The following is a 53739-nucleotide window of genomic DNA, read 5'->3' as shown; positions in this document are numbered from 1 at the left end:
CCGGGCTTGTTTCGTTTGCAAAGCCCCGGCGCGGCGCGGGCGCGGGCATCGAGCCGCTACATTGCGGGCCCTTGTTGTTGCTGCCGGGACCCGTTGCCGTGAATGCCGTGAATGCCCTTCGTCTGGACGCCGCCATCATCGACCTCGACGGGACGATGGTGGACACGCTGGGCGACTTCGTCGTCGCCCTCAACGCCATGCTGGCCGACCTGGCGCTGCCCGCGGTGGAGCGCGGCTTCGTCGAGCACGCCATCGGCAAGGGCTCCGAGCACCTGATCCGCCGCACGCTGGCCCACGTCGGCGCGGCGCCTGAAGCCTTCGACGCGGCCTGGGCGCGCTACCAGCACCACTACGGGCTCGTCAACGGCCGCCATGCCGAGCTCTATCCCGGCGTGGCCGAGGGCCTGCGGCAATTGCAGGCCGCGGGGCTGAAGCTGGCCTGCCTGACCAACAAGCCCGGTGCCTTCGCGCGGGCGCTGCTGGCGGCCAAGGGCATCGACCACTTCTTTGCCGTCGTCCATGGCGGCGACGCCTTCGCGGTGAAGAAGCCCGATCCGCTGCCGCTGCTGAAAACCTGCGAGGCGCTGGGCACGCAGCCGGCGCGCACGCTGATGGTGGGCGACTCCAGCAACGACGCCGAGGCCGCGCATGGCGCCGGCTGCCCGCTGGCGCTGGTGAGCTACGGCTACAACCACGGCCAGCCGGTGCGCGCGCTGCGCGCCCACGCGCACGTGGACCGGCTCGACGAGCTCGACCTGGCCGCGCTGCACGCCCGCGCCTGAGCGCGCGTTTCCAGGGGGGAACCCCGGTTTCCCGGGCTTGCGGCGCGGGGCTGCTAGACTGGAACGCATCATGTTTTTGGCGCGCAAACTGACGAAGGGGTCGTTCGACCGGGGAGCCTGGCCCTGGCGACGCTGGCCCGCCTGACTTTTTCGGTTTGCCGCCGGCCGTCGTGACGACGTGCCATCGGCGCCCGCCCCAGCCGGCCGCCTTTCGTTTCACTGCCAAGCGATGAGCGGCCCTGACTGACCACCGACCTTACGGACGCGCCCCATGCGGCGCTCCGCCGGGCCTGGAGGGCCCGCACCGTGATCACTGAACTCGAATTCAAGAGCCTTGCCGCCGAAGGCTTCAACCGCATCCCGCTGATTGCCGAGGCCTTTGCCGACCTCGAAACGCCGCTGTCGCTGTACCTCAAGCTGGCCGGCGGACGGCCGCACAGCTTCCTGCTGGAGTCGGTCGTCGGCGGCGAGCGCTTCGGGCGCTACTCCTTCATCGGGCTGCCGGCGCGCACGCTGCTGCGCGCCACCGGGCAGACCACGGAGATCGTCACCGACGGCGCCGTGGTGGAGACGCACGAAGGCAATCCGCTGGACTTCATCGCCGCCTACCAGCAGCGCTTCAAGCCGGCGCTGCGCCCGGGGCTGCCGCGCTTCTGTGGGGGCTTGGCCGGCTACTTCGGCTACGACGCGGTGCGCTTCATGGAGCCGAAGCTGGCGCGCACGGTGAAGGCGGGCGGCATCGGCACGCCCGACATCCTGCTGCTGCAGACCGAGGAGATCGCCGTCATCGACAACCTGTCGGGGCGGCTGTACCTGATCGTCTGGGCCGACCCGGGGCAGCCGGAAGCCTATTTCCGGGCCAAGAAGCGGCTGACCGAGCTGACCGACAAGCTGCGCTACAGCGTCAGTGCCCCGAGCGTGAAGCGCGGCCAGGCCCACGAAGTGGAGCGCGAGTTCGCCAAGGCCGACTTCGAGGCCGCGGTGCTGCGCTGCAAGGAGTACATCGCCGCGGGCGACTGCATGCAGGTGGTGCTGGGGCAGCGCCTGAAGAAGCGCTACACCGAGAGCCCGCTGAGCCTGTACCGCGCGCTGCGCTCGCTGAATCCCTCGCCCTACATGTACTTCTACGACCTGGGCGAGTTCCAGATCGTCGGGTCCTCGCCGGAGATCCTGGTGCGCCACGAGCACGTGGCCGAGGGCGAGAAGGTCACCATCCGCCCGCTGGCGGGCACGCGGCCGCGCGGCACCACGCCGGAGAAGGACGCGGCCAACGAGAAGGAACTGCTGGCCGACCCGAAGGAGCGCGCCGAGCACCTGATGCTCATCGACCTGGCGCGCAACGACATCGGCCGCATCGCCAAGACCGGCAGCGTCAAGGTCACGGAAGCCTTCGCGGTGGAGCGCTACTCGCACGTGATGCACATCGTCAGCAACGTCGAAGGGCTGCTCAAGCCCTGCACCAACAACCTCGACGTGCTGCGCGCCACCTTCCCGGCGGGCACGCTGTCCGGGGCGCCCAAGATCCGGGCCATGGAGATCATCGACGAGCTCGAGCCCGTGCAGCGCGGCATCTACGGCGGCGCCTGCGGCTACCTGAGCTTCGCCGGCGACATGGACGTGGCCATCGCCATCCGCACCGGCATCGTCAAGGACCAGGTGCTGTACGTGGCCGCGGCGGCCGGCGTGGTGGCCGACTCGGTGCCCGAGCTGGAATGGAAGGAAACCGAGGCCAAGGCGCGGGCGGTGCTGCGCGCCGCCGAGCTGGTTGAAGAAGGCTTCTGAAGGAGAGACACGCCATGCTGCTGATGATCGACAACTACGACTCCTTCACCTTCAACCTGGTGCAGTACTTCGGCGAGCTGGGCGAGGAGGTGCGGGTGTTCCGCAACGACGAGATCACGCTCGAAGGCATTGCCGGGCTGAAGCCGGACCAGCTGGTGCTGTCGCCCGGGCCGTGCTCGCCGGCCGAGGCCGGCATCTGCGTGCCCGCCATCCAGCACTTCGTCGGCAAGCTGCCGATCCTGGGCGTGTGCCTGGGGCACCAGAGCATCGGCGCTGCGCTGGGCGGGAAGATCGTGCGCGCGCAGGTGCAGATGCACGGCAAGGTCAGCACCATCCACACCGACCAGGCCGGGGTGTACGCCGGGCTGCCGCAGGACTTCGACGTGGTGCGCTACCACTCGCTGGCCATCGAGCGCGAGACGCTGCCGGCCGAGCTGCTGGTGACCTCGCGCACCGACGACGGCGAGATCATGGGCGTGCGGCACCGCGAGCTGGCCGGCACGCGCACGCCGCTCGAAGGCGTGCAGTTCCATCCCGAGTCCATCCTGTCCGAGCACGGCCACGCGATGCTGCGCAACTTCATTGGGATGAGCCGGAGCGCCGCATGAGCACGGTGAGCTATGGCAGCGCCGTGGCGGCGGCGCCGGTGGCCACGTCCGGCGGCGTGGTCGACCTGCGCAGCGACACCGTGACGCGCCCGACGGCGGCGATGCGCGCGGCGATGAACAGTGCGCCGGTGGGCGACGACGTGTTCGGCGACGACCCCACCGTCAACGCGCTGCAGGCGCGCGTGGCGGCGCTGCTGGGCAAGGAGGACGCGCTCTTCATGGCCAGCGGCACGCAGAGCAACCTGTGCGCGCTGCTGTCGCACTGCGGGCGCGGCGACGAGTACGTCGCCGGCCACCTCGCGCACTGCTACCGCTACGAGGGCGGTGGCGGCGCGGTGCTGGGCGGCATCCAGCCGCAGCCGCTGGCGCAGCAGGGCGACGGCACGCTGCTGCTCGCGGACATCGAGGCGGCCATCAAGCCCGACGACGAGCATTTCGCGCGCACGCGGCTGCTGTGCCTGGAGAACACCTGGAACGGCAACGTGCTGCCGGCCAGCTACGTCGAGGCGGCCACGGCGCTGGCGCGGCGACGCGGGCTGGCCACGCACCTGGACGGCGCGCGGCTGTTCAACGCCGCGGTGGCCTCGGGCGTGGCGCCGGGCGAGATCGCGCGGCATTTCGACTCGGTGTCGGTGTGCTTCAGCAAGGGCCTGGGCGCGCCGGTGGGCTCGATGCTGGCGGGCTCGCGCGAGCTGATCGCGCGGGCGCGGCGCGTGCGCAAGATGGTCGGCGGCGGCATGCGCCAGGTCGGCGTGCTGGCGGCGGCGGTGGACCATGCGCTGACGCACCACGTCGAGCGGCTGGCGCAGGACCATGCCCTGGCGGCGCGGCTGGCGCAGGGGCTCGAAGGCCTGCCGGGACTCACGGTGAAGCAGCCGCAGACCAACATCGTGTTCGTGGACGTGGCGGGGGGCCGCGGCGAGGCGCTGCTGGCGCACCTGCGCGCGCGCGGCGTGCTGGCCACGGGGCTGATCGGCCTGCGCTTCGTCACGCACCTGGACGTGAATGCCGAGGGCATCGAGCGCGCCATCGCGGCCGTGCGCGAGTTCTGCGAGACCCCCTGACAAACCCATCCAATCCATCCGGAGACCCTGGCCATGCCCATCACCAACACCGAGGCGCTGACCCGCGTCATCGAGCACCGCGAGATCTTCCACGACGAGATGCTGGCGCTGATGCGCCGCATCATGAGCGGCGAGATGAGCGCGCCGATGATGGCGGCGCTGCTGATCGGGCTGCGCGTGAAGAAGGAGACCATCGGCGAAATCACGGCCGCGGCGCAGGTGATGCGCGAGTTCTCGACCAAGGTGCCGGTGGCGAACCGCGAGCACCTGGTGGACATCGTGGGCACGGGCGGCGACGGGGCGCACACCTTCAACATCTCGACCTGCTCGATGTTCGTGGCGGCCGCGGCCGGCGCGCTCGTGAGCAAGCATGGCGGGCGCAGCGTCTCCAGCAAGAGCGGCAGCGCCGACGTGCTGGAGACGCTGGGCGTGCGGCTGGACCTGGCGCCGGCGCAGATCTCGCGCTGCATCGAGCAGACGGGCATCGGCTTCATGTTCGCGCCCAACCACCACCCGGCGATGAAGAACGTGGCGCCGGTGCGCAAGGAACTGGGCGTGCGCACGCTCTTCAACATCCTGGGGCCGCTGACGAACCCGGCCGACGCGCCGCACATCCTCATGGGCGTGTTCCACCCGGACCTGGTCGGCATCCAGGTACGCGCGCTGCAGCGCCTGGGCGCCAAGCACGCGATGGTGGTGTACGGCCGCGACGGCATGGACGAGGTGTCGCTGGGCGCGGCAACGATGGTGGGCGAGTACCGGGACGGCGGCATCGAGGAGTACGAGATCCATCCCGAGGATTTCGGGCTGCCCATGGCCAGCAACCGCGCGCTGCGCGTGGAGACGCCGCAGCAGTCGCTGGAGATGCTGCGCGGCGTGCTGGACAACCGGCCCGGCGCGGCGCGCGACATCGTGCTGCTCAATGCCGGCGTGGCGCTGTACGCGGCGGACGTGTCGGCCTCGATTGCCGAGGGCATCGAGCGCGCGCGCGAGGCGCTGGCCAGCGGCGCGGCCAAGGCGAAGCTGGAGGCCTTCGTCGCCGCCACGCAGCAGGCCGGGAGCGCGGCATGAGCGACATCCTGAACAAGATCGTTGCCGTCAAGCACGAGGAGATCGCGGCGGCACGCGCCGCGCGGCCGCTGGAAGCGGTGCGGCGCGAGGCCGAGCAGCTCGGCGGCCAGCGCGACTTCGCCGGCGCGCTGCGCGCCAAGGTGGCGGCGGGGCAGGCGGCGGTGATCGCCGAGGTCAAGAAGGCCAGCCCGAGCAAGGGCGTGCTGCGCGAGGATTTCCGGCCGGGCGAGATCGCGGCCAGCTACGAGCGCCATGGCGCGGCGTGCCTGTCGGTGCTGACCGACGAGCGCTTCTTCCAGGGCCATGCGGACTACCTGCGCCAGGCGCGCGCGGCCTGCGCGCTGCCGGTGCTGCGCAAGGACTTCATGGTCGATGCCTACCAAGTGTTCGAGGCGCGGGCCATGGGCGCGGACTGCATCCTGCTGATCGCCGCCTGCCTGGACGACGCGCAGATGGCCGACCTGGAGGCCCAGGCGCACGCGCTGGGCATGGCGGTGCTGGTGGAGGTGCACGACGGCGCGGAGCTGGATCGGGCGCTGAAGCTCAAGACGCCGCTGGTGGGCATCAACAACCGCAACCTGCGCACCTTCGAGGTCAGCCTGGACGCCACGCTGGCGCTGCTGCCGCGCGTGCCGCCGGAGCGGCTGCTGGTGACGGAATCGGGCATCCTCACGCCGGCCGACGTGCGGCGCATGCGCGATGCGAACGTGCATGCCTTCCTGGTGGGCGAGGCCTTCATGCGCGCCCCCGACCCGGGCGCGGCGCTGCGGGCGCTGTTCGGCTGAAGGGCTGAAGCCGTGCGGCCGGGCCCCTGCCTTGCCGCAGAGGCAGGCCACGGCTTTGGAAGATTCCCACCATGGACATGCCTTCACTGAACCGGCTGCAGCCGCCGCTGGAGTCGCGGCTGCAGGGTGTCGATCCCGGCTGGCAGGCGGTGGTCGATGCCTGGCTGGAGTCGCTTCCTGGACAGGCCCTGGTCGGCTTCGTGGACCAGCGCCTGGCGGCCGGGGCTACGGTCTTCCCGGCGCGGCCGCTGCGCGCGCTGGAGCTCACGCCGCTGCCCGAAGTGAAAGTGGTGCTGCTGGGCCAGGACCCGTACCACGGCGTGGGGCAGGCCGAGGGGCTGGCCTTCTCGGTGCCGGAAGGGGTGGCGCCGCCGCCGAGCCTGCGCAACGTCTTCAAGGAGCTGCAGCGCGACCTGGGGCTGCGGCCGCCGCGCCACGGTCACCTGGTGGGCTGGGCGCAGCGCGGCGTGCTGCTGCTCAACACCACGCTGACGGTGGAGGAGGGCAAGCCGGCCAGCCATGCCAAGCGGGGCTGGGAGGCGCTCACGGACGCGCTGATCCAGGCCGCGGCGGCGGAGCCGAGTCCCAAGGTCTTCATGCTGTGGGGCGCGCATGCGCAGGCGAAGCGGCCGCTGGTCGAAGCGGCGGGCGGCGAGCATCTGGTGCTGGTCAGCAACCACCCCTCGCCGCTGGCGGCGACGAAGCCGCCGCTGCCCTTCATCGGCTGCGGGCACTTCGGGCTGGCCAGCGCGTACCTGGCCGAGCGCGGCCGGGCGATCGACTGGCAGCTGTGAGGCAGTTCTGGAAGGCCCCCGTCGGAGGGGACCCTGTCGATACCGAAGCCTTTTTCAAATTTTCTTTGAAAGGCTTTGCATCCCCCAGAAGTAGGTGTTATAGTCTTGGTCTTGCCTCGGAGGGGTGCCCGAGTGGCTAAAGGGGGCAGACTGTAAATCTGTTGGCTTACGCCTACGCTGGTTCGAATCCAGCCTCCTCCACCAAGGCAAACTATTCGGTTGTGCTGCGCGTCGCTGACGCAGTGCGGCCAGGCCCGGCGGGCCGCACTGCAGGCGATGGCTGAGGCTGCAGTGGGGTTGCCGGACCGGCTCCCTGGCGGGAGTAGTTCAATGGTAGAACCCCAGCCTTCCAAGCTGATGACGCGGGTTCGATTCCCGTCTCCCGCTCCAGCGATCACGCCTCGGCAGTGGTGTGGGCTCTGATGAAGAAGAGTCCAGACCTGTGCCGATGCCCATGTGGCTCAGTGGTAGAGCACTCCCTTGGTAAGGGAGAGGTCGCGCGTTCGATCCGCGCCATGGGCACCACCCAACAGAGTGAACTCGTTTGATCGCCAGGAGAGCTGAGCATGGCAAAAGGTAAGTTCGAGCGGACCAAGCCGCACGTCAACGTGGGCACCATCGGCCACGTGGACCATGGCAAGACGACGCTGACGGCGGCGATCACGACCATCCTGTCGTCGAAGTTCGGCGGCGAGGCCAAGGCCTACGACCAGATCGACGCGGCTCCGGAAGAGAAGGCGCGCGGCATCACGATCAACACCGCGCACGTCGAGTACGAGACGGCCAACCGCCACTACGCGCACGTTGACTGCCCCGGCCACGCCGACTACGTGAAGAACATGATCACGGGCGCGGCGCAGATGGACGGCGCCATCCTGGTGTGCTCGGCCGCCGACGGCCCGATGCCCCAGACGCGCGAGCACATCCTGCTGGCTCGCCAGGTGGGCGTGCCCTACATCATCGTGTTCCTCAACAAGTGCGACATGGTCGACGACGAGGAGCTGCTGGAGCTCGTGGAAATGGAAGTCCGCGAGCTGCTGTCCAAGTACGACTTCCCCGGCGACGACACCCCGATCGTCAAGGGCTCGGCCAAGCTGGCCCTGGAAGGCGACAAGGGCGACCTGGGCGAGGCCGCGATCATGCGCCTGGCTGACGCGCTGGACAGCTACATCCCGACGCCCGAGCGTGCCGTGGACGGCACGTTCCTGATGCCCGTGGAAGACGTGTTCTCGATCTCCGGCCGCGGCACCGTGGTCACGGGTCGCGTCGAGCGCGGCGTGATCAAGGTCGGCGAGGAAATCGAGATCGTGGGCATCCGCGCCACGCAAAAGACGACCTGCACCGGCGTGGAAATGTTCCGCAAGCTGCTCGACCAGGGCCAGGCCGGCGACAACGTGGGCATCCTGCTGCGCGGCACCAAGCGCGAGGACGTCGAGCGCGGCCAGGTGCTGTGCAAGCCCGGCTCGATCAAGCCGCACACGCACTTCACCGCCGAGGTGTACGTGCTGTCCAAGGACGAGGGCGGCCGCCACACGCCGTTCTTCAACAACTACCGTCCCCAGTTCTACTTCCGCACCACGGACGTGACCGGCGCGGTGGAGCTGCCCAAGGACAAGGAAATGGTGATGCCCGGCGACAACGTCTCCATCACCGTCAAGCTGATCGCCCCGATCGCCATGGAAGAAGGCCTGCGCTTCGCCATCCGTGAAGGCGGCCGCACCGTCGGCGCCGGCGTCGTGGCCAAGATCGTCGAGTAATCCCGGCTCACCAAGCCGATCAGGTAAAGGCCGCAGGGGTATAGCTCAATTGGCAGAGCGTCGGTCTCCAAAACCGAAGGTTGGGGGTTCGATTCCCTCTGCCCCTGCCAAGTCCCGCTACTGAACGCAAGTCCAGTTTCGGTTCGAGCGGCCAGACAGCAGCCCGCACGGGAATCAGACGCCCGGCGGGCTTTGCTGCTGATGGGTGCTTTTGGCGCCCGACGAAACTAATCCGATGACTCCCAACCCCCAAGTCGAAACCGTTGCCTCCGGCGCGGACCGGGCCCGGCTTGCCGGCGCGCTGGCGCTGGTGGTCGCCGGCGTGGCCGCGTTCTACCTGCTGGGCGCGCAGCCGCTGTGGGTGCGCGTGGCGGCGCTGCTGGTGCTGCTGGTCGCGGCCGTGGCCACGTTCTTCACTGCCGAGGCCGGCAAGCGCCTCATTGCCTTCGGCCGCGACGCGGTGCGCGAGGTCAAGAAGGTGGTGTGGCCCACGCGCAAGGAAGCGATGCAGATGACGGGCTACGTCTTTGCATTCGTGCTCGTGATGGCCTTGTTCCTGTGGTTCACCGACAAGACGCTGGAGTGGGTCCTGTACGACCTGGTCCTGGGTTGGAGAAGTTGAAGGGGCTGAGGCAATGAGCGAACAAGTGGCAGGACAGGAAGGCGCCGCCCCGGCCGCGTCGCCGATGCGCTGGTACGTGGTGCATGCCTACTCCGGCATGGAGAAGGCGGTGGAGCGCAACCTGCGCGAGCGCATCGAGCGTGCGGGCATGCAGGCCAAGTTCGGCCGCATCCTGGTGCCTACCGAGGAGGTGGTGGAGCTCAAGAACGGCAAGAAGGCCGTCACCGAGCGCCGCTTCTTCCCCGGCTACGTGCTGGTCGAGATGCTGATGGACGACGAGTCCTGGCACCTGGTGAAGCACACCAGCAAGGTCACCGGTTTCGTCGGCGGTGCCAAGAACCGCCCGGCCCCGATCTCCGAGGCCGAGGTGATGAAGATCGTCAACCAGATGCAGGAAGGCATCGAGAAGCCGCGGCCCAAGGTCGAGTGGCAGGTGGGCGAGATGGTGCGGGTCAAGGAAGGCCCGTTCACCGACTTCAACGGCGCGGTCGAGGAAGTCAACTACGAGAAGTCCAAGGTGCGGGTGTCGGTCACGATCTTCGGCCGCGCCACCCCGGTGGAGCTGGACTTCTCGCAGGTCGAGAAGGTCTGACGCCGCAAGGCCCTTCGCGGGGCCTGCGGGACATCAGGTTTTGGGCGTGGCGGAAGGCCCTGACTTTTCCGCCCGTGGCAGCCGGCAACGAGAGGCCGGCATGAGGAGCGCACGGTAGCCAATCCGTGCGCGCTTGACTCGACAGTCCCGGCTTGGCCGCCGGGGCTGCACTGGAGAAAGACATGGCCAAGAAAATCGTCGGCTTGATCAAGCTTCAAGTCCCGGCCGGCAAGGCGAACCCCTCGCCCCCGATCGGTCCGGCCCTGGGCCAGCGCGGCCTGAACATCATGGAGTTCTGCAAGGCGTTCAACGCTCAGACGCAGAGCTACGAGCCGGGCCTGGTGCTGCCGGTGGTGATCACCGCGTTCGCCGACAAGTCCTTCACCTTCCAGATCAAGTCGCCGCCCGCCGGCGTGCTGATCAAGAAGGCCATCAAGCTGGAGAAGGGCTCGGCCCGTCCGCACCTGGAGAAGGTCGGCAAGCTGACCCGTGCCCAGCTCGAGGACATTGCCAAGGCCAAGATGAAGGACCTCAACGCTGCCGACCTCGACGGCGCCGTCCGCATCATTGCCGGTACCGCGCGCTCCATGGGCGTGCTGGTCGAAGGAGTCTGAACATGGCCAAGCTGACCAAGAAAGCCAAGGCCCAGCAGGGCAAGATCGACAGCCTGAAGCTGTACCCGATCAACGACGCGCTGGCCCTCGTCAAGGAATTCGCCACCGCCAAGTTCGACGAGGCCATCGACGTGGCCGTGCAGCTGGGCGTGGACGCCAAGAAGTCCGACCAGGTGGTGCGCGGCGCCGTCGTGATGCCCAACGGCACCGGCAAGACCAAGCGCGTGGCGGTGTTCGCCCAGGGCGCCAAGGCTGATGAAGCCCGCGCCGCCGGCGCCGACATCGTCGGCATGGAAGACCTGGCCGAGCAGGTCAAGGCCGGCAACCTGAACTTCGACGTCGTGATCGCCTCGCCGGACACGATGCGCGTGGTCGGTACGCTGGGCCAGATCCTGGGCCCGCGCGGCCTGATGCCGAACCCCAAGGTCGGCACCGTGACCCCTGACGTCGCCACCGCGGTGCGCAACGCCAAGGCCGGCCAGGTGCAGTTCCGCGTGGACAAGAACGGCATCATCCACGGCACCATCGGCCGCCGCTCCTTCGAGGACGGCAAGCTCGTGGGCAACCTGGCCGCGCTGCTCGAAGCGCTGAACAAGGCCAAGCCGGCGTCGAGCAAGGGCGTGTACCTGCGCAAGGTTGCCGTGTCCTCGACCATGGGCGTGGGCGTGCGCGTGGAAGTCGGCTCCATCGCCACCCAGGCGCAGGGCTGACATCGAGTCCCGCCCCGGCGCGCGAGTCTGGCGCGCCGGAGCGCAAAAGCATTGGTGGGCCGTGCCTGGAGTCATCCAGGCACGGGTCATCCAAGACCGCTGGTGGCGCGCCTTTTCGGGCGCCGTAATGGAGGGCGCAGTCCCGACGCCAGCGCAGATGGCGCACCCGCTGTGAAAGTTGTCCCGCAAGGGGTTCCTGGAGCAGCAAGGTCGCTGAACGTGGTGCCTGCTCTTGAACATGGCCGCAAGGCCGTTGCCAGGGGTGGGCGTTTTGTGAGGAGCAGACCTTGAGTCTCAATCGCAACGAGAAGGCAGCCGTCGTCAGCGACGTGGCAGCGCAAGCCGCCAAGTCGCAGACCCTGGCGCTGGCCGAGTACCGTGGCCTCACCGTCGAAAACCTGAACAAGCTGCGCGTGACCGCGCGGGCGCAGGGTGTGTACCTTCACGTGCTGAAGAACACGCTGGCGCGCCGTGCCGTTGCCGGCACGCCGTTCGAGGTGGCGTCGGAGAGCATGGTCGGCCCGCTGATCTACGGCTTTTCCGAAGACGCCGTGGCCGCGGCCAAAGTCATCGCCGACTTTGCCAAGGGCAACGACAAGCTGGTCATCAAGGCCGGCGCGTACGCGGGCAAGGCCCTGGACGCCGAAGGCGTCAAGGCCCTGGCATCGATCCCCAGCAAGGAAGTCCTGCTGTCGCAGCTGGCCGGCCTGCTGAAGGCGCCGATCCAGCGCACCGCAGCCGTGCTGGCGGCCCTGGCCGAGAAGCGTGGCGGTGGCGCGGAAGAAGCCGCTCCTGCTGCCGAGGCCGCCGCGGCCTGACGCACCGTTTTCACTGAATCACTGCAAATCGAGGAATCCCAAATGGCATTCGACAAAGACGCCTTCCTGACCGCCCTGGACAGCATGTCCGTGATGGAACTCAATGACCTGGTCAAGGCCATCGAAGAGAAGTTCGGCGTGTCCGCCGCTTCCATGGCTGCCCCGGCCGCTGGTGGTGCCGGTGGCGCCGCTGCCCCGGTCGAAGAGAAGACCGAGTTCAACGTCGTGCTGCTCGAAGCCGGCGCCAACAAGGTCTCCGTCATCAAGGCCGTGCGCGAACTGACGGGCCTGGGCCTGAAGGAAGCCAAGGATCTGGTCGACGGCGCTCCGAAGAACGTCAAGGAAGCCATCGCCAAGGCCGACGCCGAAGCCGCCGTCAAGAAGCTGGTGGAAGCCGGCGCCAAGGCCGAGCTCAAGTAATTCGCTTGACCCCAAAGGGCTGGCGGCTGAATTCAAGGCCGCCAGCCTTTTCGCTCTTCAGGACGTAAAGTCCTGCAAGGGCGAGAACAGCCGGAAACAGCCGTGCGCGGCTTTTTCCGAGTGTTCTCTGATCCGACTGCAGGGAACGGGTTTGGTCGGGCTCCGGTGCAACGCCGGGGTTGTCCGCCAGCGGCTGGTAGTGGCCAGCCACCAAGCTCCGGACGCAAGGTCCGAGTAGAGCCAGTCGCCGACGAGCGCGCGCTTCCAGGGCCCGGGGCGCGTGTTCTCGACACGGAGCATATATGGCGCAAGTTTCCCCCACGTACAGCTACACCGAGCGCAAGCGCATCCGCAAAAGCTTCGGCAAGCGTGAGAGTGTTCTCAACGTTCCCTACCTGCTGACGATGCAGCGGGAGTCCTACGTCGCCTTCCTGCAGAAGGACGTTCCGCCGCAAAAGCGCAAGCCCGAGGGCCTGCAGGCCGCTTTCCTCTCCGCCTTCCCGATCGTGTCGCACAACGGGTACGTGGAGATGAAGTTCATCGAGTACAACATCGCCAAGCCGGCGTTCGACACGCGCGAGTGCCAGCAGCGCGGGCTGACCTACGCCGCGGCGGTGCGCGCGCGGCTGCAGATGATCATCTACGACCGCGAGAGCCCGCAGGCCAAGACGGTCAAGGAGATCAAGGAGCAGGAGGTCTACATGGGCGAAGTGCCGCTCATGACCGACTACGGCTCCTTCATCGTCAACGGCACCGAGCGCGTCATCGTCAGCCAGCTGCACCGCTCGCCGGGCGTGTTCTTCGAGCATGACAAGGGCAAGACGCACAGCTCGGGCAAGCTGCTGTTCAGCGCGCGGATCATTCCCTACCGCGGCTCGTGGCTGGACTTCGAGTTCGACCCGAAGGACATCCTCTACTTCCGCGTCGACCGCCGCCGCAAGATGCCGGTGACGATCCTGCTCAAGGCCATCGGCCTGAACCCCGAGCAGATCCTGGCCAACTTCTTCGACTTCGACAATTTCCGCCTCATGGACACCGGCGCGCAGCTGGAGTTCGTGGCCGACCGTCTGAAGGGCGAGATCGCGCGCTTCGACATCACGGACAAGAACGGCGCCGTCATCGTCGAGAAGGACAAGCGCATCACCGCGCGCCACGTGCGCACGCTGGAGCAGGGCGGCACGCAGTTCATCAGCGTGCCCGAGGACTTCATCGTCGGCCGCGTCATCGCGCGCAACATGGTGGACCCGGACACCGGCGAGATCGTGGCCAAGGCCAACGACGAGATCACCGAGAGCCTGCTCAAGAAGCTGCGCGCCGCGGGCATCCGCGAGCTGCAGGTGCTCTACACCAACGAGCTCGACGAGGGCGCCTACATCAGCCAGACGCTGGCCTCCGACGAGACGGCCGACCAGCTGGCCGCGCGCGTGGCTATCTACCGCATGATGCGCCCCGGCGAGCCGCCGACCGAGGACGCGGTCGAGGCCCTGTTCAACCGCCTGTTCTACAGCGCCGACACGTACGACCTGTCGCGCGTGGGCCGCATGAAGTTCAACGCCCGCGTCGGCCGCGACACGGCCGAGGGCGACATGACGCTGTCCAACGAGGACATCCTCGACGTGGTCAAGATCCTCGTCGAGCTGCGCAACGGCCGCGGCGAGGTGGACGACATCGACCACCTGGGCAACCGGCGCGTGCGCTGCGTGGGCGAGCTGGCCGAGAACCAGTACCGCTCGGGCCTGGCGCGCATCGAGAAGGCCGTCAAGGAGCGCCTGGGCCAGGCCGAGACCGAAGCGCTGATGCCGCACGACCTGATCAACTCCAAGCCGATTTCCGCGGCGCTCAAGGAGTTCTTCGGCGCGTCGCAGCTGTCGCAGTTCATGGACCAGACCAACCCGCTGTCGGAGATCACGCACAAGCGCCGCGTCTCCGCGCTGGGCCCGGGCGGCCTGACGCGCGAGCGCGCCGGCTTCGAGGTGCGCGACGTGCACCCGACGCACTACGGCCGCGTGTGCCCGATCGAGACGCCGGAAGGCCCGAACATCGGCCTGATCAACTCGCTGGCGCTGTATGCGCAGCTCAACGAGTACGGCTTCCTGGAGACGCCGTACCGCCGCGTCGAGAACGGCCACGTCACCGACCAGATCGACTACCTGTCCGCCATCCAGGAGGGCAAGTACGTCATCGCCCAGGCCAACGCCACGCTCGACGAGAACGGCCAGCTGGTGGATGAACTGGTGTCGGCGCGCGAGAAGGGCGAGTCGGTGCTGCTGTCCCCTGAGCGCGTGCAGTACATGGACGTGGCGCCGGCGCAGATCGTGTCGGTGGCGGCCTCGCTGGTGCCCTTCCTGGAGCACGACGACGCCAACCGCGCGCTCATGGGCGCCAACATGCAGCGCCAGGCGGTGCCGACGCTGCGTCCGGAGAAGGCCTTCGTCGGCACGGGCGTGGAGCGCGTGGCGGCCAAGGACTCCGGCACGGTGGTCGCGGCGCGCCGCGGCGGCGTGGTGGACTACATCGACTCCAACCGCATCGTGATCCGCGTCAACGACGACGAGACGGTGGCCGGTGAAGTCGGCGTGGACATCTACAACCTCATCAAGTACCAGCGCTCGAACCAGAACACGAACATCCACCAGCGTCCCATCGTGCGGCGCGGCGACAAGGTGGCGGCCGAGGACATCATTGCCGACGGCGCCTCCACCGACATCGGCGAGCTCGCGCTGGGCCAGAACATGCTGGTCGCGTTCATGCCCTGGAACGGCTACAACTTCGAGGACTCGATCCTGATCTCGGAGCGCGTGGTGGCCGAGGACCGCTACACCTCGATCCACATCGAGGAGCTGGTGGTCATGGCCCGCGACACGAAGCTGGGCAGCGAGGAGATCACCCGCGACATCCCGAACCTGTCCGAGCAGCAGCTGGCTCGCCTGGACGAGTCGGGCATCGTCTACATCGGCGCCGAGGTGAACCCGGGCGACGTGCTGGTGGGCAAGGTCACGCCGAAGGGCGAGACCACCCTCACGCCGGAAGAGAAGCTGTTGCGCGCGATCTTCGGCGAGAAGGCCTCGGACGTGAAGGACACGTCGCTGCGCGTGGACCAGGGCACCAGCGGCACCGTCATCGACGTGCAGGTGTTCACCCGCGAGGGCATCCAGCGCGACAAGCGCGCCCAGCAGATCATCGACGATGAGCTGAAGCGCTTCCGCCTGGACCTCAACGACCAGCTGCGCATCGTCGAGGCCGACGCCTTCGACCGGATCGAGAAGCTGCTCACCGGCCGCGTGGCCAACGGCGGCCCGCAGAAGATCGCCAAGGGCACCGTGCTGAGCAAGGAGTACCTCTCGGGTGTCGAGAAGTACCACTGGTTCGACATCCGCCCGGCGGAAGAGGACATCGCCAACCAGCTCGAGTCCATCAAGAACTCGCTGGAGCAGACGCGCCACAGCTTCGATCTCGCGTTCGAAGAGAAGCGCAAGAAGCTCACGCAGGGCGACGAGCTGCCCGCGGGCGTGCTCAAGATGGTCAAGGTGTACCTGGCGGTCAAGCGCCGCCTGCAGCCCGGCGACAAGATGGCCGGCCGCCACGGCAACAAGGGCGTGGTGTCCAAGATCGTGCCGATCGAGGACATGCCCTACATGGCCGACGGCACGCCTGCCGACATCGTGCTCAACCCGTTGGGCGTGCCTTCGCGCATGAACGTGGGCCAGGTGCTCGAAGTGCACCTGGGCTGGGCCGGCAAGGGCCTGGGCCAGCGCCTGGGCGACATGCTGCAGCAGCAGGCCAAGGTGGCGGAGCTGCGCCAGTTCCTGGACCAGCTCTACAACCAGTCCGGCGGCAAGACCGAGCGCCTGGAGCACCTCAGCGACGACGAGATCCTGGAGATGGCGCACAACCTCTCCAAGGGCGTGCCCTTCGCCACCCCGGTGTTCGACGGCGCCAAGGAAGAAGAGATCCGCGGCATGCTCAAGCTGGCCTACCCGGACGACATCGCCGCGCGCAAGGGCCTCACGCCCACGCGCACGCAGGCGTGGTTGTGCGATGGCCGCACCGGCGAGCAGTTCGAGCGCCCGGTGACGGTGGGCTACATGCACGTGCTCAAGCTGCACCACCTGGTGGACGACAAGATGCACGCGCGCTCCACGGGCCCGTACTCGCTGGTGACGCAGCAGCCCCTGGGCGGCAAGGCGCAGTTCGGCGGCCAGCGCTTCGGCGAGATGGAAGTGTGGGCGCTGGAGGCCTATGGCGCGAGCTACGTGCTGCAGGAGATGCTGACCGTGAAGTCCGACGACGTGAACGGCCGCACCAAGGTCTACGAGAACATCGTCAAGGGCGAGCACTCGATCGAGGCGGGCATGCCCGAGTCGTTCAACGTGCTGGTCAAGGAAATCCGTTCGCTCGGCATCGACATCGAGCTCGAGCGCAACTAAGGAACGGACAAGGAGTTAGGCATGAAGGGACTTTTGGACCTTTTCAAGCAGTTCACCCCGGATGAACACTTCGACGCGATCAAGATCGGGCTGGCTTCGCCCGAGAAGATCCGCTCGTGGTCGTTCGGCGAGGTGAAGAAGCCCGAGACCATCAACTACCGCACGTTCAAGCCCGAGCGTGACGGCCTGTTCTGCGCCAAGATCTTCGGCCCGATCAAGGACTACGAGTGCCTGTGCGGCAAGTACAAGCGCCTGAAGCACCGTGGCGTGATCTGCGAGAAGTGCGGCGTCGAGGTCACGCAGACCAAGGTGCGGCGCGACCGCATGGGCCACATCGACCTGGCCGCGCCGTGCGCGCACATCTGGTTCCTGAAGAGCCTGCCGAGCCGCCTGGGCCTGGTGCTCGACATGACGCTGCGCGACATCGAGCGCGTGCTGTACTTCGAAGCGTACGTCGTGGTCGATCCGGGCATGACGCCGCTGAAGAAGTTCTCGATCCTCTCCGAGGACCAGTACGAGGCCGAGCGCGACAAGCACGGTGACGAGTTCATCGCGCTCATGGGCGCCGAGGGCATCAAGCAGCTGCTGGAGGAGATGGACCTCGACGTCGAGATCGAGAAGCTGCGCGGCGACATGACCGGCTCGGAGCTCAAGGTCAAGAAGAACTCCAAGCGGCTGAAGGTCATGGAGGCCTTCAAGAAGTCGGGCATCAAGCCCAACTGGATGGTGCTCGACGTGCTGCCGGTGCTGCCGCCGGACCTGCGTCCGCTGGTGCCGCTGGACGGCGGCCGCTTCGCGACCTCCGACCTCAACGACCTGTACCGCCGCGTCATCAACCGCAACAACCGCCTGGCGCGGCTGCTGGAGCTCAAGGCGCCCGAGATCATCGTGCGCAACGAGAAGCGCATGCTGCAGGAGGCGGTGGACTCGCTGCTGGACAACGGCCGCCGCGGCAAGGCGATGACGGGCGCGAACAAGCGCGCGCTGAAGTCGCTGGCCGACATGATCAAGGGCAAGAGCGGCCGCTTCCGCCAGAACCTGCTGGGCAAGCGCGTCGACTACTCGGGCCGCTCCGTCATCACCGTGGGCCCGACGCTCAAGCTGCACCAGTGCGGCCTGCCCAAGCTGATGGCGCTGGAGCTGTTCAAGCCCTTCATCTTCTCGCGCCTGGAGGCGATGGGCATCGCCACGACCATCAAGGCCGCGAAGAAGGAAGTCGAGTCCGGCACGCCGGTGGTCTGGGACATCCTCGAAGAGGTGATCAAGGAGCACCCGGTGATGCTCAACCGGGCGCCGACGCTGCACCGCCTGGGCATCCAGGCCTTCGAGCCGGTGCTGATCGAGGGCAAGGCGATCCAGCTGCACCCGCTGGTGTGCGCGGCCTTCAACGCCGACTTCGACGGCGACCAGATGGCCGTGCACGTGCCGCTGTCGATCGAGGCGCAGATGGAAGCCCGCACGCTGATGCTGGCCTCCAACAACGTGCTGTTCCCGGCCAACGGCGAGCCCTCCATCGTGCCGTCGCAGGACGTGGTGCTGGGCCTGTACTACGCCACGCGCGAGCGCACCAACGGCAAGGGTGAGGGCCTGATCTTCTCCAACGTGCAGGAAGTGCAGCGCGCGCTGGACAACGGCGTGGTGGAGATCACGGCCAAGATCGCCGTGCGGCTGACGGAGTGGGTCAAGGACAAGGACACGGGCGAGTTCGTGCCCGAGACCAAGCTCGTGGACACCACGGTGGGCCGCGCGCTGCTGTCGGAGATCCTGCCCAAGGGCCTGCCCTTCAGCAACATGAACAAGGCGCTGAAGAAGAAGGAGATCTCGCGCCTGATCAACGTGTCCTTCCGCAAGTGCGGCCTCAAGGACACGGTGGTGTTCGCCGACAAGCTGCTGCAGTCGGGCTTCCGCCTGGCCACGCGCGCGGGCATCTCCATCGCCATCGACGACATGCTGGTGCCGAAGGAAAAGCATGGCCTGATCGAGCGCGCGGAGAAGGAAGTCAAGGAGATCGAGCAGCAGTACGTCTCGGGTCTCGTGACCGCCGGCGAGCGCTACAACAAGGTCGTGGACATCTGGGGCAAGACCGGCGACGAGGTCGGCAAGGTCATGATGAGCCAGCTGGCCAAGCAGAAGGTCACGGACCGCCACGGCAAGGAAGTGGAGCAGGAGTCGTTCAACTCCATCTACATGATGGCCGACTCCGGGGCGCGGGGCTCCGCCGCCCAGATCCGCCAGCTCGCGGGCATGCGCGGCCTGATGGCCAAGCCGGACGGCTCGATCATCGAGACGCCCATCACCGCGAACTTCCGCGAGGGCCTGAACGTTCTGCAGTACTTCATCTCCACGCACGGCGCGCGCAAGGGCCTGGCAGACACGGCGCTCAAGACCGCCAACTCCGGCTACCTGACGCGCCGCCTGGTGGACGTGACGCAGGACCTGGTGGTCACCGAGGAGGACTGCACCACCGAGAACGGCATCGCCATGCGCGCGCTGGTCGAGGGCGGCGAGGTGATCGAGTCGCTGCGCGACCGCATCCTGGGCCGCGTCACCGCCATCGAGGTGCTGCACCCCGAGACGCAGGAAGTGATCGTTGCGGCGGGCGCGATGCTCGACGAGGACACGCTCGACGCGATCGAGGCCGCCGGCGCCGACGAGGTCAAGGTGCGCACGCCGCTGACCTGCGGCACGCGCTTCGGCCTGTGCGCGCGCTGCTATGGCCGCGACCTGGGCCGCGGCGGCCTGGTCAACGTCGGCGAGGCGGTGGGCGTGATCGCGGCGCAGTCGATCGGCGAGCCGGGCACGCAGCTGACGATGCGGACCTTCCACATCGGCGGCGCGGCCTCGCGCGCGGCGGTGGCTTCCAGCGTGGAGGCGAAGTCGGACGGCTTCATCGGCTTCAACCCGACGATGCGCTACGTGACCAACGGCAAGGGCGAGCTGGTGGTGATCTCGCGTTCCGGCGAGATCGTCATCTCCGACCAGCACGGCCGCGAGCGCGAGCGCCACAAGGTGCCCTACGGCGCGACCCTGAACGTCAAGGCGGACCAGGCCATCAAGGCCGGCACCGTGCTGGCGAACTGGGACCCGCTGACCCGCCCGATCATTACGGAATTCGCCGGCCGGGCGAAGTTCGAGAACGTCGAGGAGGGCGTGACGGTCGCCAAGCAGGTGGACGAGGTCACGGGCCTGTCCACCCTGGTGGTGATCGACCCGAAGCGCCGCGGTGCCGCGAAGGTGGTGCGTCCGCAGGTGAAGCTGCTCGACGCGGCGGGCCAGGAAGTCAAGATCCCCGGCACCGACCACTCGGTGACGATCGGCTTCCAGGTCGGCGCGCTGATCCAGGTGCGTGACGGCCAGGACCTCGCCCCGGGCGAAGTGCTGGCGCGCATCCCGGTCGAAGGCCAGAAGACCCGCGACATCACGGGCGGTCTGCCGCGCGTGGCCGAGCTGTTCGAAGCCCGTTCGCCCAAGGACAAGGGCATCCTGGCCGAGATCACCGGCACGGTGTCCTTCGGCAAGGAGACCAAGGGCAAGGTGCGGCTGCAGATCACCGACCCGGACGGCAAGGTGTACGAGGAGCTCGTCCCCAAGGACAAGAACATCCTGGTGCACGAAGGCCAGGTGGTGAACAAGGGCGAGTCGATCGTGGACGGCCCGGCCGATCCGCAGGACATCCTGCGCCTGCTGGGCGTGGAGGAGCTGGCGCGCTACATCGTCGACGAGGTGCAGGACGTCTACCGTCTGCAGGGCGTGAAGATCAACGACAAGCACATCGAGGTGATCGTTCGCCAGATGCTGCGCCGCGTGCAGATCGTCAACCCGGGCGAGAGCTCCTACATCGCCGGCGAGCAGGTGGAGCGCTCCGAGCTGCTCGACACCAACGACCGCCTGCGCGGCGAGGGCAAGGTGCCGGCCAGCTACGCCGACGTGCTGCTGGGCATCACCAAGGCTTCGCTGTCCACCGACTCGTTCATCTCCGCGGCCTCCTTCCAGGAGACCACGCGCGTGCTGACCGAGGCGGCGATCATGGGCAAGCGCGACGAGCTGCGCGGTCTCAAGGAGAACGTGATCGTTGGCCGCCTGATCCCGGCCGGTACCGGCATGGCCTTCCACCAGGCCCGCAAGGCCAAGGAGGACATGGACGAGAACGAGCGCCGCGCCATCGCCATGCAGGAGGCGCAGGAGCTGGCCGCCATGCAGCTGGCGCACGTGGACGCCGATGCCGCCGATGCGGACGAGCCCACGCCGCCGACGCCGTCGGCCGAGGGCCAGGGCTGAAAGGCCTGCTGATGCCGAACCGGTTCGCCCGGTTCGGCCGGCAAGCGAAAGGCGGCTTCGGCCGCCTTTTTCTTTGCGCCGTCAGGACACGGACGCGGCGGCCTGGGCCCACTGCGCCGGCGTGACGATCAGCAGCCCGCGCGCGAGCGCACGCCGGCGCAGCTTGAGCAGGGCACGGTCGCGGCTGACCAGCCAGCGCGCGCGCTGCGCCAGCGCCAGGTCCAGGAACTTCTGGTCGTCGCCGTCGCTGCAGCGCAGTCCCGGCGGCGGCGGCACGTCCGGCGGCGGCGCCACCGTGCAGGCCAGGCGCTGCCAGGCCTGCCACAGCGGCGTGGCATCCGCGGCCGGGCGGCTGCGCAGGCCGCGCGCGAGCACGTGTTCCAGCTCGCCGCGCAGCGCGGGGGTGACGATCCAGCGGCAGCGGCCGGCCGCGACGGCGGCGCCCAGCGGCTGCATCGCGGCGTCGTTGAACAGCAGCCAGTCCAGCACGGCGTTGCTGTCGAGCACGACGAGGTCCGTGGCGACGGCATCGGGCGAGGCGGAGGATGGCAGGGGAGGGGTATCGGGCATGACGGGGGCGGACAGCGCGCGCTGCAGGGCATCGGGAATCGGCGAGCCCGGCGAATGGTCGGGCGCCGCAGTGGGGCATTGGTCACGGCCAGGAAGCCCCCAAACTGTGGACAACTTGCACCCATTGGGGTGAGCGCACTATAATCGCCGGCTTTTCGGCAGATCCTGCTGCGCTCTTTGTCGGGCGGCTCACCGCGAGCGAACATTCGCGGCTTCGGGCCCGTCTCCAAAACCTGGAGTGCTCGGCCTCTTGTCGGAAGAATTCAAGTCGCCAGCGCCCTTGCCGCGGTCCATGCCCACAGCGGGCTGAGCCGCACACGGCGGGTGCCGGCGCAGGTGTGACTTCAAACGGGAACAAGTCCTATGCCAACCATCAACCAGCTCGTGCGCCACGGTCGCGAGACCGAGCCCACGAAGTCCAAGTCGCCTGCCATGCAGGGCGGCCCGCAGCGCCGCGGCGTCTGCACCCGCGTCTACACGACCACTCCTAAGAAGCCGAACTCGGCGCTGCGGAAGGTCGCCAAGGTGCGCCTGACCAACGGCTTCGAGGTCATCTCCTACATCGGCGGTGAAGGCCACAACCTGCAGGAGCACTCGGTGGTGCTCGTGCGCGGCGGCCGCGTGAAGGACCTGCCGGGCGTGCGCTACCACATCGTGCGCGGCTCGCTGGACCTGCAGGGCGTCAAGGACCGCAAGCAGTCGCGCTCCAAGTACGGCGCGAAGCGGCCCAAGAAGTAATCAGAAGCCGTCAATTGCCGGGAGGGCGGCCGAAGAGGCCGTTGCCGGGCGTGTCGCGGTGGTCCGCAAAGCACTGAAGCTTTACGGGCGGCCGAGTAAGTGGAGTGCCTTGCAGAGGCCTCCGCGGTGGGCGAGCCAAGCAGTCAAGAACGCGCAGAGCCTGCCAACTGAAGTCAAAGGAAGAGTGAAATGCCACGTCGTCGCGAAGTACCCAAGCGCGAGATCCTGCCCGATCCGAAGTTCGGCTCGGTCGATCTGTCCAAGTTCATGAACGTGGTGATGGAGTCCGGCAAGAAGGCCGTGGCCGAACGCATCATCTACGGCGCGCTGGAGCAGGTCGAGAAGAAGGCCAACAAGGACCCGCTGGAGGTCTTCATGGTCGCGCTGAACAACGTCAAGCCGATGGTCGAGGTCAAGTCCCGCCGCGTCGGCGGTGCGAACTACCAAGTTCCCGTGGAAGTTCGCCCCGTGCGCCGCGTCGCGCTGGCCATGCGTTGGCTCAAGGACTCGGCCCGCAAGCGCGGCGAGAAGTCCATGGCGGCGCGTCTGGCAAACGAACTGCTGGAAGCTAGCGAAGGCCGTGGCGGCGCCATGAAGAAGCGTGACGAAGTGCACCGCATGGCCGAAGCCAACAAGGCCTTCTCGCACTTCCGCTTCTAAACTGCACTGTTCCGGCCGCCCAAGGGTTAGTACCAACCCGCGGGCGGCCCCTGTATTTGGAGTGACACCATGTCCCGCAAGACCCCCATCGAGCGCTACCGCAACATCGGTATCTCGGCGCACATCGATGCCGGCAAGACGACCACGACCGAACGGATCCTGTTCTACACGGGCGTGAACCACAAGATCGGTGAGGTCCATGACGGCGCTGCCACCATGGACTGGATGGAGCAGGAGCAGGAGCGGGGCATCACGATCACCTCCGCTGCGACGACCTGCTTCTGGAAGGGCATGGACCTGTCCTTCCCCGAGCACCGCATCAACATCATCGACACCCCGGGCCACGTGGACTTCACCATCGAGGTGGAGCGCTCCATGCGCGTGCTCGACGGCGCCTGCATGGTGTACTGCGCCGTGGGTGGCGTGCAGCCGCAGTCCGAGACCGTCTGGCGCCAGGCCAACAAGTACAAGGTGCCGCGCCTGGCTTTCGTCAACAAGATGGACCGCACCGGCGCCAACTTCTTCAAGGTCTATGACCAGATGAAGACGCGCCTGAAGGCCAACCCCGTGCCCATCGTCGTGCCCATCGGCGCCGAGGAAAACTTCAAGGGCGTGGTGGACCTGCTCAAGATGAAGGCCATCGTCTGGGACGAGGCTTCGCAGGGCATGAAGTTCGACTACGCCGACATCCCGGCGGACCTGCAGGCCGAGTGCGAGAAGTGGCGCGAGCAGATGGTCGAGGCCGCTGCCGAGTCGTCCGAGGAGCTGATGAACAAGTACCTCGAGACCGGCGAGCTGACCGAGGCCGAGATCAAGCAGGGTCTGCGCTCGCGCACCATCGCTGGCGAAATCCAGCCGATGCTGTGCGGCACCGCCTTCAAGAACAAGGGCGTGCAGCGCATGCTCGACGCCGTGATCGAATTCATGCCGTCGCCGGTGGACATCGCCGCGGTGCAGGGCACGGACGATGACGACCAGCCCGTCACCCGCAAGGCCGACGACAACGAGAAGTTCGCCGCGCTGGCGTTCAAGCTGATGACCGACCCGTACGTCGGCCAGCTGACCTTCGTGCGCGTCTACTCGGGCGTGCTGAAGTCGGGCGACACCGTCTTCAACCCGATCAAGGGCAAGAAGGAGCGCATCGGCCGGATCCTGCAGATGCACGCCAACCAGCGTGAGGAAATCAAGGAAATCCTGGCCGGCGACATCGCCGCCTGCGTGGGCCTGAAGGAAGTCACCACGGGCGAAACCCTGTGCGACCCGGATGCCATCATCACGCTGGAAAAGATGGTCTTCCCCGAGCCCGTGATCGCGCAGGCCGTGGAGCCCAAGACCAAGGCCGACCAGGAGAAGATGGGCATCGCCCTGAGCCGTCTGGCTGCTGAAGACCCGTCGTTCCGCGTCAAGACGGACGAGGAGTCGGGCCAGACCATCATCTCCGGCATGGGCGAGCTGCACCTGGAGATCATTGTCGACCGCATGAAGCGCGAGTTCGGTGTGGAAGCCAACGTCGGCAAGCCGCAGGTGGCCTACCGCGAAACCATTCGCAAGACCGCGGTGGACGTCGAAGGCAAGTTCGTGCGCCAGTCCGGCGGCAAGGGCCAGTACGGCCACGTCGTGCTGAAGGTCGAGCCGCAGGAGCCGGGCAAGGGCTACGAGTTCGTGGACGCCATCAAGGGCGGCGTGGTGCCGCGCGAGTTCATCCCGGCGGTGGCCAAGGGCATCGAGGACACGCTGCCCAACGGCGTGCTGGCCGGCTACCCGGTGGTGGACGTCAAGGTCACGCTGACCTTCGGTTCCTACCACGAGGTGGACTCGAACGAAAACGCGTTCAAGATGGCTGCTTCGATGGGCTTCAAGGAAGCCTGCCGCCGTGCCAGCCCGGTGATCCTGGAGCCGATGATGGCCGTCGAGGTGGAGACGCCCGAAGACTACGCCGGCTCGGTGATGGGCGACCTGTCGTCCCGTCGCGGCATGGTGCAGGGCATGGACGACATGCCCGGCGGCGGCAAGGTCATCAAGGCCGAAGTCCCGCTGTCGGAAATGTTCGGCTACTCGACCACGCTGCGCTCGATGTCGCAGGGCCGCGCCACGTACACCATGGAGTTCAAGCACTACGCCGAAGCTCCGAAGAACGTGGCCGACGCGATCATCACGGCCCGCGGCAAGTAATCGTCGCAAAAGCGGGTGCGCCTTGCAGGCGCACCCTTCAAGGTGGCGGGCGCGGTTGCGCCCGTACCTACAAGACAACCCCAGCCGGTCTTCGGCGCGCACACCGCCTGCTGCCAGTGGCAGGCGGCTATCAGTGCCGCCACGAGACCTTAAACATGAGCACTGGCACTGCTCTTTGACCAGGAGAGAACAATGGCAAAAGGTAAGTTCGAGCGGACCAAGCCGCACGTCAACGTGGGCACCATCGGCCACGTGGACCATGGCAAGACGACGCTGACGGCGGCGATCACGACCATCCTGTCGTCGAAGTTCGGCGGCGAGGCCAAGGCCTACGACCAGATCGACGCGGCTCCGGAAGAGAAGGCGCGCGGCATCACGATCAACACCGCGCACGTCGAGTACGAGACGGCCAACCGCCACTACGCGCACGTTGACTGCCCCGGCCACGCCGACTACGTGAAGAACATGATCACGGGCGCGGCGCAGATGGACGGCGCCATCCTGGTGTGCTCGGCCGCCGACGGCCCGATGCCCCAGACGCGCGAGCACATCCTGCTGGCTCGCCAGGTGGGCGTGCCCTACATCATCGTGTTCCTCAACAAGTGCGACATGGTCGACGACGAGGAGCTGCTGGAGCTCGTGGAAATGGAAGTCCGCGAGCTGCTGTCCAAGTACGACTTCCCCGGCGACGACACCCCGATCGTCAAGGGCTCGGCCAAGCTGGCCCTGGAAGGCGACAAGGGCGACCTGGGCGAGGCCGCGATCATGCGCCTGGCTGACGCGCTGGACAGCTACATCCCGACGCCCGAGCGTGCCGTGGACGGCACGTTCCTGATGCCCGTGGAAGACGTGTTCTCGATCTCCGGCCGCGGCACCGTGGTCACGGGTCGCGTCGAGCGCGGCGTGATCAAGGTCGGCGAGGAAATCGAGATCGTGGGCATCCGCGCCACGCAAAAGACGACCTGCACCGGCGTGGAAATGTTCCGCAAGCTGCTCGACCAGGGCCAGGCCGGCGACAACGTGGGCATCCTGCTGCGCGGCACCAAGCGCGAGGACGTCGAGCGCGGCCAGGTGCTGTGCAAGCCCGGCTCGATCAAGCCGCACACGCACTTCACCGCCGAGGTGTACGTGCTGTCCAAGGACGAGGGCGGCCGCCACACGCCGTTCTTCAACAACTACCGTCCCCAGTTCTACTTCCGCACCACGGACGTGACCGGCGCGGTGGAGCTGCCCAAGGACAAGGAAATGGTGATGCCCGGCGACAACGTCTCCATCACCGTCAAGCTGATCGCCCCGATCGCCATGGAAGAAGGCCTGCGCTTCGCCATCCGTGAAGGCGGCCGCACCGTCGGCGCCGGCGTCGTGGCCAAGATCGTCGAGTAAGCCGTTGCGTGACGTCCCGGGCCGGCAGCGGCCCGGGTTTGCACCTTCAATACCGCGGTCCCGTGGGCCGCATCGCTCTTTTCAAGGAAACGTCATGCAGAAGCAGAAGATCCGCATCCGCCTCAAGGCCTTCGACTACAAGCTGATCGACCAGTCGGCCCAGGAGATCGTGGAGACGGCCAAGCGCACCGGCGCCATCGTCAAGGGCCCCGTGCCCCTGCCCACGCGCATGCAGCGCTTTGACATCCTGCGCTCGCCGCACGTCAACAAGACCTCGCGCGACCAGTTCGAGATCCGCACCCACCAGCGCCTGATGGACATCGTCGATCCCACCGACAAGACGGTGGACGCGCTGATGAAGCTCGACCTGCCCGCGGGCGTGGACGTCGAGATCAAGCTGCAGTGATTTCGGCCTGAGCGATTGGGGCTGGCGCAGGGATTTCCTCGTCTGCTACAATCGCCGGCTTTGCACCAGGGCGCCCCTCGTGGGCGCTTTTTGTGCAGGTTGGCAGCGCGATGCGGCTTTGTGCCGTGCAGCGCTGCCGGCAATGTCATCCCGGCCAATCGATGTCGGGTGTCTGAAACAAAGGCCTCGCCATGCGGGGCTGGAGAAGAACCATGAGTCTGAGCAATCGCCTCGGATTGCTGGGCCGCAAGGTGGGCATGATGCGCATCTTCACGGACGACGGCGACGCCGTGCCTGTGACGGTGCTGGACGTGTCCAACAACCGCGTCGCCCAGGTCAAGACCGAAGAGACCGACGGCTACAGCGCCGTTCAGGTGGCTTTCGGCACGCGCAAGGCTTCGCGCGTGACCAAGCCTGAGGCTGGCCACCTGGCCAAGGCCGGCGTCGAGCCGGCGCAAGTCCTCAAGGAATTCCGTGTTCCGGCCGACGTGGCTGCGCAGTACCAGCCCGGCGCCGCCGTGCCGGTGACGCTGTTCGCCGCGGGCCAGCTCGTCGACGTGCAGGGCACCTCGATCGGCAAGGGCTTCACGGGCACCATCAAGCGCCACAACTTCAGCTCGCAGCGCGCGTCGCACGGTAACAGCCGTTCGCACAACGTGCCGGGCTCGATCTCGATGGCGCAGGACCCGGGCCGCGTGTTCCCGGGCAAGAAGATGTCCGGCCACATGGGCGACGAGACCGTCACGACCCAGAACCTGGACATCGTGCGCGTGGACGAAGCGCGCTCGCTGCTGCTGGTGCGCGGCGCGGTCCCCGGGGCGAAGAACGGCCACGTGGTCGTGCGTCCCGCCGTCAAGGTCAAGGTCAAGAAAGGGGCCCAGTAATGCAGCTCGAGCTCCTGAACGAGCAGGGTCAGGCCACCTCCAAGGTTGACGCGCCCGACACCGTCTTCGCTCGCGACTACAACGAAGCGCTGGTGCACCAGATCGTCGTGGCCTACCAGGCCAACGCCCGTCAAGGTACCCGCAAGCAGCTCACGCGCGCCGAGGTGCACCACTCGACGAAGAAGCCGTTCCGCCAGAAGGGCACGGGCCGCGCCCGCGCCGGTATGACGTCCTCGCCGCTGTGGCGCGGAGGCGGCCGGATCTTCCCGAACACGCCCAACGAGAACTTCTCCCACAAGGTCAACAAGAAGATGTACCGCGCCGGCATGGCCGCCATCTTCTCGCAGCTGGCCCGCGAAGGCCGCCTGGCCGTGGTGGACTCGCTGTCCGTGGACGCCCCCAAGACCAAGCTGCTGGCCCAGAAGTTCAAGGCCATGGGCCTGGACTCCGTGCTGGTGATCGCCGATCAGATCGACGACAACCTGGCGCTGGCCTCGCGCAACCTGGCCAACGTGCTCGTGGTCGAGCCGCGTTACGCCGACCCGCTGTCGCTGGTCTTCTACAAGAAGGTGCTGGTGACCAAGGGCGCGATCGAGCAACTCAAGGAGATGTTCGCATGAGCACCCCGAAGTTCGACGAGGGCCGTCTGGCCCAGGTGCTGGTGGCGCCCATCGTGTCCGAGAAGGCCACGAGCGTCTCCGAGAAGCACAACCAGGTCCTGTTCAAGGTCCTGCGCAACGCTACCAAGCCCGAGATCAAGGCCGCTGTTGAACTGATGTTCAAGGTCGAGGTCGAGTCGGTGCAGACCGTGAACCAGAAGGGCAAGGTCAAGCGCTTCGGGCGCTCCATCGGCCGCCGCGACCACGTCAAGAAGGCGTACGTGTCGCTCAAGGAAGGCCAGGAGCTCAACTTCGGTGGGGAGGCCGCGTAATGGCTGTCGTCAAGATCAAACCGACTTCGCCGGGCCGTCGCGGCCAGGTGAAGGTGGTGCACACGCACCTGCACAAGGGCGCTCCCGAAGCCTCGCTGCTGGAGCCCCAGAAGCAGAAGTCCGGCCGCAACAACAACGGCCACATCACGATGCGCCACAAGGGCGGTGGCCACAAGCACCACTACCGCCTGGTGGACTTCAAGCGCAACAAGGACGGCATCCCGGCCAAGGTTGAGCGCATCGAGTACGACCCCAACCGCACGGCCCACATCGCGCTGGTGTGCTACGCCGACGGCGAGCGTCGCTACATCATCGCCCCGCGCGGCCTGGAAGCCGGCGCGACCGTGGTGAGCGGTGCCGAGGCCCCGATCAAGGCCGGCAACACGCTGCCCATCCGCAACATCCCCGTGGGCTCGACCATCCATTGCGTCGAGATGCTGCCGGGCAAGGGCGCGCAGATCGCGCGCTCGGCCGGCACCTCGGTGACGCTGATGGCCCGCGAAGGCTCCTACGCCCAGCTGCGCCTGCGCTCGGGTGAAGTGCGTCGCATCCACATCGACTGCCGCGCCACCATCGGCGAGGTCAGCAACGAAGAGCACAGCCTGCGCCAGTACGGCAAGGCCGGCGCCATGCGCTGGAAGGGCATCCGCCCGACGGTGCGCGGCGTGGCGATGAACCCGGTGGACCACCCGCACGGCGGCGGCGAAGGCCGCACCGGCGAGGGCCAGGTGCCGGTGTCGCCGTGGAACACGATGACCAAGGGCTATCGCACCCGCAACAACAAGCGCACGCAGACGTTCATCGTCTCGCGTCGCAAGAAGTAAGAAGGGCAGCACCACATGGCACGCTCTCTGAAGAAGGGTCCTTTCGTGGACCACCACCTGATGGCCAAGGTCGAGAAGGCCGCGGCGATCAAGGACAAGAAGCCGATCAAGACCTGGTCGCGCCGCTCGACGATCCTGCCCGAGTTCATCGGTCTGACCATTGCCGTGCACAACGGCAAACAGCACGTGCCCGTGTACGTGTCCGACCAGATGGTCGGCCACAAGCTGGGCGAGTTCGCGCTGACCCGGACCTTCAAGGGTCACCCGGCCGACAAGAAGGCCAAGCGCTAAAGGATGACGACCATGGAAACCCGTGCAATCGTTCGCGGCGTCCGCCTCTCGGCCGACAAGGGCCGCCTGGTGGCGGACCTGGTCCGCGGCAAGAAGGTGGACCAGGCGCTCAACATCCTGACGTTCACGCAGAAGAAGGCCGCCGGCATCATCAAGAAGGCCCTGGAGTCCGCGATCGCCAACGCCGAGCACAACGACGGCGCCGACATCGACGAACTGAAGGTCACCTCGATCTACGTCGAGCAGGCAGCCACGCTCAAGCGTTTTTCCGCGCGCGCCAAGGGCCGCGGCAACCGCATCAGCAAGCCCACCTGCCACATCTTCGTGACGGTCGGCAACTGAGGCGCTGAGGAAGACTATGGGACAGAAAATCCATCCGACCGGCTTCCGCCTGCCCGTCACCCGTGCGTGGGCGTCGCGCTGGTACGCGTCGAACACCAACTTCGCCGGCATGCTGGCCGAAGACCTGCAGGTGCGCGACTACCTGCGTACGCGCCTGAAGAACGCCGCCGTCTCGCGTGTGCTGATCGAGCGCCCCGCCAAGAACGCCCGCATCACGATCTACTCGGCGCGTCCGGGTGTCGTGATCGGCAAGAAGGGCGAGGACATCGAGAACCTGAAGGCCGAGCTGACCAAGCGCCTGGGCGTGCCGGTGGCGGTGAACATCGAAGAGGTGCGCAAGCCCGAAGTCGATGCGCAGCTGATCGCCGACTCGATCACCCAGCAGCTGGAAAAGCGCATCATGTTCCGCCGCGCCATGAAGCGCGCGATGCAGAACGCGATGCGCCTGGGCGCCCAGGGCATCAAGATCATGAGCGCCGGCCGCCTCAACGGCATCGAGATCGCCCGTACCGAGTGGTACCGCGAGGGCCGCGTGCCCCTGCACACCCTCAAGGCCGACATCGACTACGGCTTCTCGGAAGCGCGCACCACCTACGGCGTCATCGGCGTCAAGGTCTGGGTGTACCGCGGTGACCGTCTGGCCAGCGGCGAGGCCCCTGGCATCGTCACGCCCGCCGGTGAAGAAGAGCGTCGTCCGCGTCGCAACGCGCGTCCGGGTCCGGGCGGCCGTGGCCGTCCCGATGGCCGTGACAGCCGTGGCCCGCGTGGTGACGGCGGCGGCGACAAGCCCGCCGGCGGCGCGCCGCAGCGCGTGCGCAAGGCGCCCACGGGTGCCTAAGGAGAATTAGCAAATGCTGCAACCCTCTCGTCGCAAGTTCCGCAAGGAACACAAGGGCCGCAACACCGGCGTCGCCACGCGCGGTGCCGCCGTGTCCTTCGGTGAATTCGGCCTGAAGGCCACCGAGCGCGGCCGCATCACCGCCCGCCAGATCGAAGCTGCGCGTCGTGCCATCTCGCGCCACATCAAGCGCGGCGGCCGCATCTTCATCCGCATCTTCCCGGACAAGCCGATCTCGCAAAAGCCTGCCGAAGTCCGCATGGGCAACGGCAAGGGCAACCCCGAGTACTACGTGGCCGAGATCCAGCCGGGCAAGGTGCTCTACGAAATCAACGGCGTGCCCGAGCAGCTCGCCCGCGAAGCGTTCACGCTGGCCGCTGCCAAGCTGCCCCTGCGCTGCACCTTCGTGGCGCGCCAGGTCGGCGCCTGAGATCGGAGAACCTCATGAAAGCATCTGAACTCCGCGCCAAGGACGTCGCCGAACTGGAGAAGGAAATCTCCGAGCTGCTCAAGGCCCATTTCGGCCTGCGCATGCAGAAGGCGACCCAACAGCTGAGCAACCACTCCGCGCTGGGCAAGACGCGCCGCGACATCGCGCGTGCCAAGACCGTGCTGGCTCAGAAGAAGAAGGAAGCCGCCCAATGAACGCCCAAGCCCAGAACGCCGAAGGCAAGACCAAGGTCGTCCGCACCTTCATCGGCAAGGTCGTCAGCGACAAGCGCGCCAAGACCGTGACGGTGCTGGTCGAGCGTCGCGTCAAGCACGAGCTCTACGGCAAGATCATTGCGCGCTCGAACAAGTACCACGCCCACGACGAGAACGGCGAGTACAAGATCGGCGACGTGGTCGAGATCACGGAAAGCCGTCCGATCTCCAAGACCAAGTCCTGGGTCGTGACGCGCTTGGTCGAGAAGGCCCGGGTCGTCTAAGACTCGCCGTGCGGCGCCCTCTAGGGGAGCGCTGCCATGCAGCGGCCGCCTGCACCGGAAGGCTTTTCCGGCGCGGCGGCCGTTTTCCGTTGTTCCTCCAGGAGACGATGAAACATGCTCAAAGTCGGTGACCGGCTGCCCGCGGGCACGCTGTACGAGTTCATCGAGGTCGAGGGCGAAGGCTGCAGCCTTGGCCCCAATGCCTTCGACATCGGCCAGGCCACGGCCGGCAAGACCGTGGCCATCTTCGGATTGCCCGGCGCCTTCACGCCGACCTGCTCGGCGCAGCACGTGCCGGGTTACGTCGCTGCGGCTGACGAGCTCAAGGCCGCCGGCGTGGATGAGATCTGGTGCGTGTCCGTCAACGACGCCTTCGTGATGGGCGCCTGGGGACGGGAGCAGCAGACCGCCGGCAAGGTGCGCATGATGGCCGACGGCAGCGGCGATTTCGCCCGCGCCACGGGCCTGGAGCTCGACCTCACGGCCCGTGGGCTGGGACGGCGGCTGCAGCGCTGCTCGATGCTGGTGGTCGACGGCGTGGTGCGCACGCTCAACGTCGAGGCGTCGGGCAAGTTCGAGGTCAGCGACGCGCAGACGCTGCTGAAGCAGGCGCGCGAACTGCACGGCTGAAGCGCGGCCGGACACCCGGCCAATAACCCCTGACGGCGCTCGCCTTGACGCGCTGTCAGGTTTCGCTGCATAATCAGCAGCTTCGCCGGAAGGCCGGCTTGCATCCAAATGTGCGGTGCAGGCAAGGTCTCCGGATCCGCCCCAACCGCCGACTCCAAAAGCCGGTGCGACGGGCCCAAGACTGACTGGCGCGACGGTTGTTGTCGTGCCGGGGCAAGTTGGGGACAGACATGATCCAAATGCAATCGCGACTCGACGTCGCTGACAACACGGGCGCGAAATCCGTCATGTGCATCAAGGTGCTCGGCGGTTCCAAGCGTCGTTATGCCGGCATTGGCGACATCATCAAGGTCAGCATCAAGGAAGCTGCGCCTCGTGGTCGCGTCAAGAAGGGCGAGGTCTACAGCGCCGTGGTGGTGCGCACTGCCAAGGGCGTGCGCCGCCAGGATGGTTCGCTGGTGAAGTTCGACGGCAACGCCGCCGTGCTGCTCAACAGCAAGCTCGAGCCCATCGGTACCCGCATCTTCGGCCCGGTGACGCGCGAGCTGCGCACCGAGCGCTTCATGAAGATCGTCTCGCTCGCGCCCGAAGTGCTCTGAGCCCCAGGTCAAAGGACAGACCATGAACAAGATTCGCAAGGGCGACCAGGTCATCGTGCTGACCGGCCGTGACAAGGGCAAGCGCGGCACCGTGACGCAGCGCGTGGACGACTCGTACCTGATCGTCGAAGGCGTGAACGTGGCCAAGAAGCACGTCAAGCCGAACCCGATGAAGGGCACGACCGGTGGCGTGGTGGACAAGACCATGCCCATCCACCAGTCCAACGTCGCCATCTTCAATGCTGCTACCGGCAAGGCTGATCGCGTCGGCATCAAGCTGCTGGCCGATGGCAAGAAGGTGCGCGTGTACAAGTCCAGCGGCGACGAGATTCAGGCTTAAGTCGAGGTTCGAATGGCTCAGCAACAAAACGCTCGTCTGCAGCAGCAGTACCGCGAAAAGGTCGTGCCGGCCTTGATGGAAAAGTTCGGCTACAAGTCGGTGATGCAGGTGCCGCGCCTGACCAAGATCACGCTCAACATGGGCGTGAGCGAGGCGGTGTCGGACAAGAAGGTCATGGACCATGCCGTGGGCGACCTGACCAAGATCGCCGGCCAGAAGCCCGTGATCACGAAGTCGAAGAAGGCCATCGCCGGCTTCAAGATCCGCGAGAACGTGCCCATCGGCTGCATGGTCACGCTGCGCGGCGTGCAGATGTACGAATTCCTGGACCGCTTCGTCACGATCGCGCTGCCGCGCGTGCGTGACTTCCGCGGCATCTCGGGTCGCTCTTTCGACGGCCGCGGCAACTACAACGTCGGCGTCAAGGAACAGATCATCTTCCCCGAGATCGAGTACGACAAGATCGACGCCATCCGTGGTCTGAACATCAGCATCACGACGACGGCCAAGACCGACGAAGAGTGCAAGGCCCTGCTGCAGGCCTTCCGTTTCCCGTTCAAGAACTGAGGTGACCTGTGGCCAAACTTTCCCTCATCCAGCGTGAGAAGAAGCGCGAACAGCTGGTCGCCAAGTTCGCCAAGAAGTACGCCGAGCTCAAGGCCGTCATCGACGACGCCAAGCGCTCGGAAGAAGAGCGCTACGCCGCGCGCCTGGAGCTGCAGAAGCTGCCGCGCAACGCGTACCCGAGCCGCCTGCGCAATCGCTGCGAGATGACCGGCCGCCCGCGCGGCACTTTCCGCCAGTTCGGTCTGGCGCGTACCAAGATCCGTGAGCTGGCCTTCAAGGGCGACATCCCCGGTGTCGTCAAGGCCAGCTGGTAAGTCGGCGAGAGCAGGAGATAACGAATGAGCATGAGTGATCCGATCGCCGACATGCTGACGCGCATCCGCAACGCGCAGAGCGTTGACAAGGCCAGCGTGTCCATGCCGTCGTCCAAGCTGAAGGTGGCGATTGCCCAGGTCCTGAAGGACGAGGGCTACATCGACGGTTTCGCCATCAAGGGCGAGGCCGGCAAGTCCGAGCTGGAAATCGCGCTGAAGTATTACGCCGGCCGCCCGGTGATCGAGCGCATCGAGCGCGTGAGCCGTCCGGGCCTGCGCATCTACAAGGGCCGCCACGACATTCCCCAGGTCCAGAACGGCCTGGGCGTGGCGATCGTCACCACCCCGAAGGGCGTGATGACGGACCGCAAGGCGCGCGCTGCCGGTATCGGCGGCGAGGTGCTGTGCTACGTGGCCTAAGGAGAGACGAGCAATGTCCCGCGTTGGAAAAATGCCCATCGCCGTCCCGCAGGGCGTGGACGTGTCGGTGTCGGCCGAACAAATCACCGTCAAGGGCGCGCAAGGCACGCTGTCGCGTCCGGCGCACGCGCTGGTGAACATCAGCAACGAGGCCGGCACGCTGCGCTTCGCCCCGGCCAATGACAGCGCCGAAGCCGATGCCATGAGCGGCACGCTGCGCGCGCTGGTCAACAACATGGTCACCGGCGTGAGCAAGGGCTTCGAGCGCAAGCTCAACCTGGTGGGCGTGGGCTTTCGCGCTCAGGCCCAGGGCCAGAAGCTGAACCTGCAGATCGGTTTCTCGCACCCCGTGGTGAAGGACATGCCCGCCGGCATCAAGGTGGCTTGCCCGACCCCGACCGAGATCCTGATTTCCGGCGCCGACCGCCAGGTGGTGGGGCAGCTGGCCGCCGAGGTGCGCGCCATCCGTCCGCCCGAGCCTTACAAGGGCAAGGGCATCCGCTACAGCGACGAGCGCGTGGTCCTCAAAGAGACCAAGAAGAAGTAAGGAGTGGCAGCATGACCATCAACAAGAAGGATCAGCGCATCCGCCGCTCGCGCCAGACGCGTGCGCGCATCGCCGTGCAGCGCGTGGCGCGCCTGACGGTGTTCCGCTCCAACCTGCACATCTACGCCAGCGTCATTTCCGACTGCGGCACCAAGGTGCTGGCCAGCGCCTCCACCGCCGAGAAGGAAGTGCGCGAGCAGCTGGGCGCCGATGGCAAGGGCGGCAACGTGTCGGCCGCAACCATCATCGGCCGCCGCATCGCCGAGAAGGCCAAGGCCGCCGGCATCGAGAAGGTGGCCTTCGACCGTGCGGGCTTTGCCTACCACGGCCGCGTCAAGGCGCTGGCCGAGGCTGCCCGCGAAGCCGGCCTGCAGTTCTGACCAGGATTCAACATGGCAAAGTTTCAACCTCGCGCTCAGACTGAAGGCAACGACGACGGTCTGAAGGAAAAGATGATCGCGGTCAACCGCGTCACCAAGGTCGTCAAGGGCGGCCGCACCATGAGCTTCGCGGCTCTGACGGTGGTGGGTGACGGCGACGGCCGCATCGGCATGGGCAAGGGCAAGGCCAAGGAAGTGCCGGTGTCGGTGCAGAAGGCCATGGAAGCCGCGCGCCGCAACATGTTCAAGGTGGCGCTGAAGAACGGCACCGTCTACCACAACGTGCGTGGCGAGCACGGCGCAGCCAAGGTGCTGCTGGCCCCGGCTCCGGCCGGTACCGGCATCATCGCCGGCGGCCCGATGCGTGCCGTGTTCGAGGTGATGGGCGTCACGGACATCGTGGCCAAGAGCCTGGGCTCGTCCAACGCCTACAACATGGTGCGTGCCACGCTCGACGCGCTGCGCCGCTCCACCACGCCGGCCGAAGTCGCGGCCAAGCGCGGCAAGACGGTCGAAGAGATCTTCGGCTGAAGCCGCACGCGGAGAGAACAACCATGGCTGACAAGCAAACCCTGAAGGTCAAGCTGGTGCGCAGCGTGATCGGCACCAAGCAGTCCCACCGCGACACCGTGCGCGGCCTGGGCCTGCGCAAGCTCAACAGCGAGGCGGTCCTCGAGGACACGCCCGCGGTGCGCGGCATGATCAACAAGGTCGCCTACCTCGTGAAGGTGCTGTAAGGCATCCACGGGACAGGCACAAGGAATCATCGAACCATGCAACTCAACACCATCAAGCCCGCTGGTGGCGCCAAGCATGCCAAGCGCCGTGTCGGCCGTGGCATCGGCTCGGGCCTGGGCAAGACCGCGGGTCGCGGCCACAAGGGCCAGAAGTCGCGTGCCGGCGGCTTCCACAAGGTGGGCTTCGAAGGCGGCCAGATGCCGCTGCAGCGCCGCCTGCCCAAGCGCGGCTTCAAGTCCCAGTCGCTGAAGTACAACGCCGAGATCACCCTGGCCGAGCTGCAGCAGCTCGACGCCGAGGAAGTGAACCTCGTGGTGCTCAAGGCCGCCGGCCTGGTGCCCGAGATCGCCCGCAACGTGAAGGTGATCAAGTCCGGTGAGCTCAGCCGCAAGGTGACGCTGTCGGGCATCGGCGCCACCGCAGGTGCCAAGGCAGCCATCGAGGCTGCCGGCGGCAGCCTGGCCGTCAGCAACGCTTAAGGACTTCCGACCTTGGCAACTTCGGCGAACCAACTGGCCAAGAGCGGCAAGTTCGGCGACCTGCGTCGCCGGCTGGTGTTCCTGGTGCTCGCGCTGGTGGTCTATCGCATCGGCGCCCACATCCCGGTGCCGGGCATCGACCCCAACCAGCTGCAGCAGCTCTTCAAAAGCCAGTCGGGCGGCATCCTGAGCCTGTTCAACATGTTCTCCGGCGGAGCGCTGTCGCGCTTCACGGTGTTCGCGTTGGGGATCATGCCGTACATCTCGGCGTCGATCATCATGCAACTGATGACCTACGTCGTGCCCACGCTGGAGTCGCTCAAGAAGGAAGGCGAGGCTGGTCGGCGCAAGATCACGCAGTACACGCGTTACGGCACGCTGGGCCTGGCGCTGTTCCAGTCGCTGGGCATTGCCCTGGCGCTGGAGGGCTCGCAAGGGCTGGTGCTGGATCCGGGCTTCGGCTTCCGCATGACGACCGTGGTCAGCCTGGTGGCCGGCACGATGTTCCTGATGTGGCTGGGTGAGCAGATCACGGAGCGCGGGCTGGGCAACGGCATCTCGATCCTGATCTTTGCTGGCATCGCTGCAGGTCTGCCGGGTGCGGTGGGCGGGCTGTTCGAGCTGGTGCGCACCGGCGCGATGAGCATCATCGCGGCGCTGTTCATCATCGCCATCGTCGTGCTCGTGACCTACTTCGTGGTGTTCGTCGAGCGTGGGCAGCGCAAGATCCTGGTCAACTATGCCAAGCGGCAGGTGGGCAACAAGGTCTACGGCGGTCAGTCTTCGCACTTGCCGCTGAAGCTCAACATGTCGGGCGTGATCCCGCCGATCTTCGCGTCGTCGATCATCCTGCTGCCTGCCACCATCGTCGGCTGGTTCGCCACTGGCGAGGGCCTGACCTGGCTGAAGGACCTCTCCGGCGCGCTGTCGCCGGGGCAGCCGATCTACGTGCTGCTGTACGCGGCGATGATCGTCTTCTTCTGCTTCTTCTACACGGCGCTGGTTTTCAACAGCCGTGAGACTGCAGACAACCTGAAGAAGAGCGGCGCGTTCATCCCCGGCATTCGTCCGGGCGAGAACACCGCGCGGCACATCGACCGCATCCTGTCGCGTCTCACGCTTGCTGGTGCCGCGTACATCACGCTGGTGTGTCTGCTGCCGGAGTTCCTGGTGCTCAAGTACAACGTGCCGTTCTACTTCGGCGGCACGTCGCTACTGATCATCGTGGTGGTGACGATGGACTTCTGGGCGCAAGTGCAGAGCTACGTGATGAGCCAGCAGTACGAGTCGCTGCTGAAGAAGGCGAACTTCAAGGCAAGCTGAGACACGCATGGCCAAAGACGACGTCATCCAGATGCAGGGCGAGATCCTGGAAAATCTGCCCAATGCCACCTTCCGGGTGAAGCTCGAGAACGGGCACGTGGTGCTCGGCCACATCTCCGGAAAGATGCGCATGCACTACATCCGCATCCTTCCCGGCGACAAGGTCACCGTGGAGCTCACCCCTTACGATTTGAGTCGCGCTCGCATCGTCTTCCGGGCGAAATGAGTCATTGAAAGGTCAAGGAGAAGACCATGAAAGTAGCAGCTTCGGTCAAGAAGATGTGCCGCAATTGCAAGATCATCCGTCGCAATGGCGTGGTGCGCGTCATCTGCACCGACCCGCGCCACAAGCAGCGCCAGGGTTGAGCGGCTGAGCCCGCACCGACAGGACACAGAGGTATTCCATGGCACGTATTGCCGGCATCAACATTCCGCCGCACAAGCACACCGAGATCGGTCTGACCTCGATCTACGGTATCGGCCGCACCACCGCGCAGAAGATCTGCGACTCGGTCGGCATTGCCTATTCCAAGAAGGTCAAGGACCTCTCGGACTCGGACCTGGAAAAGATCCGCGACGAGATCAGCCGTCTCACCATCGAAGGCGACCTGCGCCGTGAGATGTCGATCAACATCAAGCGGCTGATGGACCTCGGCTGCTACCGTGGCATGCGCCACCGCCGCGGCCTGCCCGTGCGCGGTCAGCGCACCAAGACCAACGCACGCACCCGCAAGGGTCCGCGCAAGTCGGGCGCCCTGGTCAAGAAGTGAGCTGCTCGCAGCGATTGAGAGATACCGAACATGGCTAAGGCACCTACCAACACCGCCGCGCGTCGCGTCAGCAAGAAGGTTCGCAAGAACATCGCCGACGGCATCGCGCACGTGCACGCGTCGTTCAACAACACGATCATCACGATCACCGACCGCCAGGGCGGCGCCCTGTCGTGGGCGTCTTCGGGCGGCCAGGGCTTCAAGGGCTCGCGCAAGAGCACGCCGTTCGCGGCGCAGGTGGCTGCCGAGACGGCCGGCCGTGCTGCGCAGGAGCAGGGCATCAAGAACCTGGACGTGAAGATCAAGGGCCCTGGCCCTGGCCGCGAGTCCTCCGTGCGTGCTCTGGCCTCGCTGGGCATTCGCATCACCTCGATCTCCGACGTGACGCCCGTGCCGCACAACGGCTGCCGCCCGCAGAAGCGCCGTCGCATCTGATTCCGTTGTAGAATCGCGCCCTTTGCCGCCGCCTTCGGGCGGCATTGGCGCTTTCAGTGGGCTTGGCGCACCGAGTGGCAACACTCGCGGCGGCCAAGCCATGAAGACCACCGTCTGAGCGATCCACAACAAGACCCGCCAGACTTGCGCGGGGCGGAGCAGAGCCGCCCACGCGTCAGACAGACCTCAAGGACACGCACGTGGCACGTTATCTCGGCCCCAAGGCCAAACTCTCCCGCCGTGAAGGCACCGACCTGTTCCTGAAGAGCGCCCGCCGCGCCATCAGCGACAAGGCCAAGTTCGACAGCAAGCCCGGCCAGCATGGCCGCACCTCCGGCTCGCGCACCAGCGACTTCGGTCTGCAGCTGCGCGAGAAGCAGAAGGTCAAGCGCATGTACGGCGTGCTCGAGCGCCAGTTCCGCCGCTACTTCGCCGAGGCCGAGCGCCGCCGCGGCAACACCGGCGCCAACCTGCTGTCGCTGCTGGAATCGCGCCTGGACAACGTCGTCTACCGCATGGGCTTCGGCTCGACCCGTGCCGAAGCGCGCCAACTGGTGTCGCACAAGGCTGTGACCGTCAACGGCCAAGTCGTGAACATCGCTTCCTACCTGGTCAAGGCCGGTGACGTGGTCGCCGTGCGCGAGAAGGCCAAGAAGCAGCTGCGCATCGCCGACGCGCTCAAGCTGGCCGACTCCATCGGCCTGCCGGGCTGGGTTCAGGTCGACATCGCCAAGATGGAAGGCGTGTTCAAGAAGACGCCGGACCGCGATGAGTTCGGTGCCGAGATCAACGAGTCGCTGATCGTCGAACTCTACTCGCGCTGATGCGCGAGCCCCCGCTGCCGTAGGTCGCGCCTCCGGGTGCGCGCGGTGGCGGCCCTTCCGCTGTGCTCGCCGGGCGTGCAGCGGACCGTGTCCAGCCCGGCAGCTCCATCAGCCTTATCGGTGTAACGAGCCGAGGGTATTGACAGGAACAGGACTCAATGCAAACCAATCTGCTGAAACCCAAGGCCATCAATGTCGAGTCGCTGGGTGGTCACCGTGCCGAGGTGACGCTCGAGCCTTTCGAGCGCGGCTACGGCCACACGCTGGGCAACGCCCTGCGCCGTGTGCTGCTGTCGTCGATGGTGGGTTACGCGCCGACTGAAGTCACCATCGCGGGCGTGCTGCACGAGTACTCCACGATCGACGGCGTGCAGGAAGACGTGGTCCACATCATGCTCAATCTCAAGGGCGTGACGTTCCGGCTGCACAACCGTGACGAGGTCACGCTGGTGCTGCGCAAGGAAGGCGAGGGCCCCGTCACCGCCGGTGACATCCAGACGCCCCACGACGTCGAGATCATCAATCCCGAGCACGTCATCGCACACCTGTCGCAGGGCGGCAAGCTCGACATGCAGATCAAGGTCGAGAAGGGCCGCGGCTACGTGCCCGGCAACATGCGCCGCTTCGGCGACGAGCCGACCAAGGCCATCGGCCGCATCGTGCTCGACGCCTCCTTCTCGCCCGTGCGCCGTGTGAGCTACGCGGTCGAGAATGCCCGCGTGGAGCAGCGCACCGACCTCGACAAGCTCGTGATGGAGATCGAAACCAACGGTGCCATCTCGCCCGAGGAAGCCATCCGCGCCTCGGCCAAGATCCTGGTGGAACAGCTCGCCGTTTTCGCGCAGCTCGAGGGCAACGAGATCGCTGCCTTCGATCAGCCGGCCCAGCGCAGTGCGCAGTTCGATCCGATCCTGCTGCGCCCCGTGGACGAGCTCGAGCTCACCGTGCGCTCGGCCAACTGCCTCAAGGCCGAGAACATCTACTACATCGGCGACCTCATCCAGCGTACCGAGACCGAGCTGCTCAAGACGCCCAACCTGGGCCGCAAGTCGCTCAACGAGATCAAGGAAGTGCTGGCCTCGCGCGGCCTCACGCTGGGCGCGCGCCTGGAGAACTGGCCGCCGCAAGGCCTGGACAAGCGTTGATTTCTTCGACGCCGAACCCGTAGTCAGTACGGCGCCCTCGACGGGCGCCGTTCAACGAAAGGGCTGCCCTGGCGGGCGGCCCGGTGCACCCTCCGGTACCTGACACGGCCGGAGGTTTCATAAGGAAAGGAAAGCACCATGCGCCACCGTAACGGACCCCGCAAGCTCAACCGCACCAGCGAACACCGCGCCGCCATGTTCCGCAACATGTGCGTCTCGCTGCTGAAGCACGAAGCCATCAAGACCACGCTGCCGAAGGCCAAGGAACTGCGCAGCATCGTCGAGCCGCTGATCACGCTGGCCAAGGAGCCCACGCTGGCCAATCGCCGCCTGGCTTTCGACCGCCTGCGCGACCGCGAGATCGTCGTCAAGCTGTTCAACGATCTGGGCCCGCGCTTCAAGGCCCGACCGGGCGGTTACACCCGCATCCTGAAGATGGGTTTCCGCGTTGGTGACAACGCGCCGATGGCCTACGTCGAGCTGGTGGACCGCGCTGCCGAAGAGGCCGCCCCGGCCGCCGAAGCCGCAGCCGAGTAAGCGTTCGCGCTTGTCCTGCATGGAGCCCGCCGCGTGCGGGCTTTTCCATGCCTGCCCGCGCTTCAGAAACGCACTACGAACATGGTTGCTGTCAGCGTCGGCTACGTGGTTCGACAAAGCTTTTTTTCGAAAAGCGCTTGCAGTACGCTGAATGTCTGGCTAGAATTGAATTCTTCAGTCGCGGGGTGGAGCAGTCTGGTAGCTCGTTGGGCTCATAACCCAAAGGTCGTTGGTTCAAATCCAGCCCCCGCAACCATATCTCACGCATAACAGGCCGTCCTCGTGACGGCCTGTTTGCTTTGGGGCCGTGATAAGCGTCCCGCTTTCCTTGGCAACGGAACGCGGCGGTGCGCTCCTTATCCAAGGAGCCTCCAGGCGCCGCGCTTAGAATCCCGGGTTCCCCTGCGCCGCCGGGCTGCGGCTGTCAGCGCAATGCGCAGGGGGTTTCGTCCCTACACAAAACAAGGAACGCCTGCCGTGTTCATCTCTTCCGCTTTTGCCCAGGCCGCCGCTCCGGCCGCCTCCGCCACCGACAGCCTGATGAGCATGCTGCCGCTGGTGCTGATGTTCGTGGTGCTGTACTTCATCATGATCCGTCCCCAGATGAAGCGGCAGAAGGAGCACAAGGCCATGATTGCCGCCCTGGCCAAGGGCGATGAGGTTGTCACCGCCGGTGGCCTGCTGGGCAAGGTGACCAAGCTCGACGAGAGCTTCGTGCGCCTGGAAGTTGCGAGCGGTGTGGAGATGCAGGTGCAGCGCAGCGCCGTGGTGCAAGTGCTGCCCAAGGGCACCTTCAAGTAATACGCGGCGGGCCCTCGGCGGCCCGCTGCCAGCGCCGCGTCCCGCGCGGCGCGAGGAACATCGATGAACCGCTATCCCCTGTGGAAGTACGCGATCCTGGCGGTCGCGCTGCTGGTCGGGCTCGTGTACACGCTGCCCAACTTCTTCGGCGAGGCGCCGGCCGTGCAGGTGTCCAGCAGCAAGGCCACCGTCAAAGTCGATGCCGCGCTGGCGCAGCGCGTGGAAGGCGTGCTCAAGCAGGCCGGCGTGCAGCCCGACTTCGTGCAACTCGACGGCAACTCCGTGCGCGCCCGTTTCGGTGACCCGGACACGCAGCTCAAGGCCAAGGACGTCCTCAGCCGCACCCTCAACGCCGATCCCGCTGACCCTACCTACATCGTCGCGCTCAACCTGGTGAGCCGGTCACCCGCGTGGCTGACTTCGCTGCATGCGCTTCCGATGTACCTGGGCCTGGATCTGCGCGGTGGCGTGCACTTCCTGATGCAGGTGGACATGCGCGCGGCGCTGACCAAGAAGGCCGAGTCGCTGACCGGCGACGTGCGCCTGCTGCTGCGTGACAAGAACGTGCGCCACGCCGGCATCTCGCGCGAGGGCAACAACGTGGAGGTGCGCTTCCGCGACGCCGCCACGCTCTCCACGGCCCAGGGGCTGCTCGCCGATCAGCTGCCCGATCTGCAGTGGACCGCGGCCGGCGAGGGCAGCGAGCTGCGCCTGGTGGGCCAGCTCAAGCCGCAGGCCGCGCGCGCGGTCCAGGAAGCCGCGCTCAAGCAGAACATCACCACGCTGCACAACCGCGTCAACGAGCTGGGCGTAGCCGAGCCCGTGATCCAGCAGCAGGGCGCCGACCGCATCGTGGTGCAACTGCCAGGCGTGCAGGACACCGCCAAGGCCAAGGACATCATCGGCCGCACCGCCACGCTGGAGGTGCGCCTGGTGGACGACAGCGCCGAGGCCGCTGCGGCTGCGGTGGGATCCGGCCCGGTGCCCTTCGGCACGGAACGCTACGTCGAGCGCGGCGGCGCGCCGCTGATCGTCAAGCGCCAGGTCATCCTCACCGGCGAGAACCTCAACGACGCCCAATCCGGCTTCGACAGCCAGAGCCAAGAGCCGGCGGTGCACCTGACGCTCGACGCCAAGGGCGCGCGCATCTTCCGCGACGTCACGCGCGAGAACGTCGGCAAGCGCATGGCCATCCTGCTGTTCGAGAAGGGCAAGGGCGAGGTCGTCACCGCGCCGGTGATCCGCTCGGAGATTGCCGGCGGGCGCGTGCAGATCTCGGGCCGCATGACCACTCAGGAAGCCAGCGACACGGCGCTGCTGTTGCGTGCGGGCTCCCTGGCCGCCCCGATGGAGATCATCGAGGAGCGCACCATCGGCCCGAGCCTGGGCGCCGACAACATTGCCAAGGGCTTCAACAGCGTGGCGTACGGCTTCGTGGCCATTGCCGCCTTCATGTGTGCGTACTACCTGCTGTTCGGCGTGTTCTCCACGCTGGCGCTGGCTTTCAACCTGCTGCTGCTGGTGGCGGTGCTGTCGATGCTTCAGGCCACGCTGACCTTGCCCGGCATCGCGGCCATTGCGCTCACGCTGGGCATGGCCATTGACGCCAATGTGCTCATCAACGAGCGCGTGCGCGAGGAGTTGCGTAACGGCTCCGCGCCGCAGACAGCCATCCACGCCGGCTACGAGCGGGCCTGGGCCACGATCCTGGACTCCAACGTCACCACGCTCATTGCCGGCGTGGCGTTGCTGGCCTTCGGTTCCGGCCCGGTGCGCGGCTTTGCCGTGGTGCACTGCCTGGGCATCCTGACCTCGATGTTCTCCGCCGTGATGTTCTCGCGCGGTCTGGTGAACCTGTGGTACGGCCGCAAGAAGCGCCTGAAGTCCGTGTCGATCGGCCAGGTCTGGCGTCCCGAGGGCGGTACCCCGCCCGCCAAGGCCTGAAGCGGCCGCCCTTCGGAGTATTCAGATGGAGTTCTTCCGTATCCGGCGCGACATCCCGTTCATGCGGCATGCGCTGGTGCTCAACGTCGTTTCGTTCCTGACCTTTGCCGCGGCCGTGTTCTTCTTGGCCACGCGCGGCTTGCACCTGTCCATCGAGTTCACGGGCGGTACGGTGCTGGAGGTCAACTACGCGCAGGCCGCCGAGATCAATCGCACCCGCGCCGCGGTGGAGTCGCTGGGCTTCGGCGAGGTGCAGGTGCAGAACTTCGGCACCGCGCGCGACGTGCTCATCCGGCTGCCCGTGCGCGGCGACGTCAAGCAAAGCGAGGTGGCCGGCCGCGTCTTTGGCGCGCTGTGCCAGGCGGCGCAGGGCAGTGTGCAGACGCGCCCGGGTGAAGGCGACGCCACGCGCCAAGCCTGCGTGACTGCCGATGGCAGCGAGCCGCTGCGGCTGTCACGCACCGAGTTCGTCGGCCCCTCGGTGGGCTCGGAACTCGCGCGCGACGGCGCGCTGGCGCTGGCGGTGACGGTGGTGGGCATCATGATCTACCTCGCCATCCGCTTCGAGTGGAAGTTCGCGGTGGCCGGCATCATTGCCAACCTGCACGACGTGGTGATCATCCTGGGCTTCTTCGCCTTCTTCCAGTGGGAGTTCTCGCTGGCGGTGCTGGCGGCGGTGCTGGCGGTGCTCGGTTACTCGGTCAACGAATCGGTCGTGATCTTCGACCGGATCCGCGAAGCCTTCCGCAAGTACCGCAAGATGAGCTCGATGCAGGTGATCGACCATGCCATCACCAGCACCACCAGCCGCACCATCATCACCCACGGTTCCACGCAGATGATGGTGCTGGCCATGCTGCTCTTTGGCGGCCCGACGCTGCACTACTTCGCCTTGGCGCTGACCATCGGCATCCTGTTCGGCATCTACTCGTCAGTGTTCGTCGCCGCGGCCATCGCCATGTGGCTGGGCGTCAAGCGCGAGGATCTGGTCAAGGCCGCGCCCCGCGGTTCGGACCCGAACGACCCCAACGCGGGTGCGGCGGTGTGACGCTGCGCTGATACCCTACGAAAGCAAAGGGCCGCTACAGCGGCCCTTTGCTTTGACTGTGCACTGCCGCGGGCTGGAACGCCGGACGGCAATGCGCACTGCTTAATGGATGATGCGTTCCTCGTCGTCCACGAACAGCTCGTCAAGGATGAGCGCATCGGGCTCCTCGCCAAGGCTCCAGAACACCATGAGCACGATGATCTTGAGATCCTCGAGCTCCAGCGGCACGCGGCCGATGGCGCTGGCGCGGTCGACCACCATTTCGCGCATCAGCGGCGGCAGCACGCCGGCGCCTTCGAGGAAGCTGATGAAGCCGATGGAGGCATCGCCCAGCAGTTCGCGCTCGGCGGCGGTGTAGACGCGCATGCTCGTGGCCGCTTGCGGCTGCGAGCAGGACTCGGCCATGCCGGCCAGGCCGTCGAGCCAGCTCAGCGCCTCCTCGATGTCGTCGGACTCGAAGCCCACTGCCGAAAGCTTGCGCGTGAGCTGGTCGTGGTCCGGACAGGCATCGGGCCGCCAGTAGTTTTCGTACAGATAGACGAGCACGTCGAACATGAGGGCCACTATAGCTCACGCTATCTGAACGCAGGCTTGCAAGACCGAAGGCCTTGTGGATAGCGCCGCCACGCCGCGCGTGGACTTTTCACGCCAGGCCGCGACGCTGGTACAGCCCTCCGGGCAGGCGCTGCAGCCGGCCTTCCAGCTCCAGCTCCAGCAGCCGCGCCATCAGCGTGGGTGCGGGCCAGCCGGTGCGGTCGATGAGCATGTCCAGCGTCGCGGCATCGTGTCCCAGCGCCGCGAGCACCTCGTCGGGCGGGCCGTCGTCCGCCGCCGGGGCCGCCGCCATGGCCGCCGGCCGGGCGGCCACGGCCTCCCGGCGCCGGTTGCCGGAGCCCTTTCCGGCGCCGTCGTCCTGAGCCATCTGCAACTCCTCCAGGATGTCCTGAGCGCATTCCACCAGTTTCGCCCCCTGCTTGATGAGCGCGTGGCAGCCTTTGGCCTGCGGCGCGTGGATGGAGCCAGGAATGGCGAACACCTCGCGCCCGTTCTCCGCCGCCAGCCGCGCCGTGATCAGTGAGCCCGACTGCAGCGTCGCCTCCACTACCAGCGTGCCGCGCGCCAACCCGGCAATGAGCCGGTTGCGCTGCGGGAAGTTTTCGCGCAGCGGCGGCGTGCCCAGCGGGAACTCGCTCACCAGCAGCCCCTCGGCGGCGATGCGCAGCGCCAGGTCGCGGTGCCGGGCTGGGTAGAGCCGGTCGATGCCCGTGCCCAGCACGGCGATGGTGCGGCCTGCTCCGGACAGCCCGCCCTCGTGCGCCGCGCCGTCAATGCCCAGCGCCAGGCCCGAGACGATGGTCCAGCCCGCCTCGCTCAGGCAGCGCGCGAAGGCCAGGGCGTTGTCCGCGCCCTGCGCACTGGGGTTGCGGCTGCCGACGATGGCCAGCGCCGGCTGCCGCAACAGCGCCACGCGGCCGCGCAGGTGCAGCAGCAGCGGCGGGTCGGCCATGTGCAGCAGCTCGGCCGGGTACAGCGCGTCGCCCAGCGTGACGACGTGCCGGTCGGCGCCGCCATCGAGCCAGTTGAGCGTGCGCGCCAGGCAGGCGTCGAGCTCGGCCGGCGGCGCCGCCAGCGCCAGTGCCTGTGCCGGCGTCGCAAACTCGCGCAGCCGCGCGGGCGGGGCCTCGAACACTTCCTGTGGCGTGCCCAGCGCGGCCAGCAGCCGCCGCCCGGTGGCGCGGCCCACGCTGAGCACCAGCCGCAGCCAGGCGTGCAACTCGTCGGCGCCGGCGCGCGGGCTCAGGTGGTCGGCGTCGGCCGGCGGCTCGGCCAGCGCGCCGCCCTCGTCGGTCGTTTCGGGATTGGCCATCGTCGCTGCGCTCCCTGGGCAGTGCGACACCCGCCCGAAGGTCGAGGAGGACGGCGCGCCGCGGTTCTTGGGCCCACGCCGGTGACGGCATGGCCGATGGGCGAAAATACCGGCCCGGTTCCACCTGATTCTGCCCCCAGGCCCGCCGGCGGCCGTGGCCGTGAACCCTGTGCAGCACCCCCGCCGCGCAGCCGGACTGCCACCCGAGGCCGCGGCGCCAGGGGCCTCCCGCACCATGGCCCAGCTTCCGATCCTGCGTTATCCCGATCCTCGCCTGCATACCGTCGCCGCCCCGGTGAAGGCGGTGGACGAACGCATCCGGCGCCTGGCCGCCGACATGCTGGAAACCATGTACGCCGCCGACGGCGTCGGCCTGGCTGCCACGCAGGTGGACGTGCACGAGCGCGTCGTCGTGATGGACACCTCCGAGACGCGCGACCAGCCGCTCGTGCTCATCAATCCCGAGATCATCGAGCGCAGCGAGGAGATGATGACCGGCGACGAGGGCTGCCTCTCCGTGCCGGCCATCTACGACAAGGTGCAGCGCAACGCGCGGGTGAAGGTGCGCTTCCTGGACCGCGACGGCCAGGTGCAGGAGTTCGAAGCCGAGGGCCTGGCTTCCGTGTGCGTGCAGCACGAGCTCGACCACCTGCTGGGCAAGGTCTTCGTCGAATACCTGAGCCCGCTCAAGCGCGAGCGCATCAAGACCAAGCTGCTCAAGAAGAGCCGCGAAGAGCTGCAGCGCGCATGACGGGCGCCAACTCGCAGACGGCGGCTGCCGCGGCCGCCGCCGCGCCGCTGCGCGTGGCCTATGCCGGCACGCCGGAATTCGCGCGCGTGGCGCTGCAGGCCATCCTGGACGCCGGCTTCGACGTGCCGCTGGTGCTCACGCAGCCCGACCGCCCGGCCGGGCGCGGCCTGAAGCTGCAGCCCTCGGCGGTGAAGCAGCTGGCGCTGGAGCGCGGCATCGCCGTGGCGCAGCCGCGCAGCCTGCGCCTGGACGGCAAGTTTCCCGAGGACGCCGCCGCGGCGCGCGAGACGCTGCTGGCCGCGCGCGCCGACGTGATGGTGGTGGCGGCCTACGGGCTGATCCTGCCGCGCTGGGTGCTCGACCTGCCGCCGCGCGGCTGCCTCAACATCCACGGCTCGCTGCTGCCGCGCTGGCGCGGCGCCGCGCCCATCCAGCGCGCGGTCGAGGCCGGTGATGCGCAAACGGGCATCGCCATCATGCAGATGGACGAGGGCCTGGACACCGGCGACATGCTGCTGGTCAAGGCGCTGGACATCGCCCCGGACGAGACTTCCGCCACGCTGCACGACCGCCTCGCCGCGCTGGGCGCGCAGTGCATCGTGCAGGCACTGCGCGAGCTCGACCGGCTGCCGCGCGTGCCGCAGCCTGCCGAGGGCGTGTGCTACGCGCACAAGATCGAGAAGGCCGAGGGCGCCATCGACTGGCGCCAGCCGGCGGCCGTGATCGAGCGTCGCGTGCGCGCCTTCGACCCGTTCCCGGGCATGAATTTCAACCTGGATGGCCAAGCGGTGAAGGTCTGGCGCGCGGCACTGCGGCCAGAGCTGTCCGGCGTGCCCGGCACGGTGCTGCGCGCGGACGCGCAGGAAGTCGTGGTCGCCTGCGGCGAGGGTGCGCTCTCGCTGCTGGATCTGCAGCGTCCGGGCGGCAAGCGGCTGCCGGTGCGCGCCTTCCAGCAGCAGCAGGCGCTGGCGGCGGGGTGCGTCCTCGCCGGCTGACGCGGCCGCAGCGCGCGCTGGCCGCGCGCATGCCGGGTTGAACTTGCGGTTTCCGGCGGCATCTACCCAGGCAGATCAATCCACTCCTGGACGCACGACGATGTTCAACCTGATGAAGACGGCCATCCTGATGGCTGCCATCACTGCGCTGTTCATGGCCATCGGCCATCTGATCGGCGGCCGCGCGGGCATGAGCCTGGCCCTGCTGGTGGCGCTGGGCATGAACTTCTTCAGCTACTGGTTCTCCGACAAGCTGGTGCTGAAGATGTACAACGCCCGCGAGGTGGACGCGCAGTCCGAGCCTTACTTCTACGGCATGGTCGCGGAGCTGGCGCAGCGCGCGAACCTGCCCATGCCGCGCGTGTACCTGATCGACGAGGACGCGCCCAACGCCTTCGCCACCGGCCGCAACCCCGACAACGCCGCCGTGGCCGCCACCACCGGCATCCTGCGCGTGCTCAACCACCGCGAGCTGCGCGGCGTCATGGCGCACGAGCTGGCGCACGTGAAGCACCGCGACATCCTCATCAGCACCATCAGCGCCACCATGGCCGGCGCGGTGTCGATGCTGGCCAACTTCGCCATGTTCTTCGGCGGCCGCGACAGCGAGGGACGCCCGACCAACCCGCTGGCGGGCCTGCTCGTGGCGCTGCTGGCGCCGCTGGCGGCCAGCCTGATCCAGATGGCCATCAGCCGCGCCCGCGAGTTCGAGGCGGACCGCGGCGGCGCCGAGATCAGCGGCGACCCGCGCGCGCTGGCCAGCGCGCTGGAGAAGATCCATGCCTACGCCACCGGCATCCCGCTGGCCGCGGCCGAGCGCAACCCGGCCACGGCGCAGATGATGATCGTCAACCCGCTCTCCGGCGGCGGTCTCAAGGGCCTGTTCAGCACCCACCCCTCCACCGAGGAGCGCGTGGCGCGGCTGCTGGCGATGGGGCGCTGAACGCGCTCACGCGCCACGTTCCTTTGCTGACACCTTCTCCCGGCCGCGCGGCGTGCAGAGCGCACGCCCGCGGCGCGGCGGGCCGTCAAGTTGGGCAGGCAGGCGCCGATATGCTGTGCAGACCCGCCTGAAAAGCAACCGCCCGTGAAACCCCGCCTGCCCCTGCTGCTGCTACTCGTCGCTGCCCTCGCGGGCTGCGAGCAACTGGGCATCGAGTCGCCCGGCAGCACCGCGGCGCGGCGCGAGGCCGAGGGCAAGGCCATCGGCGGCGCCTGCCGCCATGCCGGGCGTGCCATCGAGGACTGCTACACCCTCAACCGCAAGGCCGACAAGGCCGCCATCTTCGCCGGCTGGCGCGAGATGAACGACTACATGCGCGAGAACAACATCCAGGCCGTGGCGCCGGTGTTGCCGCCGCCCGGCGCGGCTCCCGCGCCGGCCGCTGCCTCGGCGCCCGAGGAAGAGCCCGAGAAGCCGGCCAAGGCGCGCAAGGGCCAGGCCTGAGGCGGGTGGGGCCTCGCCGGGCACAATCCCGGCAATGAATCAGGGTTCCGAGGGCGGCACGCAGCCGCCATGGCGCCACCCGGCGTTCAGAACGGGTGCGCGCGAGATGATGGTCATCGCGCCGGGCATCGCTGCCTGGGGCCTGGTGACCGGGGTGGCGATGGTCAAGGCGCTGGGCATGCCGCTGGCGGTGCTGATGTCGCTGGTGGTGTTTGCCGGCAGCGCGCAGCTGGCGGCGCTGCCGCTGATCGCCGCGGGCGCGCCGGTGTGGGTGGTGTGGGCCACGGCGCTGTGCGTGAACTTGCGCTTCGTCATCTTCAGCGCCCAGTGGCGCCCGTACTTCGCGCACCTGCCGCTGGGACAGCGGCTGCGCCTGGGCTACTTCACGGCCGACCTGAACTACGTGCTGTTCATGAAGCGCTTTCCCGAGCCGCGGCCGGCGCCCGAGCAGGTGCCGTACTTCTGGGGCGGCGTGGCGCTGAACTGGGCTTCGTGGCAGGTGCCGTCCTTCATCGGCATCTTCCTGGGCGAGCGCGTGCCCACGCACTGGGGCCTGGGATTCGCCGGCACGCTGGCGCTGCTGGGGCTGATGAACACGCTGCTGTCGGACCGCGCCACCTGGGTCGCGGCGGCGGTGGCGGGCTGCGCGGCGGTGGCCGCCTACGCGCTGCCGCTGCGCCTGAACATCGTCGTGGCCATCGCCGCGGCGGTGGCCATCGGGCTGCTGATGGAGCAGTTCCCGCGGCGATCGGGACAGGGCAAGGCATGAGCGCCGCTGAAACCTTCGTCACGATCCTGGGCCTGGGCCTGATCACGGTGCTCACGCGCTGCTTCTTCTTCCTCTCCCAGCGCGAGCTGCCGCTGCCGCACTGGCTCAAGGAAGGCCTGCGCTACGCGCCGCTGGCCGCGCTGGCGGCGGTGGTGGTGCCGGAAGTGGTGATGACGCGCGGCGAGCTCATCACCACCTGGCAGGACGCGCGGCTCTTTGCCGTGGCCGCAGGCAGCGCGTGGTTCTGGTGGCGCCGCGGCATCCTCGGGACGATCGTCTGCGGCACGGCCGTGCTGCTCTTGATGCGGCTCGGGTTGGGCTGGTAGCGGCGCGGCCTAGAATTTCGGCCTTCGGGAACATTCCCCAGGTTTCTCCACTTCCGGCGCCTCTCCCATGAACGTTCTTCGCTTCTCCGATCTCGTCGCCCAGGGCCAGGTGGCCGGTCGGCGCGTCTTCATCCGGGCCGACCTCAACGTGCCGCAGGACGACTCCGGCCGCATCACCGAGGACACGCGCATCCGCGCCTCCATCCCGTGCATCCGCATGGCGCTGGACGCCGGCGCGGCCGTGATGGTCACCTCGCACCTCGGCCGCCCGACCGAGGGCGAGTTCAAGGCCGAGGACTCGCTCGCGCCCGTGGCGCAGCGCCTGGGCGAGCTGCTGGGCCGCGAGGTGCCGCTGGCGAGCAACTGGGTCGATGGCGTGCAGGTCGCGCCGGGCCAGGTGGTGCTGCTGGAGAACTGCCGCCTCAACAAGGGCGAGAAGAAGAACAACGAGGAGCTGGCGAAGAAGATGGCTGCGCTGTGCGACATCTTCGTGCACGACGCCTTCGGCACCGCGCACCGCGCCGAGGCCAGCACCTACGGCATCGCGCAGTTCGCGCCCGTGGCCTGCGCCGGCCCGCTGCTGGCCGCCGAGATCGACGCCATCTCCCAGGCGCTGGCCAACCCGAAGCGCCCGCTGCTGGCCATCGTGGCCGGCTCCAAGGTCAGCACCAAGCTGACCATCCTGAAGGCGCTGTCGTCCAAGGTGGACGGCCTGATCGTGGGCGGCGGCATCGCCAACACCTTCATGCTCGCCGCCGGGCTGCCCATCGGCCTGAGCCTGGCCGAGCCGGACCTGCTGGATGAGGCCAAGGCCGTCATCGAGGCCATGAAGGCCCGCGGCGCCGAGGTGCCGATTCCCGTGGACGTGGTCACCGCCAAGCGCTTCGCCGCCGACGCGCCGGCCAGCGTCAAGCTGGCCACGGAAGTCGAGGCCGACGACCTGATCCTGGACATCGGCCCGCAAACCGCCGCCAGGCTCGCCGCGCAGCTCAAGGCCGCGGGCACCATCGTCTGGAACGGCCCGGTGGGCGTGTTCGAGTTCGATGCCTTCGCCAAGGGCACCGAGGCCATCGCCCGCGCCATTGCCGAGAGCGACGCCTTCAGCATCGCCGGCGGCGGCGACACGCTGGCGGCCATCGCCAAGTACGGCATCGAGTCCGACGTGGGCTACATCTCCACCGGCGGCGGCGCCTTCCTGGAAGTGCTCGAAGGCAAGACGCTGCCGGCCTTCGAGATCCTGTCGCGCCGCGCCGCCGGCTGACGACCGTTCTCCCGCCCGGACACTTCCTGGCCAACCCGGCGCCCCTGCGGCGCCGGGTTTTTGCTTCTGGCTCCCGCTTTTCTTCACGAGGACCATCCCGGCACGGGTGCGCGGCGCGCGCATCCGGCCGGCGCAGCCGTCGGTGCCTTGCCGCCATCCGGTCTGCCTGACACACAACACTTCCCCGGGAAGCGCACACCATGTCCGAAGAAGCCTCCATGTCCCCGGCCGAGCTGGCCCTGCGCGACGCCGCACGCGAGTACCACCGCTCGCCCTCGCGCGGCAAGATCTCCATCGCGCCGACCAAGCCGCTGTCGAACCAGCGCGACCTGTCGCTGGCCTACTCGCCGGGCGTGGCCTATCCGTGCCTGGACATCGAGCGCGATCCCA

General features: G+C 67.4%; 63 protein-coding genes, 5 tRNA genes and 1 pseudogene. 66 read left to right on the top strand and 3 right to left on the bottom strand.

The annotated features are described in order from the left end of the window. Window positions 1-98: 98 nt before the first annotated feature. The 20 genes from gph to rpoC all read left to right on the top strand — a co-directional run bounded on the left by gph (window position 99) and on the right by rpoC (window position 21124). Window positions 99-782 (top strand): phosphoglycolate phosphatase, encoded by a 684-nt coding sequence (gene gph / locus FJ694_RS21285; RefSeq protein WP_375140244.1) that lies wholly within the window; start codon window positions 99-101, stop codon window positions 780-782. Window positions 783-1088: 306 nt separating this feature from the next. Continuing rightward, complete coding sequence (trpE, locus tag FJ694_RS21280; RefSeq protein WP_157269329.1) at window positions 1089-2564, top strand: anthranilate synthase component I; 1476 nt, start codon at window positions 1089-1091, stop codon at window positions 2562-2564. Window positions 2565-2578: 14 nt separating this feature from the next. Continuing rightward, window positions 2579-3172, top strand: a complete 594-nt coding sequence (locus FJ694_RS21275) for an anthranilate synthase component II (protein WP_157269328.1) — start codon at window positions 2579-2581, stop codon at window positions 3170-3172. Continuing rightward, a complete protein-coding gene (gene ltaE / locus FJ694_RS21270) occupies window positions 3169-4236 on the top strand; it encodes a low-specificity L-threonine aldolase (RefSeq protein ID WP_157269327.1) in 1068 nt (355 codons plus the stop codon). The genes FJ694_RS21275 and ltaE overlap by 4 nt, the downstream gene beginning before the upstream one ends. A 33-nt stretch (window positions 4237-4269) precedes the next feature. Continuing rightward, window positions 4270-5307 (top strand): anthranilate phosphoribosyltransferase, encoded by a 1038-nt coding sequence (trpD, locus tag FJ694_RS21265; RefSeq protein WP_157269326.1) that lies wholly within the window; start codon window positions 4270-4272, stop codon window positions 5305-5307. Beyond that, window positions 5304-6092, top strand: coding sequence for an indole-3-glycerol phosphate synthase TrpC (gene trpC, locus FJ694_RS21260; RefSeq protein ID WP_157269325.1), 789 nt, complete (start codon window positions 5304-5306; stop codon window positions 6090-6092). Before trpD ends, trpC begins: the two co-directional genes overlap by 4 nt. 71 nt (window positions 6093-6163) lie before the next feature. After that, window positions 6164-6886, top strand: coding sequence for a uracil-DNA glycosylase (locus FJ694_RS21255; protein WP_157269324.1), 723 nt, complete (start codon window positions 6164-6166; stop codon window positions 6884-6886). A gap of 118 nt (window positions 6887-7004) precedes the next feature. Beyond that, window positions 7005-7090 (top strand) — tRNA-Tyr (locus FJ694_RS21250). Between the two features lie 112 nt (window positions 7091-7202). Further along, window positions 7203-7276: transfer RNA gene (locus FJ694_RS21245), tRNA-Gly, on the top strand. Window positions 7277-7336: 60 nt separating this feature from the next. Continuing rightward, window positions 7337-7411: transfer RNA gene (locus FJ694_RS21240), tRNA-Thr, on the top strand. A 41-nt stretch (window positions 7412-7452) separates the two neighbouring features. Beyond that, a complete protein-coding gene (gene tuf, locus FJ694_RS21235; RefSeq protein ID WP_157269314.1) occupies window positions 7453-8643 on the top strand; it encodes an elongation factor Tu in 1191 nt (396 codons plus the stop codon). Between the two features lie 34 nt (window positions 8644-8677). Further along, window positions 8678-8753 (top strand) — tRNA-Trp (locus tag FJ694_RS21230). A 125-nt stretch (window positions 8754-8878) separates the two neighbouring features. Beyond that, window positions 8879-9265 carry a preprotein translocase subunit SecE gene (secE, locus tag FJ694_RS21225; protein WP_157269323.1) on the top strand — a complete coding sequence of 129 codons (387 nt, stop codon included), beginning with the start codon at window positions 8879-8881 and terminating at the stop codon, window positions 9263-9265. A gap of 13 nt (window positions 9266-9278) precedes the next feature. Continuing rightward, the gene (gene nusG, locus FJ694_RS21220; protein ID WP_157269322.1) at window positions 9279-9857 is read left to right on the top strand and encodes a transcription termination/antitermination protein NusG; all 579 of its coding nucleotides are present in this window, start codon (window positions 9279-9281) and stop codon (window positions 9855-9857) included. 182 nt (window positions 9858-10039) lie between these two features. After that, window positions 10040-10471 carry a 50S ribosomal protein L11 gene (gene rplK, locus FJ694_RS21215; RefSeq protein WP_066342372.1) on the top strand — a complete coding sequence of 144 codons (432 nt, stop codon included), beginning with the start codon at window positions 10040-10042 and terminating at the stop codon, window positions 10469-10471. 2 nt (window positions 10472-10473) lie between these two features. After that, window positions 10474-11181, top strand: coding sequence for a 50S ribosomal protein L1 (gene rplA / locus FJ694_RS21210; RefSeq protein WP_157269321.1), 708 nt, complete (start codon window positions 10474-10476; stop codon window positions 11179-11181). Window positions 11182-11468: 287 nt separating this feature from the next. Beyond that, complete coding sequence (rplJ, locus tag FJ694_RS21205; RefSeq protein WP_157269320.1) at window positions 11469-11999, top strand: 50S ribosomal protein L10; 531 nt, start codon at window positions 11469-11471, stop codon at window positions 11997-11999. Window positions 12000-12041: 42 nt separating this feature from the next. After that, complete coding sequence (gene rplL / locus FJ694_RS21200; RefSeq protein WP_066342375.1) at window positions 12042-12419, top strand: 50S ribosomal protein L7/L12; 378 nt, start codon at window positions 12042-12044, stop codon at window positions 12417-12419. A 302-nt stretch (window positions 12420-12721) separates the two neighbouring features. After that, window positions 12722-16846 carry a DNA-directed RNA polymerase subunit beta gene (rpoB, locus tag FJ694_RS21195; RefSeq protein ID WP_157269319.1) on the top strand — a complete coding sequence of 1375 codons (4125 nt, stop codon included), beginning with the start codon at window positions 12722-12724 and terminating at the stop codon, window positions 16844-16846. Between the two features lie 21 nt (window positions 16847-16867). After that, window positions 16868-21124, top strand: a complete 4257-nt coding sequence (gene rpoC / locus FJ694_RS21190; protein ID WP_157269318.1) for a DNA-directed RNA polymerase subunit beta' — start codon at window positions 16868-16870, stop codon at window positions 21122-21124. Between the two features lie 81 nt (window positions 21125-21205). Here the strand turns inward: rpoC and FJ694_RS21185 are convergent, their stop codons facing one another. Then, window positions 21206-21694 (bottom strand): PIN domain-containing protein, encoded by a 489-nt coding sequence (locus FJ694_RS21185; protein ID WP_157269317.1) that lies wholly within the window; start codon window positions 21692-21694, stop codon window positions 21206-21208. Window positions 21695-22057: 363 nt separating this feature from the next. Here FJ694_RS21185 and rpsL point away from each other — a divergent pair, with 363 nt between their 5' ends. The 38 genes from rpsL (at window position 22058) to secF (ending at window position 45933) form a co-directional block, all read left to right on the top strand. Continuing rightward, window positions 22058-22432, top strand: coding sequence for a 30S ribosomal protein S12 (rpsL, locus tag FJ694_RS21180; RefSeq protein ID WP_028998895.1), 375 nt, complete (start codon window positions 22058-22060; stop codon window positions 22430-22432). A gap of 189 nt (window positions 22433-22621) precedes the next feature. Beyond that, window positions 22622-23092, top strand: coding sequence for a 30S ribosomal protein S7 (gene rpsG / locus FJ694_RS21175; RefSeq protein WP_157269316.1), 471 nt, complete (start codon window positions 22622-22624; stop codon window positions 23090-23092). A 69-nt stretch (window positions 23093-23161) separates the two neighbouring features. After that, on the top strand, window positions 23162-25264 hold the full coding sequence (gene fusA / locus FJ694_RS21170; RefSeq protein WP_157269315.1) for an elongation factor G: 2103 nt from the start codon (window positions 23162-23164) through the stop codon (window positions 25262-25264). Window positions 25265-25456: 192 nt separating this feature from the next. Continuing rightward, on the top strand, window positions 25457-26647 hold the full coding sequence (tuf, locus tag FJ694_RS21165) for an elongation factor Tu (protein WP_157269314.1): 1191 nt from the start codon (window positions 25457-25459) through the stop codon (window positions 26645-26647). A gap of 94 nt (window positions 26648-26741) precedes the next feature. Further along, window positions 26742-27053 carry a 30S ribosomal protein S10 gene (gene rpsJ / locus FJ694_RS21160; RefSeq protein ID WP_110401797.1) on the top strand — a complete coding sequence of 104 codons (312 nt, stop codon included), beginning with the start codon at window positions 26742-26744 and terminating at the stop codon, window positions 27051-27053. Between the two features lie 212 nt (window positions 27054-27265). Further along, complete coding sequence (rplC, locus tag FJ694_RS21155; protein WP_157269313.1) at window positions 27266-27937, top strand: 50S ribosomal protein L3; 672 nt, start codon at window positions 27266-27268, stop codon at window positions 27935-27937. Next, window positions 27937-28557, top strand: coding sequence for a 50S ribosomal protein L4 (rplD, locus tag FJ694_RS21150; RefSeq protein ID WP_157269312.1), 621 nt, complete (start codon window positions 27937-27939; stop codon window positions 28555-28557). The genes rplC and rplD overlap by 1 nt, the downstream gene beginning before the upstream one ends. Further along, window positions 28554-28868, top strand: coding sequence for a 50S ribosomal protein L23 (gene rplW, locus FJ694_RS21145; protein WP_028997298.1), 315 nt, complete (start codon window positions 28554-28556; stop codon window positions 28866-28868). Before rplD ends, rplW begins: the two co-directional genes overlap by 4 nt. Beyond that, a complete protein-coding gene (rplB, locus tag FJ694_RS21140) occupies window positions 28868-29692 on the top strand; it encodes a 50S ribosomal protein L2 (RefSeq protein ID WP_157269311.1) in 825 nt (274 codons plus the stop codon). The genes rplW and rplB overlap by 1 nt, the downstream gene beginning before the upstream one ends. Window positions 29693-29707: 15 nt before the next feature. Beyond that, window positions 29708-29983, top strand: coding sequence for a 30S ribosomal protein S19 (gene rpsS, locus FJ694_RS21135; protein ID WP_157269310.1), 276 nt, complete (start codon window positions 29708-29710; stop codon window positions 29981-29983). 12 nt (window positions 29984-29995) lie between these two features. Next, window positions 29996-30325 (top strand): 50S ribosomal protein L22, encoded by a 330-nt coding sequence (rplV, locus tag FJ694_RS21130; protein ID WP_028997295.1) that lies wholly within the window; start codon window positions 29996-29998, stop codon window positions 30323-30325. Window positions 30326-30341: 16 nt separating this feature from the next. Beyond that, entirely contained in the window at window positions 30342-31163 is an 822-nt protein-coding gene (gene rpsC, locus FJ694_RS21125) for a 30S ribosomal protein S3 (protein ID WP_157269309.1), read from the top strand. 13 nt (window positions 31164-31176) lie between these two features. Then, window positions 31177-31593, top strand: a complete 417-nt coding sequence (rplP, locus tag FJ694_RS21120; protein WP_157269308.1) for a 50S ribosomal protein L16 — start codon at window positions 31177-31179, stop codon at window positions 31591-31593. A gap of 14 nt (window positions 31594-31607) precedes the next feature. After that, window positions 31608-31808 carry a 50S ribosomal protein L29 gene (rpmC, locus tag FJ694_RS21115; RefSeq protein WP_157269307.1) on the top strand — a complete coding sequence of 67 codons (201 nt, stop codon included), beginning with the start codon at window positions 31608-31610 and terminating at the stop codon, window positions 31806-31808. Then, on the top strand, window positions 31805-32092 hold the full coding sequence (rpsQ, locus tag FJ694_RS21110; protein ID WP_157269306.1) for a 30S ribosomal protein S17: 288 nt from the start codon (window positions 31805-31807) through the stop codon (window positions 32090-32092). Before rpmC ends, rpsQ begins: the two co-directional genes overlap by 4 nt. A 114-nt stretch (window positions 32093-32206) precedes the next feature. Continuing rightward, window positions 32207-32722: a peroxiredoxin gene (locus FJ694_RS21105; protein WP_157269305.1), complete on the top strand. Its 516-nt coding sequence runs from the start codon at window positions 32207-32209 to the stop codon at window positions 32720-32722. 230 nt (window positions 32723-32952) lie between these two features. After that, the gene (gene rplN, locus FJ694_RS21100; RefSeq protein ID WP_157269304.1) at window positions 32953-33321 is read left to right on the top strand and encodes a 50S ribosomal protein L14; all 369 of its coding nucleotides are present in this window, start codon (window positions 32953-32955) and stop codon (window positions 33319-33321) included. A 22-nt stretch (window positions 33322-33343) separates the two neighbouring features. Further along, window positions 33344-33661: a 50S ribosomal protein L24 gene (gene rplX / locus FJ694_RS21095; protein WP_157269303.1), complete on the top strand. Its 318-nt coding sequence runs from the start codon at window positions 33344-33346 to the stop codon at window positions 33659-33661. A gap of 12 nt (window positions 33662-33673) precedes the next feature. After that, window positions 33674-34228: a 50S ribosomal protein L5 gene (gene rplE, locus FJ694_RS21090; protein WP_066342442.1), complete on the top strand. Its 555-nt coding sequence runs from the start codon at window positions 33674-33676 to the stop codon at window positions 34226-34228. Window positions 34229-34236: 8 nt separating this feature from the next. Further along, window positions 34237-34542 carry a 30S ribosomal protein S14 gene (rpsN, locus tag FJ694_RS21085; protein WP_157269302.1) on the top strand — a complete coding sequence of 102 codons (306 nt, stop codon included), beginning with the start codon at window positions 34237-34239 and terminating at the stop codon, window positions 34540-34542. Window positions 34543-34566: 24 nt separating this feature from the next. Continuing rightward, complete coding sequence (gene rpsH, locus FJ694_RS21080; protein WP_157269301.1) at window positions 34567-34962, top strand: 30S ribosomal protein S8; 396 nt, start codon at window positions 34567-34569, stop codon at window positions 34960-34962. 13 nt (window positions 34963-34975) lie between these two features. Next, the gene (rplF, locus tag FJ694_RS21075; RefSeq protein WP_157269300.1) at window positions 34976-35509 is read left to right on the top strand and encodes a 50S ribosomal protein L6; all 534 of its coding nucleotides are present in this window, start codon (window positions 34976-34978) and stop codon (window positions 35507-35509) included. 11 nt (window positions 35510-35520) lie between these two features. Then, window positions 35521-35889 carry a 50S ribosomal protein L18 gene (gene rplR / locus FJ694_RS21070; RefSeq protein ID WP_157269299.1) on the top strand — a complete coding sequence of 123 codons (369 nt, stop codon included), beginning with the start codon at window positions 35521-35523 and terminating at the stop codon, window positions 35887-35889. A 12-nt stretch (window positions 35890-35901) separates the two neighbouring features. Continuing rightward, on the top strand, window positions 35902-36420 hold the full coding sequence (rpsE, locus tag FJ694_RS21065; protein ID WP_043458339.1) for a 30S ribosomal protein S5: 519 nt from the start codon (window positions 35902-35904) through the stop codon (window positions 36418-36420). A gap of 23 nt (window positions 36421-36443) precedes the next feature. Next, window positions 36444-36626: a 50S ribosomal protein L30 gene (gene rpmD / locus FJ694_RS21060; RefSeq protein ID WP_157269298.1), complete on the top strand. Its 183-nt coding sequence runs from the start codon at window positions 36444-36446 to the stop codon at window positions 36624-36626. Window positions 36627-36662: 36 nt separating this feature from the next. Next, a complete protein-coding gene (rplO, locus tag FJ694_RS21055) occupies window positions 36663-37106 on the top strand; it encodes a 50S ribosomal protein L15 (RefSeq protein WP_157269297.1) in 444 nt (147 codons plus the stop codon). Between the two features lie 12 nt (window positions 37107-37118). Continuing rightward, on the top strand, window positions 37119-38429 hold the full coding sequence (secY, locus tag FJ694_RS21050) for a preprotein translocase subunit SecY (RefSeq protein WP_157269296.1): 1311 nt from the start codon (window positions 37119-37121) through the stop codon (window positions 38427-38429). 7 nt (window positions 38430-38436) lie between these two features. Then, the gene (gene infA, locus FJ694_RS21045; RefSeq protein WP_009855680.1) at window positions 38437-38655 is read left to right on the top strand and encodes a translation initiation factor IF-1; all 219 of its coding nucleotides are present in this window, start codon (window positions 38437-38439) and stop codon (window positions 38653-38655) included. Between the two features lie 26 nt (window positions 38656-38681). Further along, window positions 38682-38795, top strand: a complete 114-nt coding sequence (gene rpmJ, locus FJ694_RS21040; RefSeq protein WP_028997278.1) for a 50S ribosomal protein L36 — start codon at window positions 38682-38684, stop codon at window positions 38793-38795. A gap of 38 nt (window positions 38796-38833) precedes the next feature. Then, entirely contained in the window at window positions 38834-39199 is a 366-nt protein-coding gene (gene rpsM / locus FJ694_RS21035) for a 30S ribosomal protein S13 (protein ID WP_157269295.1), read from the top strand. A 30-nt stretch (window positions 39200-39229) separates the two neighbouring features. Beyond that, a complete protein-coding gene (gene rpsK, locus FJ694_RS21030) occupies window positions 39230-39634 on the top strand; it encodes a 30S ribosomal protein S11 (RefSeq protein ID WP_066342452.1) in 405 nt (134 codons plus the stop codon). A gap of 200 nt (window positions 39635-39834) precedes the next feature. Continuing rightward, complete coding sequence (rpsD, locus tag FJ694_RS21025) at window positions 39835-40458, top strand: 30S ribosomal protein S4 (RefSeq protein WP_157269294.1); 624 nt, start codon at window positions 39835-39837, stop codon at window positions 40456-40458. A gap of 158 nt (window positions 40459-40616) precedes the next feature. Further along, complete coding sequence (locus tag FJ694_RS21020) at window positions 40617-41603, top strand: DNA-directed RNA polymerase subunit alpha (protein WP_157269293.1); 987 nt, start codon at window positions 40617-40619, stop codon at window positions 41601-41603. A 138-nt stretch (window positions 41604-41741) separates the two neighbouring features. Then, a complete protein-coding gene (gene rplQ / locus FJ694_RS21015) occupies window positions 41742-42140 on the top strand; it encodes a 50S ribosomal protein L17 (protein WP_157269292.1) in 399 nt (132 codons plus the stop codon). Window positions 42141-42319: 179 nt separating this feature from the next. Then, a tRNA-Met gene (locus tag FJ694_RS21010) sits at window positions 42320-42396 on the top strand. 221 nt (window positions 42397-42617) lie between these two features. After that, window positions 42618-42941: a preprotein translocase subunit YajC gene (yajC, locus tag FJ694_RS21005; protein WP_157269291.1), complete on the top strand. Its 324-nt coding sequence runs from the start codon at window positions 42618-42620 to the stop codon at window positions 42939-42941. A gap of 63 nt (window positions 42942-43004) precedes the next feature. Beyond that, window positions 43005-44885: a protein translocase subunit SecD gene (secD, locus tag FJ694_RS21000; RefSeq protein WP_157269290.1), complete on the top strand. Its 1881-nt coding sequence runs from the start codon at window positions 43005-43007 to the stop codon at window positions 44883-44885. Window positions 44886-44910: 25 nt separating this feature from the next. Beyond that, a complete protein-coding gene (gene secF / locus FJ694_RS20995) occupies window positions 44911-45933 on the top strand; it encodes a protein translocase subunit SecF (RefSeq protein WP_157269289.1) in 1023 nt (340 codons plus the stop codon). A gap of 102 nt (window positions 45934-46035) precedes the next feature. Here the strand turns inward: secF and FJ694_RS20990 are convergent, their stop codons facing one another. Both FJ694_RS20990 and dprA read right to left on the bottom strand, forming a co-directional pair. Next, window positions 46036-46488: a Smg family protein gene (locus tag FJ694_RS20990; protein WP_157269288.1), complete on the bottom strand. Its 453-nt coding sequence runs from the start codon at window positions 46486-46488 to the stop codon at window positions 46036-46038. A gap of 88 nt (window positions 46489-46576) precedes the next feature. Next, window positions 46577-47800, bottom strand: a complete 1224-nt coding sequence (dprA, locus tag FJ694_RS20985; RefSeq protein WP_157269287.1) for a DNA-processing protein DprA — start codon at window positions 47798-47800, stop codon at window positions 46577-46579. Window positions 47801-48035: 235 nt separating this feature from the next. Between dprA and def the strand changes: the two genes are divergently transcribed. The 8 genes and pseudogenes from def to FJ694_RS20945 form a co-directional block, all read left to right on the top strand. Further along, on the top strand, window positions 48036-48551 hold the full coding sequence (gene def / locus FJ694_RS20980; protein ID WP_157269286.1) for a peptide deformylase: 516 nt from the start codon (window positions 48036-48038) through the stop codon (window positions 48549-48551). Window positions 48552-48598: 47 nt separating this feature from the next. Beyond that, window positions 48599-49546 (top strand): methionyl-tRNA formyltransferase, encoded by a 948-nt coding sequence (gene fmt, locus FJ694_RS20975; RefSeq protein ID WP_157269339.1) that lies wholly within the window; start codon window positions 48599-48601, stop codon window positions 49544-49546. Window positions 49547-49646: 100 nt separating this feature from the next. After that, window positions 49647-50489 carry a zinc metalloprotease HtpX gene (gene htpX / locus FJ694_RS20970; protein WP_157269285.1) on the top strand — a complete coding sequence of 281 codons (843 nt, stop codon included), beginning with the start codon at window positions 49647-49649 and terminating at the stop codon, window positions 50487-50489. A gap of 144 nt (window positions 50490-50633) precedes the next feature. Then, entirely contained in the window at window positions 50634-50993 is a 360-nt protein-coding gene (locus FJ694_RS20965; protein ID WP_157269284.1) for a hypothetical protein, read from the top strand. A 34-nt stretch (window positions 50994-51027) separates the two neighbouring features. Then, entirely contained in the window at window positions 51028-51762 is a 735-nt protein-coding gene (locus FJ694_RS20960; RefSeq protein ID WP_157269283.1) for an AzlC family ABC transporter permease, read from the top strand. Beyond that, complete coding sequence (locus tag FJ694_RS20955) at window positions 51759-52088, top strand: branched-chain amino acid transport AzlD family protein (RefSeq protein ID WP_157269282.1); 330 nt, start codon at window positions 51759-51761, stop codon at window positions 52086-52088. Before FJ694_RS20960 ends, FJ694_RS20955 begins: the two co-directional genes overlap by 4 nt. A gap of 67 nt (window positions 52089-52155) precedes the next feature. Then, window positions 52156-53349: a phosphoglycerate kinase gene (locus FJ694_RS20950; RefSeq protein WP_157269281.1), complete on the top strand. Its 1194-nt coding sequence runs from the start codon at window positions 52156-52158 to the stop codon at window positions 53347-53349. A gap of 200 nt (window positions 53350-53549) precedes the next feature. After that, a pseudogene (locus FJ694_RS20945) lies at window positions 53550-53739 on the top strand (hypothetical protein); the annotation flags it as partial.

Source organism: Azohydromonas aeria (assembly GCF_009760915.1).
Classification (GTDB): domain Bacteria; phylum Pseudomonadota; class Gammaproteobacteria; order Burkholderiales; family Burkholderiaceae_C; genus Azohydromonas; species Azohydromonas aeria.
The sequence above is the reverse complement of the archived record's forward strand: the minus strand, read 5'-3'. Positions and strand labels throughout refer to the sequence as shown.

Bases quoted from the DNA above. Each gene is read 5' to 3' on its own strand.
- rpsE (WP_043458339.1), top strand. From the start codon at position 35,902: ATGGCAAAGTTTCAACCTCGCGCTCAGACTGAAGGCAACGACGACGGT.
- secE (WP_157269323.1), top strand. From the start codon at position 8,879: ATGACTCCCAACCCCCAAGTCGAAACCGTTGCCTCCGGCGCGGACCGG.
- rplO (WP_157269297.1), top strand. From the start codon at position 36,663: ATGCAACTCAACACCATCAAGCCCGCTGGTGGCGCCAAGCATGCCAAG.
- rplC (WP_157269313.1), top strand. From the start codon at position 27,266: ATGAGTCTGAGCAATCGCCTCGGATTGCTGGGCCGCAAGGTGGGCATG.
- rpsK (WP_066342452.1), top strand. From the start codon at position 39,230: ATGGCTAAGGCACCTACCAACACCGCCGCGCGTCGCGTCAGCAAGAAG.
- tuf (WP_157269314.1), top strand. From the start codon at position 25,457: ATGGCAAAAGGTAAGTTCGAGCGGACCAAGCCGCACGTCAACGTGGGC.
- rplD (WP_157269312.1), top strand. From the start codon at position 27,937: ATGCAGCTCGAGCTCCTGAACGAGCAGGGTCAGGCCACCTCCAAGGTT.
- fusA (WP_157269315.1), top strand. From the start codon at position 23,162: ATGTCCCGCAAGACCCCCATCGAGCGCTACCGCAACATCGGTATCTCG.
- rplQ (WP_157269292.1), top strand. From the start codon at position 41,742: ATGCGCCACCGTAACGGACCCCGCAAGCTCAACCGCACCAGCGAACAC.
- FJ694_RS21255 (WP_157269324.1), top strand. From the start codon at position 6,164: ATGGACATGCCTTCACTGAACCGGCTGCAGCCGCCGCTGGAGTCGCGG.
- secD (WP_157269290.1), top strand. From the start codon at position 43,005: ATGAACCGCTATCCCCTGTGGAAGTACGCGATCCTGGCGGTCGCGCTG.
- rpsG (WP_157269316.1), top strand. From the start codon at position 22,622: ATGCCACGTCGTCGCGAAGTACCCAAGCGCGAGATCCTGCCCGATCCG.
- rpsS (WP_157269310.1), top strand. From the start codon at position 29,708: ATGGCACGCTCTCTGAAGAAGGGTCCTTTCGTGGACCACCACCTGATG.
- dprA (WP_157269287.1), bottom strand. From the start codon at position 47,800: ATGGCCAATCCCGAAACGACCGACGAGGGCGGCGCGCTGGCCGAGCCG.
- rpsH (WP_157269301.1), top strand. From the start codon at position 34,567: ATGAGCATGAGTGATCCGATCGCCGACATGCTGACGCGCATCCGCAAC.
- rpoB (WP_157269319.1), top strand. From the start codon at position 12,722: ATGGCGCAAGTTTCCCCCACGTACAGCTACACCGAGCGCAAGCGCATC.
- rpsL (WP_028998895.1), top strand. From the start codon at position 22,058: ATGCCAACCATCAACCAGCTCGTGCGCCACGGTCGCGAGACCGAGCCC.
- rpsJ (WP_110401797.1), top strand. From the start codon at position 26,742: ATGCAGAAGCAGAAGATCCGCATCCGCCTCAAGGCCTTCGACTACAAG.
- rpsC (WP_157269309.1), top strand. From the start codon at position 30,342: ATGGGACAGAAAATCCATCCGACCGGCTTCCGCCTGCCCGTCACCCGT.
- rplF (WP_157269300.1), top strand. From the start codon at position 34,976: ATGTCCCGCGTTGGAAAAATGCCCATCGCCGTCCCGCAGGGCGTGGAC.
- rplA (WP_157269321.1), top strand. From the start codon at position 10,474: ATGGCCAAGCTGACCAAGAAAGCCAAGGCCCAGCAGGGCAAGATCGAC.
- htpX (WP_157269285.1), top strand. From the start codon at position 49,647: ATGTTCAACCTGATGAAGACGGCCATCCTGATGGCTGCCATCACTGCG.
- rplE (WP_066342442.1), top strand. From the start codon at position 33,674: ATGGCTCAGCAACAAAACGCTCGTCTGCAGCAGCAGTACCGCGAAAAG.
- trpC (WP_157269325.1), top strand. From the start codon at position 5,304: ATGAGCGACATCCTGAACAAGATCGTTGCCGTCAAGCACGAGGAGATC.
- rpsQ (WP_157269306.1), top strand. From the start codon at position 31,805: ATGAACGCCCAAGCCCAGAACGCCGAAGGCAAGACCAAGGTCGTCCGC.
- FJ694_RS21185 (WP_157269317.1), bottom strand. From the start codon at position 21,694: ATGCCCGATACCCCTCCCCTGCCATCCTCCGCCTCGCCCGATGCCGTC.
- def (WP_157269286.1), top strand. From the start codon at position 48,036: ATGGCCCAGCTTCCGATCCTGCGTTATCCCGATCCTCGCCTGCATACC.
- rpmC (WP_157269307.1), top strand. From the start codon at position 31,608: ATGAAAGCATCTGAACTCCGCGCCAAGGACGTCGCCGAACTGGAGAAG.
- infA (WP_009855680.1), top strand. From the start codon at position 38,437: ATGGCCAAAGACGACGTCATCCAGATGCAGGGCGAGATCCTGGAAAAT.
- rplW (WP_028997298.1), top strand. From the start codon at position 28,554: ATGAGCACCCCGAAGTTCGACGAGGGCCGTCTGGCCCAGGTGCTGGTG.
- rplB (WP_157269311.1), top strand. From the start codon at position 28,868: ATGGCTGTCGTCAAGATCAAACCGACTTCGCCGGGCCGTCGCGGCCAG.
- FJ694_RS21275 (WP_157269328.1), top strand. From the start codon at position 2,579: ATGCTGCTGATGATCGACAACTACGACTCCTTCACCTTCAACCTGGTG.
- FJ694_RS20950 (WP_157269281.1), top strand. From the start codon at position 52,156: ATGAACGTTCTTCGCTTCTCCGATCTCGTCGCCCAGGGCCAGGTGGCC.
- rpsM (WP_157269295.1), top strand. From the start codon at position 38,834: ATGGCACGTATTGCCGGCATCAACATTCCGCCGCACAAGCACACCGAG.
- ltaE (WP_157269327.1), top strand. From the start codon at position 3,169: ATGAGCACGGTGAGCTATGGCAGCGCCGTGGCGGCGGCGCCGGTGGCC.
- rplP (WP_157269308.1), top strand. From the start codon at position 31,177: ATGCTGCAACCCTCTCGTCGCAAGTTCCGCAAGGAACACAAGGGCCGC.
- rplN (WP_157269304.1), top strand. From the start codon at position 32,953: ATGATCCAAATGCAATCGCGACTCGACGTCGCTGACAACACGGGCGCG.
- FJ694_RS20955 (WP_157269282.1), top strand. From the start codon at position 51,759: ATGAGCGCCGCTGAAACCTTCGTCACGATCCTGGGCCTGGGCCTGATC.
- FJ694_RS21020 (WP_157269293.1), top strand. From the start codon at position 40,617: ATGCAAACCAATCTGCTGAAACCCAAGGCCATCAATGTCGAGTCGCTG.
- rplX (WP_157269303.1), top strand. From the start codon at position 33,344: ATGAACAAGATTCGCAAGGGCGACCAGGTCATCGTGCTGACCGGCCGT.
- FJ694_RS20990 (WP_157269288.1), bottom strand. From the start codon at position 46,488: ATGTTCGACGTGCTCGTCTATCTGTACGAAAACTACTGGCGGCCCGAT.
- secF (WP_157269289.1), top strand. From the start codon at position 44,911: ATGGAGTTCTTCCGTATCCGGCGCGACATCCCGTTCATGCGGCATGCG.
- FJ694_RS20960 (WP_157269283.1), top strand. From the start codon at position 51,028: ATGAATCAGGGTTCCGAGGGCGGCACGCAGCCGCCATGGCGCCACCCG.
- nusG (WP_157269322.1), top strand. From the start codon at position 9,279: ATGAGCGAACAAGTGGCAGGACAGGAAGGCGCCGCCCCGGCCGCGTCG.
- trpD (WP_157269326.1), top strand. From the start codon at position 4,270: ATGCCCATCACCAACACCGAGGCGCTGACCCGCGTCATCGAGCACCGC.
- rpoC (WP_157269318.1), top strand. From the start codon at position 16,868: ATGAAGGGACTTTTGGACCTTTTCAAGCAGTTCACCCCGGATGAACAC.
- rplL (WP_066342375.1), top strand. From the start codon at position 12,042: ATGGCATTCGACAAAGACGCCTTCCTGACCGCCCTGGACAGCATGTCC.
- rpmJ (WP_028997278.1), top strand. From the start codon at position 38,682: ATGAAAGTAGCAGCTTCGGTCAAGAAGATGTGCCGCAATTGCAAGATC.
- rplK (WP_066342372.1), top strand. From the start codon at position 10,040: ATGGCCAAGAAAATCGTCGGCTTGATCAAGCTTCAAGTCCCGGCCGGC.
- rplR (WP_157269299.1), top strand. From the start codon at position 35,521: ATGACCATCAACAAGAAGGATCAGCGCATCCGCCGCTCGCGCCAGACG.
- tuf (WP_157269314.1), top strand. From the start codon at position 7,453: ATGGCAAAAGGTAAGTTCGAGCGGACCAAGCCGCACGTCAACGTGGGC.
- rpmD (WP_157269298.1), top strand. From the start codon at position 36,444: ATGGCTGACAAGCAAACCCTGAAGGTCAAGCTGGTGCGCAGCGTGATC.
- FJ694_RS21105 (WP_157269305.1), top strand. From the start codon at position 32,207: ATGCTCAAAGTCGGTGACCGGCTGCCCGCGGGCACGCTGTACGAGTTC.
- rplV (WP_028997295.1), top strand. From the start codon at position 29,996: ATGGAAACCCGTGCAATCGTTCGCGGCGTCCGCCTCTCGGCCGACAAG.